The 57,485-nt window shown below is 68.4% G+C and carries 48 protein-coding genes (1 of these 48 only partly in view); 17 read left to right on the forward strand and 31 right to left on the reverse strand.

The features are described 5' to 3' along the window. Positions 1-168: 168 nt before the first annotated feature. Positions 169-726: an Rrf2 family transcriptional regulator gene (locus VLK31_RS24335; protein WP_409171027.1), complete on the forward strand. Its 558-nt coding sequence runs from the start codon at positions 169-171 to the stop codon at positions 724-726. A 148-nt stretch (positions 727-874) separates the two neighbouring features. On the opposite strand, the gene VLK31_RS24340 is transcribed toward VLK31_RS24335, so the two are convergent. Further along, entirely contained in the window at positions 875-2,266 is a 1,392-nt protein-coding gene (locus VLK31_RS24340; protein WP_409171028.1) for a PLP-dependent aminotransferase family protein, read from the reverse strand. A gap of 366 nt (positions 2,267-2,632) precedes the next feature. On the opposite strand from VLK31_RS24340, the gene VLK31_RS24345 reads away from it, so the two are divergent. The 7 genes from VLK31_RS24345 to VLK31_RS24375 are packed head-to-tail and all read left to right on the forward strand — an operon-like array spanning position 2,633 to position 8,484. Next, positions 2,633-3,115: an MSMEG_0572/Sll0783 family nitrogen starvation response protein gene (locus VLK31_RS24345; protein WP_409171029.1), complete on the forward strand. Its 483-nt coding sequence runs from the start codon at positions 2,633-2,635 to the stop codon at positions 3,113-3,115. Positions 3,116-3,128: 13 nt separating this feature from the next. Beyond that, positions 3,129-4,217: a Nit6803 family nitrilase gene (locus VLK31_RS24350; RefSeq protein ID WP_409171030.1), complete on the forward strand. Its 1,089-nt coding sequence runs from the start codon at positions 3,129-3,131 to the stop codon at positions 4,215-4,217. Then, positions 4,180-5,262 (forward strand): MSMEG_0568 family radical SAM protein, encoded by a 1,083-nt coding sequence (locus VLK31_RS24355; RefSeq protein WP_409171118.1) that lies wholly within the window; start codon positions 4,180-4,182, stop codon positions 5,260-5,262. The genes VLK31_RS24350 and VLK31_RS24355 overlap by 38 nt, the downstream gene beginning before the upstream one ends. 2 nt (positions 5,263-5,264) lie before the next feature. After that, positions 5,265-5,834 (forward strand): MSMEG_0567/Sll0786 family nitrogen starvation N-acetyltransferase, encoded by a 570-nt coding sequence (locus VLK31_RS24360; protein ID WP_409171031.1) that lies wholly within the window; start codon positions 5,265-5,267, stop codon positions 5,832-5,834. Continuing rightward, on the forward strand, positions 5,831-6,847 hold the full coding sequence (locus VLK31_RS24365; protein ID WP_409171032.1) for a sll0787 family AIR synthase-like protein: 1,017 nt from the start codon (positions 5,831-5,833) through the stop codon (positions 6,845-6,847). Before VLK31_RS24360 ends, VLK31_RS24365 begins: the two co-directional genes overlap by 4 nt. Next, the gene (locus tag VLK31_RS24370; protein WP_409171033.1) at positions 6,838-7,131 is read left to right on the forward strand and encodes an MSMEG_0570 family nitrogen starvation response protein; all 294 of its coding nucleotides are present in this window, start codon (positions 6,838-6,840) and stop codon (positions 7,129-7,131) included. The genes VLK31_RS24365 and VLK31_RS24370 overlap by 10 nt, the downstream gene beginning before the upstream one ends. Positions 7,132-7,164: 33 nt before the next feature. Then, positions 7,165-8,484 (forward strand): MSMEG_0569 family flavin-dependent oxidoreductase, encoded by a 1,320-nt coding sequence (locus tag VLK31_RS24375; protein WP_409171034.1) that lies wholly within the window; start codon positions 7,165-7,167, stop codon positions 8,482-8,484. Between the two features lie 10 nt (positions 8,485-8,494). On the opposite strand, the gene VLK31_RS24380 is transcribed toward VLK31_RS24375, so the two are convergent. Beyond that, positions 8,495-9,196 (reverse strand): response regulator, encoded by a 702-nt coding sequence (locus VLK31_RS24380; protein WP_409171035.1) that lies wholly within the window; start codon positions 9,194-9,196, stop codon positions 8,495-8,497. 244 nt (positions 9,197-9,440) lie between these two features. Between VLK31_RS24380 and VLK31_RS24385 the strand changes: the two genes are divergently transcribed. Together VLK31_RS24385 and VLK31_RS24390 are read left to right on the forward strand one after the other, a co-directional pair. After that, a complete protein-coding gene (locus VLK31_RS24385; RefSeq protein WP_409171119.1) occupies positions 9,441-10,760 on the forward strand; it encodes a DotU family type IV/VI secretion system protein in 1,320 nt (439 codons plus the stop codon). A gap of 10 nt (positions 10,761-10,770) precedes the next feature. Beyond that, the gene (locus tag VLK31_RS24390) at positions 10,771-11,934 is read left to right on the forward strand and encodes a type VI secretion system protein (RefSeq protein WP_409171036.1); all 1,164 of its coding nucleotides are present in this window, start codon (positions 10,771-10,773) and stop codon (positions 11,932-11,934) included. Between the two features lie 10 nt (positions 11,935-11,944). Here VLK31_RS24390 and tssJ read toward each other — a convergent pair whose 3' ends face one another. Further along, entirely contained in the window at positions 11,945-12,457 is a 513-nt protein-coding gene (gene tssJ / locus VLK31_RS24395; protein WP_409171037.1) for a type VI secretion system lipoprotein TssJ, read from the reverse strand. Positions 12,458-12,528: 71 nt separating this feature from the next. Between tssJ and tssA the strand changes: the two genes are divergently transcribed. From tssA to VLK31_RS24430, 7 genes are all read left to right on the forward strand, one after another. Beyond that, complete coding sequence (tssA, locus tag VLK31_RS24400) at positions 12,529-13,566, forward strand: type VI secretion system protein TssA (RefSeq protein ID WP_409171038.1); 1,038 nt, start codon at positions 12,529-12,531, stop codon at positions 13,564-13,566. 64 nt (positions 13,567-13,630) lie between these two features. Continuing rightward, positions 13,631-14,146 carry a type VI secretion system contractile sheath small subunit gene (tssB, locus tag VLK31_RS24405; protein WP_409171039.1) on the forward strand — a complete coding sequence of 172 codons (516 nt, stop codon included), beginning with the start codon at positions 13,631-13,633 and terminating at the stop codon, positions 14,144-14,146. A 57-nt stretch (positions 14,147-14,203) separates the two neighbouring features. Continuing rightward, on the forward strand, positions 14,204-15,697 hold the full coding sequence (tssC, locus tag VLK31_RS24410; RefSeq protein ID WP_409171040.1) for a type VI secretion system contractile sheath large subunit: 1,494 nt from the start codon (positions 14,204-14,206) through the stop codon (positions 15,695-15,697). A gap of 180 nt (positions 15,698-15,877) precedes the next feature. Beyond that, positions 15,878-16,351 carry an Hcp family type VI secretion system effector gene (locus tag VLK31_RS24415; protein WP_409171041.1) on the forward strand — a complete coding sequence of 158 codons (474 nt, stop codon included), beginning with the start codon at positions 15,878-15,880 and terminating at the stop codon, positions 16,349-16,351. Between the two features lie 127 nt (positions 16,352-16,478). Next, complete coding sequence (locus VLK31_RS24420; protein ID WP_409171042.1) at positions 16,479-17,633, forward strand: peptidoglycan-binding domain-containing protein; 1,155 nt, start codon at positions 16,479-16,481, stop codon at positions 17,631-17,633. 41 nt (positions 17,634-17,674) lie between these two features. Beyond that, entirely contained in the window at positions 17,675-18,544 is an 870-nt protein-coding gene (locus VLK31_RS24425; protein WP_409171043.1) for a hypothetical protein, read from the forward strand. Positions 18,545-18,547: 3 nt separating this feature from the next. Continuing rightward, positions 18,548-19,540 carry a peptidoglycan-binding domain-containing protein gene (locus VLK31_RS24430; protein WP_409171044.1) on the forward strand — a complete coding sequence of 331 codons (993 nt, stop codon included), beginning with the start codon at positions 18,548-18,550 and terminating at the stop codon, positions 19,538-19,540. 45 nt (positions 19,541-19,585) lie between these two features. Here VLK31_RS24430 and VLK31_RS24435 read toward each other — a convergent pair whose 3' ends face one another. From VLK31_RS24435 to tssM, 28 genes are all read right to left on the reverse strand, one after another. Continuing rightward, complete coding sequence (locus VLK31_RS24435; RefSeq protein WP_409171045.1) at positions 19,586-20,455, reverse strand: PP2C family protein-serine/threonine phosphatase; 870 nt, start codon at positions 20,453-20,455, stop codon at positions 19,586-19,588. A 15-nt stretch (positions 20,456-20,470) separates the two neighbouring features. After that, complete coding sequence (gene tagH / locus VLK31_RS24440; protein WP_409171046.1) at positions 20,471-22,279, reverse strand: type VI secretion system-associated FHA domain protein TagH; 1,809 nt, start codon at positions 22,277-22,279, stop codon at positions 20,471-20,473. An 89-nt stretch (positions 22,280-22,368) separates the two neighbouring features. Beyond that, positions 22,369-22,536 carry a hypothetical protein gene (locus VLK31_RS24445; RefSeq protein ID WP_409171047.1) on the reverse strand — a complete coding sequence of 56 codons (168 nt, stop codon included), beginning with the start codon at positions 22,534-22,536 and terminating at the stop codon, positions 22,369-22,371. Positions 22,537-22,547: 11 nt separating this feature from the next. Next, a complete protein-coding gene (locus tag VLK31_RS24450) occupies positions 22,548-23,837 on the reverse strand; it encodes a TIGR02270 family protein (RefSeq protein WP_409171048.1) in 1,290 nt (429 codons plus the stop codon). 13 nt (positions 23,838-23,850) lie between these two features. After that, positions 23,851-24,735, reverse strand: a complete 885-nt coding sequence (locus tag VLK31_RS24455) for a hypothetical protein (RefSeq protein WP_409171049.1) — start codon at positions 24,733-24,735, stop codon at positions 23,851-23,853. Between the two features lie 15 nt (positions 24,736-24,750). Further along, positions 24,751-25,851 carry a PAAR-like domain-containing protein gene (locus tag VLK31_RS24460; RefSeq protein ID WP_409171050.1) on the reverse strand — a complete coding sequence of 367 codons (1,101 nt, stop codon included), beginning with the start codon at positions 25,849-25,851 and terminating at the stop codon, positions 24,751-24,753. Positions 25,852-25,886: 35 nt separating this feature from the next. After that, positions 25,887-26,924: a hypothetical protein gene (locus VLK31_RS24465; protein ID WP_409171051.1), complete on the reverse strand. Its 1,038-nt coding sequence runs from the start codon at positions 26,922-26,924 to the stop codon at positions 25,887-25,889. Beyond that, the gene (locus tag VLK31_RS24470; RefSeq protein ID WP_409171052.1) at positions 26,921-28,009 is read right to left on the reverse strand and encodes a DUF2169 domain-containing protein; all 1,089 of its coding nucleotides are present in this window, start codon (positions 28,007-28,009) and stop codon (positions 26,921-26,923) included. Before VLK31_RS24470 ends, VLK31_RS24465 begins: the two co-directional genes overlap by 4 nt. Before the next feature lie 39 nt (positions 28,010-28,048). Then, the gene (locus tag VLK31_RS24475; RefSeq protein WP_409171053.1) at positions 28,049-28,531 is read right to left on the reverse strand and encodes a DUF6484 domain-containing protein; all 483 of its coding nucleotides are present in this window, start codon (positions 28,529-28,531) and stop codon (positions 28,049-28,051) included. Between the two features lie 21 nt (positions 28,532-28,552). Next, positions 28,553-30,931: a type VI secretion system Vgr family protein gene (locus VLK31_RS24480; RefSeq protein WP_409171054.1), complete on the reverse strand. Its 2,379-nt coding sequence runs from the start codon at positions 30,929-30,931 to the stop codon at positions 28,553-28,555. A 125-nt stretch (positions 30,932-31,056) separates the two neighbouring features. Then, complete coding sequence (locus tag VLK31_RS24485; RefSeq protein ID WP_409171055.1) at positions 31,057-31,452, reverse strand: DUF4150 domain-containing protein; 396 nt, start codon at positions 31,450-31,452, stop codon at positions 31,057-31,059. A gap of 20 nt (positions 31,453-31,472) precedes the next feature. Next, a complete protein-coding gene (locus VLK31_RS24490; RefSeq protein ID WP_409171056.1) occupies positions 31,473-32,165 on the reverse strand; it encodes a DUF3540 domain-containing protein in 693 nt (230 codons plus the stop codon). A gap of 42 nt (positions 32,166-32,207) precedes the next feature. Next, positions 32,208-33,260, reverse strand: coding sequence for a pentapeptide repeat-containing protein (locus tag VLK31_RS24495; RefSeq protein ID WP_409171057.1), 1,053 nt, complete (start codon positions 33,258-33,260; stop codon positions 32,208-32,210). Beyond that, positions 33,257-35,860: a DUF2169 domain-containing protein gene (locus VLK31_RS24500; protein WP_409171058.1), complete on the reverse strand. Its 2,604-nt coding sequence runs from the start codon at positions 35,858-35,860 to the stop codon at positions 33,257-33,259. The genes VLK31_RS24495 and VLK31_RS24500 overlap by 4 nt, the downstream gene beginning before the upstream one ends. 23 nt (positions 35,861-35,883) lie before the next feature. Then, positions 35,884-38,841 carry a type VI secretion system Vgr family protein gene (locus tag VLK31_RS24505; RefSeq protein ID WP_409171059.1) on the reverse strand — a complete coding sequence of 986 codons (2,958 nt, stop codon included), beginning with the start codon at positions 38,839-38,841 and terminating at the stop codon, positions 35,884-35,886. 415 nt (positions 38,842-39,256) lie between these two features. Further along, positions 39,257-42,004, reverse strand: a complete 2,748-nt coding sequence (gene tssH, locus VLK31_RS24510) for a type VI secretion system ATPase TssH (RefSeq protein WP_409171060.1) — start codon at positions 42,002-42,004, stop codon at positions 39,257-39,259. 40 nt (positions 42,005-42,044) lie between these two features. Next, positions 42,045-43,103 (reverse strand): type VI secretion system baseplate subunit TssG, encoded by a 1,059-nt coding sequence (tssG, locus tag VLK31_RS24515; protein ID WP_409171061.1) that lies wholly within the window; start codon positions 43,101-43,103, stop codon positions 42,045-42,047. Beyond that, positions 43,100-44,992 carry a type VI secretion system baseplate subunit TssF gene (tssF, locus tag VLK31_RS24520; RefSeq protein ID WP_409171062.1) on the reverse strand — a complete coding sequence of 631 codons (1,893 nt, stop codon included), beginning with the start codon at positions 44,990-44,992 and terminating at the stop codon, positions 43,100-43,102. Before tssF ends, tssG begins: the two co-directional genes overlap by 4 nt. Before the next feature lie 7 nt (positions 44,993-44,999). After that, the gene (gene tssE / locus VLK31_RS24525) at positions 45,000-45,515 is read right to left on the reverse strand and encodes a type VI secretion system baseplate subunit TssE (RefSeq protein WP_409171063.1); all 516 of its coding nucleotides are present in this window, start codon (positions 45,513-45,515) and stop codon (positions 45,000-45,002) included. After that, positions 45,508-46,341, reverse strand: coding sequence for a type VI secretion system accessory protein TagJ (locus VLK31_RS24530; RefSeq protein ID WP_409171064.1), 834 nt, complete (start codon positions 46,339-46,341; stop codon positions 45,508-45,510). The genes tssE and VLK31_RS24530 overlap by 8 nt, the downstream gene beginning before the upstream one ends. 49 nt (positions 46,342-46,390) lie before the next feature. Next, positions 46,391-46,948, reverse strand: coding sequence for a hypothetical protein (locus VLK31_RS24535; protein WP_409171065.1), 558 nt, complete (start codon positions 46,946-46,948; stop codon positions 46,391-46,393). Between the two features lie 52 nt (positions 46,949-47,000). After that, positions 47,001-49,019, reverse strand: a complete 2,019-nt coding sequence (locus VLK31_RS24540; RefSeq protein ID WP_409171066.1) for a caspase family protein — start codon at positions 49,017-49,019, stop codon at positions 47,001-47,003. 155 nt (positions 49,020-49,174) lie between these two features. Further along, complete coding sequence (locus VLK31_RS24545) at positions 49,175-50,335, reverse strand: hypothetical protein (protein WP_409171067.1); 1,161 nt, start codon at positions 50,333-50,335, stop codon at positions 49,175-49,177. A gap of 27 nt (positions 50,336-50,362) precedes the next feature. Next, positions 50,363-51,130 carry a hypothetical protein gene (locus tag VLK31_RS24550; RefSeq protein WP_409171068.1) on the reverse strand — a complete coding sequence of 256 codons (768 nt, stop codon included), beginning with the start codon at positions 51,128-51,130 and terminating at the stop codon, positions 50,363-50,365. Positions 51,131-51,188: 58 nt separating this feature from the next. Beyond that, on the reverse strand, positions 51,189-52,793 hold the full coding sequence (locus VLK31_RS24555; protein WP_409171069.1) for a murein transglycosylase A: 1,605 nt from the start codon (positions 52,791-52,793) through the stop codon (positions 51,189-51,191). A 54-nt stretch (positions 52,794-52,847) separates the two neighbouring features. Then, the gene (locus VLK31_RS24560) at positions 52,848-54,815 is read right to left on the reverse strand and encodes a protein kinase domain-containing protein (protein WP_409171070.1); all 1,968 of its coding nucleotides are present in this window, start codon (positions 54,813-54,815) and stop codon (positions 52,848-52,850) included. Positions 54,816-55,436: 621 nt separating this feature from the next. Further along, positions 55,437-56,093, reverse strand: a complete 657-nt coding sequence (gene tagF / locus VLK31_RS24565; protein WP_409171071.1) for a type VI secretion system-associated protein TagF — start codon at positions 56,091-56,093, stop codon at positions 55,437-55,439. Next, positions 56,090-57,485 carry the 3' portion of a type VI secretion system membrane subunit TssM gene (gene tssM, locus VLK31_RS24570; protein ID WP_409171072.1) on the reverse strand. 2,207 nt of this gene lie beyond the right edge of the window, so 1,396 of the gene's 3,603 nt are visible here — the last part of the coding sequence; the start codon falls outside the window, past its right edge; its stop codon occupies positions 56,090-56,092. The genes tagF and tssM overlap by 4 nt, the downstream gene beginning before the upstream one ends.

A 57,485-nucleotide genomic window follows, 5' to 3' on the forward strand; every position in this document is an offset into this window, starting at 1 on the left:
GCTGCCGACGAAGTTTATTCGAGTCCATTTATCGCAAACCGGCCGAAAACAGCGCCGGAAACTTTTTCAGGGCTTTCAGACACCTACAGGCCGTACCTGTCCCGCACGCTGCGTGCCGGACACCCCTTCACCGCCTTGCCATGCAAGGCCATCCACGAGGAATACTCCATGCGTCTGACGACAAAGGGCGGCTTCGCCCTGACGGCCATGATCGATGTCGCGCTGCGCGAGAGGGACGGCCCCGTGCCATTGGCGTCGATCAGCCGGCGACAGCACATTGCCCGCTCCTCGCTCGAGCTGCTGTTCAGCAAACTGCGCCAGCATGCGCTGATCAAGGCCACCCGCGGCCCCGGCGGCGGCTACACGCTGACGCGCCGGGCATCGGAAATTACCGTTGCGGACATCCTGGCGTCGGTCGACGGCCAGGCCACCACAGACACCGAGACTGACACCGCCACCGGTGCTCCCCTCGACAAAGCAGGCCCCGCCGACGTCGGCTGCTATTCGACCGAGGCCCTGTGGGCTTCGGCCAAGCACCATGTGATGGAGTTTTTGGGCTCCGTCACGCTGCAGAGCCTGGTCGACGACCAGCTGGCCAAGGGCCTGCGCGTGGACGACGAACCGGTGCGCAAGAAGGCGCCCCCACCGCGCCACGAACCCAGCCTGCGCCATGTGAACGCACCGAACTCGGTGTTCGCCTGGAACGGCGTGTTCGCCAAGCGCTGAACATTCGCACGGCCTGAACGCCAGCATCACCCGCAGCGCCAACCCCGCGCATCAGACCGCCACGCTGTGGCTGCACCTCCGGGCTGCACCTCCGGGCTGCACTTACGCGCTGAACTTCCGGGCTCCACTTCCGCTTTGAACGCCTGCCTCAGCGCAGCGTCGCATGCGGATGCAGCGGGTGCGCCAGCGTGCCCGCGATGAGGCGCAGCGCCTGGTCGCACTGCTCGCGCGACATCGGCCCGCCCAGGCAGATGCGCACCGCGTCGGGCGGGTCGCCGTCGGTGGAAAACGCGGCGCTGGCCACCACGCCCACGTTCTGCGTGCGCAGGTAAGAAGCAAACTCCACCGGGCTCCAGCCCGGCGTGAGCGGCAGCCATGCATGGAACCCCTCGGGGTGCGCCTGCAGGCCGCTGTCGCCCAGGTAGCGCAGGGCCAGCACCTGACGCGCCACCGACTCCGCGCGCACCGCCTGCAGCATGGCCTCGGTGGTGCCGTCTTCCACCCACAGCGTGGTCAGCGCGTTGGTGATCGGCGAGGCCATTACCGTGGTCGCGCGCATGGCGCCGGCCAGGCGCTGCGACTGCACCACGGTGGGTGAACACACGTAGGCACTGCGCAGCCCGGCGCCGAAGCACTTGGAGAAACCGCTCACGTAGTAGGTGAGCGCCGGCGCCAGAGTGGCCAGCGAGGCCGGCGTCTGGCGCGGCAGCATGCCGTAGGCGTCGTCTTCGATGATCGGCACCGCGTAGCGCAGCGCCACGTCGGCCAGCGCCTCGCGCCGCGCGCGCGACACGGTGGCCGCCGTCGGGTTCAGCAGCGTCGGGTTGCAGTACAGCGCCTTGGGCTTGAGCGTTTTGCAGGCGTGCTCGAAGGCATCGGCAATGGGGCCGTCGTCGTCCATCTGCAGGGCATGCAGCTGCACGCCCAGTTGCGCCGCAATGGCCTTCACGCCCGGGTAGGTGAGCGACTCCACGCACACCAGCTCGCCAGGGCGCGCCAGTTGCGAGAACAGCGCGGTCAGCACCGCATGAATGCCGGGGCACACCAGGATGCGGTCCACGCTCGCATGGGGCACGAAGGGTCGCAACCACTGCATGGCCACCTCGCGGTCGTGCGCGGTGCCGCCAAAGTCCTGGTAGCGCAGCAGGTCGTGAAAGTCGAGCTGCGCGAAGGCGCGGCTGGCGCTGTCGTGCAGCCGGCCCATCAGGTGCGGGTCGTCGGGCTCGGGCGGCATGTTCATCGTCATCTCGGCGCCGCTGCCGCCGCGCAGCCGAAGGCTGGGGCTGCCCGATCGAATGAAGGTGCCGGTGCCCGCGCGCGAATCGATCAGCCCGCGCTTGCGCGCCTCCGCATAGCCGCGCGCCACGGTCGTGTAGTTCAGCTCCAGCTCGCTCGCCAGATCGCGCAGCGTGGGCAGGCGGTCGCGCACGCCCAGCCGGCCCGTCTTGATGTCGTCGGCGATCAAGTCGGCCAGCAGCAGATAGGCCGGCTTGGCGGTGGTGCGCAGTTGCCTGCGCCAGTGGGCGGTGAGGGTGGTCATGCGGGCGGCTCCTGCCAAGTTGATTGCATTCATTGATTGCATGCGGCCACCGATCAACACGCAGGAATCGCGCCTGTACAAGGGCTCCCCCTCAGGCAGCCAATGCTTCTTTCAGGTGCGATCAACCCCATTGATCGGGTGCATTGATCGCACGCCGCATGCGTCTTACCGGTGCAACGCAGCCACTGCTGGCGGCCCGTGCAACCGCGTTTTCGGGTGCCGAAAAAATTTTCATCGCCATGCAGGCCGCACCGCCACGCATTGATCGCGAGTTGATCGCACGCCCGCCGCCAACCGCTGGCACATCGCCTGCAAAGAGAAAGGCACGCAAGACCTGCGTACCCACCACCCCAACCGGAGTACCCCATGCCCAAAGTCACCCGCCCCCGCAACGAAAAAGGCGAGTTCCTTGTCGACTACGAAGAGAAGGTGTTCGAAGACGTCAAGGCCGAGCCCGGCGAGAAGGCGCTCGTCACCTTCCACACCGTGGCCTTCGAAGGCTCCATCGGCTTCGTCAACCTGCTGCAGGCCACGCGCCTGCGCCGCAAGGGCTACGAAACCTCGGTGCTGCTGTACGGTCCCGGCGTGACGCTGGGCGTGCAGCGCGGCTTTCCCACGCTGGGCGACGAGGCCTTTCCGGGCCACCAGAACTTCAACAAGCAGATCACCAAGTTCATGGAAGAAGGCGGCAAGGTGTATGCGTGCCGCTTCGCGCTGCAGGCCTTGTACGGCCACGGCGAAGGCGCGCTCATCGAAGGCATCAAGCCCATCAACCCGCTCGACGTGCTGGACATCGTGCTGCTGCACAAGAAGGCCGGCGCGGTCATTCTGGACACCTGGACGCTGTAAGGCGGCACGAGCGATGGCTTCCAAACCCCGCACCGTGCGTGCCGCCGCGGTTCAGATCGCGCCCGACTTCGAGCGCCCCGACGGCACGCTCGAGCGGGTGTGCGGCGCCATCGACGAGGCCGCTGCCAAGGGCGCGCAGATCGTGGTCTTTCCCGAGACCTTCGTGCCCTACTACCCCTACTTCAGCTTTGTGCTGCCGCCGGTGCTGCAGGGCGCGCCGCACCTGCAGCTGGTGGAGCGCGCGGTGGTGGTGCCCGGCCCCGTCACGCAGGCAGTGGCCGAGCGCGCGCGGGCCCGCAACATGGTGGTGGTGCTGGGCGTGAACGAGCGCGACCACGGCAGCCTGTACAACACGCAACTGGTGTTCGACGCCGACGGCACCCTGGCGCTCAAGCGCCGCAAGATCACGCCCACGTACCACGAGCGCATGGTCTGGGGCATGGGCGACGGCGCGGGGCTGAAGGTGGTCGACACCGTCGTGGGCCGCGTGGGCGCGCTGGCCTGCTGGGAGCACTACAACCCGCTCGCGCGCTATGCGCTGATGGCGCAGCACGAAGAGATCCACTGCGCGCAATTCCCCGGCTCGCTGGTCGGCCCGATCTTCGCGGAGCAGATGGAGGTGACCATCCGCCACCACGCGCTGGAGTCGGGCTGCTTCGTGATCAACGCGACCGGCTGGCTCACCGACGAGCAGATCCGCTCGGTCACGCCCGACGCGCAATTGCAGAAGGCACTGCGCGGCGGCTGCCACACGGCCATCGTCTCGCCCGAGGGCAAGCACCTGGCGCCGCCGCTCACCGAGGGCGAAGGCATGGTCATCGCCGACCTGGACATGGCGCTCATCGCCAAGCGCAAGCGAATGATGGATTCGGTCGGCCACTACGCACGGCCCGAGCTGCTGTCGCTCGCCATCAACGACCGGCCGGCGCAGACCACCGTGCCGATGCACCTCACGCAGCACCTCACGCAACCCCAAGCCCAAGCCCAAGCCCAAGCCCAAGCCCACATTCCAGGGAGCACCGACCATGACCACCACAACAACCCAGCAAGCCAGCCGGCAGCTGATGACCGAGCTCCAGTCCTTCGGGTTGCGGCTGGTTGACCCTTCGGCCGGTGTTGCCAGCCGCCGCGGCGGCGCGGGCCCTTCGGACCACAAGGCCGTGACGGTGGACGGCCACACGATCATGGTGCCGGTGCACACCTCCACCGCCTGGCACTCGCCCTTCACGGCCGAAGCACCCGACGCGCAAGGCATGAGCCGCGTGATGCGCGGCAGCATTCCCATTGCCAGCATCAGCTTTCCGAAGCAGCCGCGCTTCTACGCGATGCAAACCTTCGACGGCGTGCCCTACTCGCACATTGCCACGCTGCACGGCAGCGACGTGCTGGCCACCACGGTGCTGCAGACCTGCATCCGCTACGAGAGCCGCAAGAAGAGCTGCAAGTTCTGCGCAATCGGCCAGTCGCTCGCGGCCGGGCGCACCGTGGCGCGCAAGACGCCCGAGCAACTGGCCGAGGTGGCGCGCGCCGCCGTGCTGCTGGACGGCGTGAAGCACATGGTGCTGACCACCGGCACGCCTAACGCCACCGACCGCGGCGCAGCCATCCTCTGCGAGAGCGCCTTCGCCATCAAGGCCGCGGTGGACATTCCCATTCAGGGCCAGTGCGAGCCGCCCGACGACGACCAGTGGTTCCACCGCATGAAGGCCGCGGGCATCGACACGCTGGGCATGCACCTGGAAGTGGTCACGCCCGAGGTGCGCGAACGCATCATGCCGGGCAAAGCCAGCGTGCCGGTGTCGCGCTACATGAGCGCGTTCGAGGCGGCCGTGGCCGTGTTCGGCCGCGGGCAGGTCAGCACCTACATATTGGCCGGACTGGGCGACACGCGCGAGGCCATCCTCGACACCTGCGACCAGTTGCTCGCGCGCGGCGTGTACCCCTTCGTCGTGCCCTTCGTGCCGATCAGCGGAACGCCTCTGGAAGACCACCCCGCCCCCTCGCCCGAGTTCATGAAGTCGGTGCTTGCGCCGCTGGGCGAGCGCGTGGTGGCGGCGGGCCTGCGCTCGGCCGACATCAAGGCGGGCTGCGGCAAGTGCGGTGCCTGCTCCTCGCTGTCGATCTACGAAAAAGAAAGCGAGAGCTGATCATGCTGTGCATCGACGACCTGTGCGAAATGGCGGACGCTTACGCGCCCGCCGAGTACCTGGTGCGCGAAGCCGCGCAGCAGTGGGAGCGCGACGAAGCCATGGCGCTGCGCCGCGCGGTGTTCTGCATCGAGCAGGGCATCTTCGCGCGCGACGACCGCGACGCGACCGACGACTGCGCGCAACTGCTGGTGGCCATGTCGTGCAACGGCGGCATGCCGGAGCAGGTGGTGGGCACGGTGCGCATTCACCGCAGCCAAGGCGACCAGGCAGCAGGCGAATGGTGGGGTTCGCGCCTGGCGGTGCATCCGGCCTTTCGCAGCCAGGGGCACCTGGGCGTCACGCTGATCCGGCTGGCCGTGTCGCGTGCCCATGCACTCGGCTGCAAGGCCTTCTTCGCGCAGGTACAGAAGCAGAACGTGCCGCTGTTCGGCAAGCTGGGCTGGAAGGTGCTCGAAGAGACCAGCGTGCATGGCCGCCCGCATGCGCTGATGCAGGCCGACCTGGCCTGGTACCCGCCCTGCCACGACCCGGTGAGCGGCTTTGTCACGCGCGCGAAGGTGGCGGCATGACCGATGCCCACAACGTGCATGTGATTGCCGACGCCCTGCGCGCCACGCGCGGCTTTGCCCACAAGCGCGACATCAGCGACGTGGTGGCCGCGCTCGGCCGCTCGCTGCCCGGCGGCCATGCGGCTCTGGCGCAGGCCGTGCCCATCGGCGACGACTGCGCGGCCATTCCCGACGGCCACGGCGGCTACCTGCTGTTTGCCATCGAAGGGCTGGTGGAAGACTTCATCGTGCGCATGCCCTGGTTCGCGGGCTACTGCGGCGTGATGGTCAACGTGAGCGACATCTACGCCATGGGCGGGCGCCCGACCGCTGTGGTCGATGCGCTGTGGAGCACCGGCATGAACCCGGCGGACGACGTGCTGCGCGGCCTGGCGGAAGCCGCCGTGCGCTACGGCGTGCCCATCGTGGGCGGGCACAGCAACAACCGCAGCGAACGGCCGCAACTGGCGGTGGCCATCCTGGGCCATGCGCGCAAGCTGCTCACCAGCTTCGACGCGCAACCCGGCCACTTGCTGGTGATGGCGGCCGACCTGCGCGGCGCCTACGAAGAGCCCTTTCCGTACTGGAACGCCTCGACCCGCGCGCCCGCCGCGCGGCTGCGCGCCGACCTGGAGCTGCTGCCCGCGCTGGCCGAAGACGGCCTGTGCGGCGCGGGCAAGGACATCAGCATGGCCGGCGCCGTGGGCACCGCGCTGATGCTGCTCGAATGCTCGGGCGTGGGTGCGCGCATCAACCTCGACGCGCTGCCGCGGCCCGACGGCGTGCCGCTGCTGCGCTGGCTGTCGTCGTTCCCCAGCTACGGCTTTGTGCTGAGCGTGGCGCCCGCGCAGGTGGCCACGGTGCTGGCGCGCTTTGCCGCGCGCGACATCGCCTGCGCCGTGGTCGGCGAAGTCGACGCCACACGCCAGGTGCGCCTGCGCGCCGGCGGTGAAGAAGCGCTGCTGTGGAACTTTGCCAGCGACGCCTTCATCCAGCCGCCCCACCTGCAAGCGGAGGCCGCCGCATGCCCGTGACGCACTTCCACGTGCGCTGGCCCGACGCCAGCGAAACCCGCTGCTACTCGCCTTCCAGCGTGGTGCGCGAGCACTTCGTACCCGGCCAGCGCTATGCGCTCGGCGACTTCCTGCATCGCACGCGCGAGGCATTGGGCATTGCCTCCGAACGGGTGCGCGAGAAGTACGGCTTTGCGTGCTCGCAGGCGATGGACCAGCTCGCCGACATCGAGCACATTGCCGCGCGCTTCACCGCGGCGCCGGGCGAGCCCGACGCCGAAGTCACCGTCGTCGCCTTCGACTGACGGCCCTCATCCAGATCCAGAAAGAAGCACCCCATGTCATACCCCCACGGCGGACGCAGCCACTACAGCGTCGTCATCGTCGGCGGCGGCCAGGCCGGCCTGTCGCTGAGCCACGGCCTGCAGCAGCGCGGCATCGACCACCTGGTGATCGAGAAGCGCAGCCTGGTGCACACCTGGCGCACGCAGCGCTGGGATTCTTTCAGCCTGGTCACGCCCAATTGGCAGTGCCAGCTGCCGGGCTGGGGCTACATCGGCAGCGATCCGCACGGCTTCATGGTGAAAGAGCAAATCAACGAATGGCTCGCGGGCTTCGTCGAGCACGTGAAGGCGCCAGCCATCGAAGGCGTGACGGTGGAGCGGGTGTCGCGAACCCACGGTGCCGGCGACCGAGACCGCTTCAGCGTGCAGACCGACGTCGGCCTCTACACCGCCGACCAGGTGGTGGTGGCCTCTGGCGGCTACCACCGCCCCATCGTGCCGCGCCTGGCAGAGAAGCTGCCCGCGTGCGTGGCGCAGTTCCACTCGGCGCAGTACCGCAACGCGGCGCAGTTGCCAGAAGGCGCGGTGCTGGTGGTGGGCTGCGGCCAGTCGGGCGCGCAGATTGCCGAAGATCTGCACCTGGCCGGCCGCGAGGTGCACCTGGCCACCGGCCATGCGCCGCGCTGCGCGCGCTTCTACCGCGGGCGCGAGGTGGTCGACTGGCTGGCCGACATGAAGTACTACGACATGCCCGTCACCGAGCACCCGCTGCGCGAAGGCGTGCGCGACAACACCAACCACTACGTGACCGGGCGCGACGGCGGGCGCGACATCGACCTGCGCCGCTTCGCGCTCGAGGGCATGGAACTCTATGGCCTGCTGAGCGGCTTCGACAGCGGCAGCTTCGAGCTGCAGCCCAACCTGCGCGAGCACCTGGACCAGGCCGACGACACCTACAACCGCATCAACGCGTCCATCGACAAGCACATTGCGGCCAAGGGCATCGACGCGCCGCCGCCGTCGGTCTACACACCCGTGTGGGCACCGCGCGAAGAGCGCACGCGGCTCGACCTGGCGGCGGCCGGCATCACCAGCGTGGTGTGGTGCATCGGCTTTTCGCCGGACTTTGCATGGGTCGATGCGCCGGTGTTCAACGGACGCGGCGCGCCGGTGCACCTGCGCGGCGTGACCAACGAGCCCGGCCTGTACTTTCTGGGGCTGCCATGGCTGCACACCTGGGGGTCGGGGCGCTTCTCAGGGGTGGCGCGGGATGCGGAGTTTCTGGCGAACGCCATCGCGCAAAGAAAAGAAGAACGGCGCGGCGGCAGTGACACCGCGGCCCCCGACCCGTTGCTGGCCTTGCGCGCCGCCTAGCCGCCAGGGCTCAGGCCTGCTGCGCCTCGGTCAGCGCCTGCGCCGCCACCACCGCCTCGGTGCGGTTGCGCACGTTCAGCGCGCGAAAGATCGCGGCCAGGTGAATCTTCACGGTGCCTTCGCTGATGCCCAGGCTGCGCCCTATCAGCTTGTTGGGCTTGCCCTGCGACAGCAGTTGCAGCACCTCGACCTGGCGCTCGGTGAGTACGTTGCGCAGGTGCTCCAGCGTCTGGCCCATGCCACTGCCGCCACCGCCACCACCACGCGCGGGCGCCTCGGCGCCCGCCTGCGGGCTCACGCCGGCCACGATGCCCGGCGGCAGCGCCGTGAGCATCATCGGCGGCACATACACCCCGCCGGCCAGCACCAGCCGCACGGCCGACAGCATCACCTCGGGCGAGTAAGCCTTGGGAATGAAGCCGAGCACGCCGCGCTCCAGCGCGCTGCGCATGATGGCGGGGTCTTCGTAGCCCGACAGCACGATGACCGGCACGGCCGGATGTCGTCGCCGGATGTCGTCGATGTGGGCCTGCCCGTCGGCACCGGGCATGTTGAGGTCGATCAGGGCCAGGTCGAGGTCGTCGGTGGCCAAGGCAAGCAATTCGTCGACGCTCATCGCCAGAACGAATTCGATGCCGGGCGCCAGCTCCGACAGCTTGGCTTTGACCGCCTCGATGACGAGCCTGTGGTCGTCGGCGATCAGGATTTTCATGGCTTTTGTTCCCGTGTCCCAGCGTGCAGTGCACCAGCAAACGCTGAAGATACCGGCGAACGGCCCGCGCCACAAGGCCGCCGGTCCTACCAACGGCATAGACCCCAAGGGGTATGGCGCCCGCGGCAGCCCCGTTGAAAGAATGGTTCCCTACTCGAAGGAACCGGGGAAATGGGCATGTGCCATCTGAGCAGACGCCGGTGCAAGGCATCCTTCGCCCTCCAGCACTGAGCGGGCCGTGCCCATGGCCCGCCTGTACGACAGCTTCTCCGCCCTTGTTGCGTTCGGCCTGAGGCTGGACGCATCGATTGCGGCCGGCGCGCCCCTGCTGGCGCACCCCGCGGCCCAGCTGGAAGCGCGCCGCCTGCTGGACGCCGCCCGCCACAACGCCGACGCCGCCGGCACGCCCGCGCCGCAGGTCGAGCTCGCGGCCTTCGCCATGGTGGCGTGGCTCGACGAAATTCTGGCGCGCCACCCCGGCGCCAACGGTACCGCCCCGCTGCAGGTGCAGCTGTTCAACTCCACCAACGCGCACAGCGAGTTCTTTCACCACCTGTCGGCCCTGGGCCCGGAAGACGACGCGGTGCGCGAGGTGTACTGGCATGCCATGGCGCTGGGCTTCAAGGGCCAGTACTACTTCGAGGACGGCGACCAGGGCGAGCTCGGCAAGCTGAAAGACCTGCACGGGCGCCAACTCAAGCTGCACCTGACCACCGACGCGCTGGCGCAGGCGCACCTCACGCCGCAGCCCTACGCCGTGGCCGACCCGCGCGGGCCCAACGACACGCGCCGGCGCGACCGCACGCTGCTGCGCAGCAGCGCCGCGCTGGCGCTGATGCTGCCGCTGCTGTACCTGCTTTGGCTCTGGTCCACAGGGCCGCCGGCCGCCGCCACCGGCCTGGCCCAGCGCATCGAGCAGCACTTGCAAAGCCTGGCCTGCGCCGACCTGACGGCCACCATCGACCCGCAGGGCCGCACGCATGTGCGCGGCTTCGTCTCGCTGCCCGAAGACCTGCCGCGCGTGGAGCGCGAGGTTGCGGCCATGCCCGGCGTGAAGGCGCCGCAGTTCGACCTGGGCCTGCGCGTTTGGCCGCACTGCGAGGTGTTCTCCATCCTCAAGCCCTACCAGGCGCGCAACACCGAGAAAGGCTACGGGCTCGACGTGGAGGCGCCGTCCGCGCGCGACGGCAAGCTGCGCGAAGGCGACGCGGTGCGTGTGCAGGTGGTGGCGCCGCGCCACGACAGCTACATCTGGGTCGACTACTACACCGCCGACGGCTCCGTCATGCACCTGAACGCCGGCCAGGCGCCGATGCTGCTGCACGCCGGCGAAACGCTGGCGCTGGGCCGCGACATTCCGTCGAGCTGGCTGGTGAGCCCGCCCTTCGGCAGCGTGCTGCTCACGGTGCTGTCGGCGCCCATGCCCTTTGCCGAAGCCTCCGACCGGCCGCCCTTCGAGCTTGCTTCGGCCTACCTGCTGCGCCTGCGCGAAGCGCTGGCGGCCAGCAAGAACAGCGAGCGGCTCATCGCCGACTTCGTGTTCCTCGAAACGGTGCCCCGGTGAGATGACCGCCATGCTGTCCCCCGCCCATCGCTTCTGGCTGCTGCTGTCGCTGTGCCTGCTGGGCTTTGGCCTGCTGTACGCGGTAGTGCGCGACGCGGGCCGTGGCGCGCGACGCCGTGCGCTGCGCAAGCGCATTGCGGCGCTAGGCACACCGACCGGCGGCGCCGACGAAACGGCCGTCGACGCACTGCGCGCCACCATGGCCCAGGCGCAGCAGGCCTTGCGGCGCGTGCCACGCCCGAAGGCGGCCGTGCCCTTGCCGTGGTTCCTGTTCTTCGGGGACACGGCGGCCGACCTGCCCGGCCTGCTGCGCGCCGCGCACGGTGCGCGCGTGCCGGCGCCGACAGAAGCCATGCACAACAACGCCGAACCCACCAACCCCTTCGGCGGCCTGTGGTGGCACTGGTGGCTGACGGGCGCGAGCGTGGCCATCGAAGTGCACCCCGGCGCCGTGGGCGACACGGCCGGCACGCCGTCGGTGCGCGGCCTGTGGCTGCAGTCGCTGCTGGCGCTGGCCGAGCGGCGCGACCGGCTGCCGCTCAACGGCCTGGTGGTGTGCGTGGCGGCGCCGGAGCTGCTGCACGCCGACGGCGCCGTACTCAAGGCGCTGGCCGCGCGCACGCGCCGCCTGCTCGACGAGACCGGCGACACGTTGCGCCTGCAGCTGCCCACCTACCTGGTGGTGACCGGGCTGGAACAGCTCGAAGGCTATGCCACGGTGCGCGACGCGTTGCCGCCCGAGGCGCTGCTGCAGGTGCTGGGGCACCGGCTCACCGACCCGTCGGCCGCCATCGAGACCCCGGTCGGCGAGCGCTTCGATGCCGTGTTCGATCCGCTTGCGCAGCAGCTGCATGCGCTGCGCGCGGCGCTGCTGCGTGACCAGCAGCACGCCGCAGGCCGGTTCGCCGTGCATGCGTTCGTGCAAGCGCTGCACGCGCTGCAGCCCGGGCTGCGACAGTTCGCGCAGGTGCTGTTCGAGCACCACGGCAAGGGCACTTCACGCGCGCCGCGCTGGCGGGGCTTCTACCTGGCGGCCTGTGCGTCGCAAGGTGCCGATGCGGCCGATGCAGCCGATGGGGCTGAAGGTGCCTTCGTGCAAGACCTGTTCGAGCGCTTCCTGCCCGCCGACCAGCCGCTGGTGCGGCCGGGCCGTGCGTCGTCCGGCGCTGCGTGAGTGCGGCGGCCTACTTCGCGTCCACGCGCATCTGGCGCGCGCCGAAGGTCACGTCGAGCGACTGCGCCTTGCCGGTGGTGACGGGGCGCACCTCGCGCCAGCGTGCGCGGTCGAGATCGCGGTACGCCGCCATCACGCCGATGGACTTGGCATCGGGCGGCAGGTTGAAATCGAGCTTCTTGCTTTCTCCGGGCCGCAGCAGCACTTCTTCGCGCTGCACCAGCTCGGCGCCCAGCGTGGCCTGGTCTTTCTCGAACAGCGAGAAGAAGTCGGCGCCCTCGAAGGGCCCCGGCGACTTCATTGCATAGACGCGCACCGTGAGCGGCGACGCACGACCGCGCGCGTCGGGGTTGGCATCGGCACCCGCGGTGAGCGTGACGGCCACCGTGGTGACCACCGGCTTGGCCGCGCAGCCCGCCATCAGAAGACCCGCTGCAGCAAGGCCAAGAACGCCGATGCGGCGCCGCGTTGCAGCGCCAAAAAGGCGCTCATAGGACGAATGGTGTGTACCCAGCGTGCGCATGCTATTCCCTTCGTTGCATTGACCGGTTCAGGTGCTTCTTTGATTATCACCAGCCAACCCGAACAGGCAACATGCTGACACTCGAACTTGCAGACACACTGCGCGAACCCATCGGCGAGGCCTTGCCCTGCGGCGACGATCTCGAGTACGACGCCGACTTCATGGCCCTGGTGGCCGCTGCGCAAGGCAAGGCCGAGCAGCAGTTCGGCGACACCGTGATCCCCGCGGTCGAGCCCGACTGGCGCGACGTGGCCGAACGTGCGCAAGGCCTGCTCCGGCGCAGCAAGGACGTGCGCAGCGCCGTGCTGCTGCTTCGCGCCGCCACGCACACGCAGGGCGTGAGCGGCTTCGCGCTCGGCCTGCAGTTGCTCAACGAACTGCTCGACACCTACTGGGACGGCATACATCCAAAGCTGGATGCCGACGACGACAACGACCCCACCATGCGCCTAAACGCGCTGGCGCCGCTCACCGACGAGGCCATGGGCCTGCGCGACCTGTACGAGGCGCAGGTGGGCGTGGCGCGCGGCGTGGGGCCGATCCGCGTGCGCGACATCGCCATTGCGCACAACACGCTCACCGCCGTGGGCGGCGAGGCCACCTACTCGATGGCGCAGGTGCAGGGCGGCCTGGAAGCCATTCAGGCCGAGCAACCCGATGCGATGCGCGCGGCCCTGGCCGTACCGGGCCTGGTGGAGCGGCTGCGCGAGATCATCGTTGCGCGTACCGGCCGCGCCGACGCGGTCGACCTCGACCCGCTGCGCGCCATTGCCCGCGTGCTGCACAAGGCCTGCGCCGCGGCCAGCGGCGCGCCGGCCGATGCGGCGGCGGACACGGGCGATGCAGACGCCGACGCGCAAGCCCCGGGCGGTGCGGCCTCGCGCCCCGCCACGCCGCGCGGCGACATCCAGAACCGCCAGGACGCCGTGCAGATGCTCGACCGCGTGATTCGCTACCTCGAGCAGGCCGAGCCCGGCAACCCCGCGCCGCTCTTGATAGAGCGCGCCAAGAAGCTCATCGGCGTGAGCTTTCTCGAGATCATGGCCAACCTCGCGCCCAACGCGATGGACACGATCGAAACAGTCACCGGCCGCCGCCCGTCCGACTGAGCCCTGTTCGTTTTTTCTTCAGACACCCGCACCGTTCGCCATCCACACCGCAAGGAGCATCTCCATGGCCAAGAGCAGTCAGAAATTCATCGCCCGCAACCGGGCGCCCCGGGTCCAGATCGAGTACGACGTGGAGCTCTACGGGGCCGAGAAAAAGGTGCAGTTGCCCTTTGTGATGGGCGTGCTGGCCGACCTGTCGGGCAAGCCCGCCGACCCGCTGGCGGCGGTGGCCGAGCGCAAGTTTCTGGAGATCGATGTCGACAACTTCGACTCGCGCATGAAGGCCATGAAACCGCGCGCCGCCTTCGCGGTGGAGAACTCGCTCACCGGCGAGGGCGACCTGAAGGTCGAGCTCACCTTCGAGAACATGGAAGACTTTTCGCCCGCCGCCGTGGCCCGCAAGGTGGGCGCGCTGAACAAGCTGCTGGAAGCTCGCACGCAGCTGTCCAACCTGGTGACCTACATGGACGGCAAGGGCGGCGCCGAAGACCTGTTGGCCAAGGTGCTGGAAGACCCGGCGCTGCTGCAGAGCCTGGCCTCCAGCAAGAAGCCCGAAGACAGCGCGCCGCCTGCGGCATGAACGCCATTCGCCTGACCCCCTTTGCCTGAATCACCGGTACACCAGGAGTAACCCACCATGGCCGAAGCACTCGAACAGAGCGCGCTGAAAGATGTCGCGTACGCGGGCAGCGACTTTTCGTCGCTGCTGCAAAAGGAATTCAAGCCGCGCAGCGACGAAGCCAAGAGCGCCGTCGAAGCCGCGGTGCTCACGCTGGCGCAGCAGGCGCTGGCCAACAGCACCGTCATCGGCAAGGACGTGACCAAGTCGATCCAGGCCATGATTGCCGCGATCGACGCCAAGCTCACCGACCAGGTGAACAAGATCATTCACCACCCCGACTACCAGAAGCTCGAGAGTGCATGGCGCGGCCTGCACTACATGGTGAACAACACCGAGACCGACGAGCACCTGAAGATTCGCGTGATGGACATCTCCAAGGTGGAGCTGGCCAAGAACCTGAAGAAGTTCAAGGGCGCGGCCTGGGACCAGAGCCCGATGTTCAAGAAGATCTACGAGCAGGAATACGGCCAGTTCGGCGGCGAACCCTTTGGCGCGCTGGTGGGCGACTACCACTTCGACCAGAGCCCGCCCGACGTGGAGCTGCTCGGCGAGATGGCCAAGATCGCGGCCTCCGCGCATGCGCCCTTCATTACCGGCGCAAGCCCCAACCTGATGCAGATGGAGTCGTGGCAGGAGCTGGCCAACCCGCGTGACCTGACCAAGATCTTTCTCACGCCGGAGTACGCCGGCTGGCGCTCGCTGCGCGAATCGGACGACGCCAAGTACCTGGGCCTGTGCATGCCGCGCTTTCTGGCGCGTACGCCTTACGGCGCCAACACCAACCCGGTGGAAGAGTTCGACTTCGAGGAAGACACCGCCGGCGCCGACCACGGCAAGTACGCCTGGGCCAACGCGGCCTATGCCATGGCCACCAACATCAACCGCTCGTACAAGCTGTACGGCTGGGGCTCTCGCATCCGCGGCATCGAGTCGGGCGGCGCGGTGGAGAACCTGCCGCTGCACACCTTCCCCAGCGACGACGGCGGCGTGGACCAGAAGTGCCCCACCGAAATTGCCATCAGCGACCGGCGCGAGGCCGAACTGTCGAAGGCCGGGCTGCTGTCGCTCATTCACCGCAAGAACTCCGACTTTGCGGCCTTCATTGGCGCGCAGTCGCTGCACAAGCCGGCCGAGTACGACGACCCCGACGCCACAGCCAACGCCAACCTGGCCGCGCGCCTGCCCTACCTGTTTGCCTGCAACCGCTTTGCGCACTACCTGAAGTGCATCGTGCGCGACAAGGTCGGCAGCTTCAAGGAGCGCGAGGAAATGCAGCGCTGGTTGAACAAATGGATCATGAATTACGTGGACGGCGACCCCGTCAATTCGTCGGAGACCACCAAGGCGCAAAAGCCGCTGGCCGCCGCCGAGGTGGTGGTGGAAGAGGTCGAGGGCAACCCGGGCTACTACACCTCCAAGTTCTTTCTGCGCCCGCACTACCAGCTCGAAGGCCTCACGGTGTCGCTGCGGCTGGTGTCCAAGCTGCCGTCGGCAAAGGGCGGCAAGTAAGCGGCAAGTACGCAGCACGCAGGCCGCGTTCGCTGCACGCTGCTTTTTTCGCAGGACATGCCGCGGATTCTTTGAAACCCCTGCGGCGTTTTCGTTCTACAGACAGCCGGCAAGAAGACTGAGTCCGGCGCACTTTTTCAACCACCCGGCCGCATCGCAAGGCCATCCAGGAGAAAGAACATGATCGACTGCCATTTCAAGATCGACGGTGTCAAGGGCGAAGCCGCGCACAAGGACCACAAGGAAGAGATCGAGCTCATGAGCTGGAGCTGGAACGTGCACAACGCCACCTGCACGGTCGGCGGCGGCTCGTCGGTGGGCAAGGGCTCGCCGGGCATGGTCACGCTGACCAAGAAGTTCGACAGCTCCTCGCCCACGCTGGCCAAGGCCTGCGCCAACGGCAAGCACTTCGACAAGGCCACGCTCGTGATGGCCAAGTCGGGCGAAGGCCAGCAGACCTTCATGACCATCACCTTCAAGGAAGTGCGCATTGCCGACTTCAACGTCAGTGCGGCGCAAGGCGGCGAAGTGCACGAAAGCGTGGCGGTGTCGTACGGCGACATCGAGATCGCCTACAAGCCACAGAAGGCGGACGGCACCATGGGCGGCGACATCAAGTTCGGCTGGGACACGCGCTCGACCGAAACGCGCTGATCCCTGCGCTGATCAGCCGCGCTGATCCCTGCGCTGGTCCCCGAGCGGCATCGCCAGCGCGCCACGCCCTGGCGATGCGCCGTCCCTTCGTGTGCCGCTGTCCGGCGCTGAGTCCGACGAGGTTGAAATGGCTACGACACCCCCCATCAAGACGCGGCTGGAGTCGCCCGAGCTGACGACCCGCTTGCCGCCCGCGGTGCAGCAGCGGCTCAGCCTGTGCCTGGCGTCCGACGCGCACAACATTCGCCCGCGCACCAGCGGCGACCACGTCAAGGCGATTCAGGATGCGCTGGACGCGATCCGCAAGCGCATGCCGGGCATCGGGCTCGAAGAGATCACCGATCCGCGCGGCACCTTCGGCGCTTCCACCGAGAAGGCGGTCGGCAGGTACAAGGCGCAATTCGGCATCGTGCGCCCCGGCCAGCCGCTGGACAACATCGTGGGCCGCGGCACCATCACCCAGATGGACGAGCACCTGAAGTCGCCCGCACCGCAGCCCACGCCGGCCGCCGTCAAGTTCGTCTGCGGGCCCGACGTGACCGACCAGGCCGCCGCCACCTGGATGAAGATCCAGAGCGACTTCCGCGCCATGGGGCGTGACCAGAAGGTCAAGGCCTGCAACACCATCCTGATTCCGGTGCAGATGCCCGACAACCCGTTCGACGGCGGGTTTCCGCTCGACCTCGATGCACTCAAGCAGAAGGCGCAGATGTTTGCCGACATCAACGGCTGGGACACCGTGCCGCTGTTCCAGGGCGCATCGGCCTGGCTGCGCACGCCGCCCGTGTACGACCCGGCGCTGAAGGGGCCGTGCGCCACGCCGTCGTCCGACACGCTCCCGGGCGCCGACCAGGCCAACCCCTTCGATCCGCTGCACGAGAGCCCTGATGTGTGCTCGAACACCGTGCAGGTCGCGGGCAAGTGCTGGCTGAACGGCACGGTCAACTACGGCACCTTCGGCGTGATGGTGCGGCTTTGCAGCGACTTCGCGGGCAGCGACCTGCGGCTGCGCTTCAACCCGGTGGTGCGGGCCGTGTACTCGCTGAGCTGGGCCGTCATGCTGATACGCGCCTACAAGCGATTCGGCCACGACCCCGAAGCCGCCGCGCTGCCCGTGGCCTGGACCGAGGCCACCTTCCACGGCGGCCCGCGCGCCACGCCCACGGCCGCGGCGCCCAACCGCCCGAAGTGCGAATGCTCCTGCACCTGCAGCGGCAACACCGTGCCCTGGGACTACGTGTGGGAGCCGGTGCACAACAGCCGCAAGGGCGCCGCACCCTGAGCGCTCGCCCCCACGACACGAAACAAGAAAAGAAGGACCGCATGGCCGCCCCCAACACCCCATCGCCCGCCATCGCCACACTCAAGAGCGTGCTCAAGGCAGAGTTTCCGCAGATCGACACGCAGACCGGCATCGGCAACCAGCCCGCCTCGCGGCACACCTCGGGCATTGCGCTGGACATCATGCTGAACTACAAGCGGGACGCCGACGCGCGCATCGGCCGGCGCATCATGGCGGGCCTGGTGAAGAACTTCGAGGCCATGCAGTGGTCGGCGTTCATCTTCACCGTGCGCAACCCGACCACCAACGCGCCGGTGCACTTCTGGGTGCGCGGCGCCGACGGCACCGGCTACGGCGGGCGCAAGCTGGAGGCCGGCAACTACAGCGCCGACACCCGCCATGAAGACCACATTCACATCGACTGGGTGAACTTCAGCATGAAGAACACCGGCGCCGAGTACACCGTCAACCCCTACAAGCAGTCGGAAGCATCGAAGCTGGCGGGCTTCGGCGCCGCGCTCGGCATCTTCCTGAAGACGGCCAGCGACAGCGAGGTGGACGCCATCGTCGACACCATGTTCGCCAAGCTGCCCGTGAGCGCACCCAAGACGCCCACACCCGAGTGGGCGCGCGGCTGGTGGACGGTGCAGCAGGAAGGCCAGACCTACTACTACTTCATCGACGACAAGAGCGGCGCGAGCTGGACCTACACGCGCCCGATGTCGCAGAACACGCCCATGAGCAACCGGCAGAACGGCGGCAACTGCACCTTCGGCAACGGCGGCGACATGAAGATCAGCTGGACGCCGCTGACCTCCAACGTGGCGACCGTCGAGACCTTCAAGGGCTCCGGCGGCGCACTGGCCGGCACCTCGAACCGCGGCGGCGCCCTGAGCGCCGCGAAGGTCTGACCCATGGGCATGACTGCGTTCTGCGGCAAGGAAGGATGCGCGGCCTTCGAATCGCTCGGTGGCGCTGCGGGGGGCACGACGCTGGGCTTGAGCGCGCCTGTGGGTTCAGCGGCGCGCTGCCGCAATGCCGAGGCCGACGTGCGCAAGGTACAGGCCGCGCTCAACCGCTTCACCCCGCTGGAGGACGGCCCCAGCCCGGCGCTGGTGGAGGACGGCAGGCTCGGCCCGTTGACCCTCAAGGGCATCGCCGGGTTCCAGAAAAAGCACTTTGGCGTGGGCGCTGCCGACGGCGTGGTCGACCCCGGCAAGCAGACCGACAAGGAACTCTGCCACGCCGCGGGCACCTACCCCGACCTGCCCGACGAAATGATGAAGCACCGCGCCCGCGCGATGTATTTCATCGGCCGGGCGCGCTCGTCGATCAGCATCGCGCGTTACCACCAGGCCAACCCGAACAGCCGCTTCGGCACCGGCAAGTCAGACTGGGAGAAGCTGGCAACGCACTTTCAGGTCGACCGCTTTCCGGGCGCCAACGGCTGGCGCGACGCGCTCGACTGGATCGACGGCATCTACCTGAACATGGAGACCGCCATCGGCCACATTCCGCAGGGCCTGACGCTGACGCGCAACGAGCCCGCCAACGTGGGGGTGGGGGCCTATGCCTTCGCCTTCACCGGCGGTTATGCCGTGTCTGCGCGCAGCCAGACCGTGCAGGGCATGTCGAAGGGCTCCATCTACCTGTGCGCGCGCATGCAGAACCTCGACGGCGATGCCTTCGCGTATGTACTGATCCACGAGGCGGCGCACTTCGTGGGGCCGATGCGCTCCACGCACAACGCCATCACCGACCACGGCTACGCGCACCACACCGACGGCAAGTACAAGAAGCTGCTGCCGTGGCAGCGCACGCACAACGCGGATTGCTATTCGCAGTTCGCCTTTGCGGCGGCCGGAACGCCGTTCGACCTGAACGCGCATCTGCTTGTGGGGCACTGAAGGGGGGGAGACATTCCCCGCTTCTGTTTCGGCTCTTTCCCAGTTTCAGTGCGGCCCGGGCTCGGCGGGGATCGTCTTTTCGCCTTCGCTCTCAGCCTCGGTCGTTTGCTTGTACGGCGCCTCTTGCGCCAACAGCTCGGCGGCCGCCAGCGGCATCAGCCGCGTCGCGTCCGCGTCCTCGTCGATCACCCACAGCGTGAGCGCCGTGTAGTTGTCGTAGCCCGGCTTGGCATTGGCCTGCACCTGCGCGTCGAGCAGCGCGGTCCATTGGCTGGGCGTGCGCGCGGCGTGCAGGGTGTCGACCAGGCACTCGTCGCCCAGCGGCTCCCACACGCCGTCGCTGCACAGCAGCAGCACATCACCGGGCAGCAGGCGCATGCGGTCGGACACGGCAATATCGGGCGCCTCCTCGATCGAGCCCAGCGCCGACAGCAGCATGTTGCGCTGCGGATGCAGCCGCGCGCCCTCCTCGTCGAGCATGCCGCCGGCCACCATCTGCTGCACCAGGCTGTGGTCGGTGGTGCGCGCCACGATGGCGCCGCCACGGAACAGGTAGGCCCGGCTGTCGCCGCTGTGCACCCAGGCCAGCGCCTGGTGCTCCAGGTCGATGGCCGCGAACACGATGGTCGAGCGCATGCCCGCGAGCGCGCCGCCCTCGGCCTGGCGAGTCACCACGTCCAGGTTGGCCTGCTCCACCAGCCGGCGCAGCGTGGACTCGTCCAGCCCCGGCGCCACGGAGAAGCCGGCCAGCATGCTGGCGCGCGCGGTGGCCGCCGCCACGTCGCCACCGCCATGGCCGCCCGCGCCGTCGGCCACCAGGCAGGCGACGTAGCGCTCGTCGTGCCAGTGGCCGTGCACGTCCTCGTTGTAGGTGCGCCCGCCCTGGCGGGAGAGCGTGACGATTTCAATTTCCAAGCGGGGTGCCTCGCTTCAGCTGTTGCGGTGGTGGTTGTCGTTGGCGCCGTTCGCGTTGTTCGTGCCGTTTGCGTTCCTTGCGCCGTTGCTGTCGTCGCTGGACTTCAGCCGCGCCATCTGCGCCTCGTAGGCCTCCAGAAAGGCCTTGCCGAAGAGCGCATGAAAGTCGTCCTCGGCCTCGCTCGCGATGCCGCCGTACAGCGACACGAACTGGTCCCACAGCTTGGCCTTGCGGTTGGCGCTGAACAGCGCGTCGAGCGCGGTCTTGGCGCTGATCTTCTTCTCGAGCTCGGCCGGCTCGAAGCGGCCGATGACATGGGCCAGCGCCGCGCGCAGGCCCACCATCACGCCGAACTGGTGGGCGCGCAGGTCGTTGAAGGCGTCGCGCATCGCGGCCTCGGGCGGCATGAAGCCGCGCACGCCGGGGCCAAGCAAGTGCGCAAGCGCCACCTCGACCGTGGGAGAAAACTTCAGCGGGTTGTTGGCCTGCGCCGCGATCATCGTGACCTCCGCGCGCACCTCGCGCTTGAACTCCTGGCGTGTGAGCAGCAGCTGCAGCGTGCCCTCGGTGGCGGTGCGCAGCATGGCGCCGACGCGCTCCATCAGGCCGGGCGTGAGCATGGTGGGCGGCTGGTGCGTGCTGGCCAGGCCGCGCAGGAAGGCGGCGAGCAGTTCGTCGTCGGTGGCGGTGCGTTCGAGCGGCGCGGCCACGGGGCGCGGGGGCTGCAGCGCAGCAGGTGGTGGTGGCGCTGATGGCGGGGGCGGTGATGGCGGCAACAGTGGTTCGGCGGCCCTGCCCGCGCTGTCCGGTCCGACGATGCGGATCGGCTGGCCGGTCATGTCGTCGAACTGGGCGAGAGGCTGCACGGGTTGCACGGGCGGTGGTGGCGCGGGCGGCGGCGGCGGTGGCGTGATCGCCCTCGGCGGGTTGAACCCGAACTGGTCGATGGGCAGGTGATCGGCGCGCGGTGCCGGCGCGGCGGGCGCCATGCGCTGCAGCGCGGCCATCGGGTCGGCGTCGGACGCGGTGTTGGGCTGCAGCAGCGGATCGGCCAGCGGCGACAGCGCGAGCGGATCGCCGCCGATGCCGCCGCCCGCGCCCAGGCCAAAGCCCATGCCGCCGAACAGGTCGTCGATGCCCGCGGCCTTGCCGTGCGCGGGCGGTGCGCCGAGGTCGGAGAAGTCGTCCAGCGCACCGGCGCCGCTGTTGGCGCTGTTGCCACCGTGGCTGCCCGAAGGCCCGAGCAGATTGGCGAACGGGTCGACCTGATCGGCCTGCGCGTTGCGCGAGCCGCTGGCCATGGGGTCGGGGAACAGCAGCGAGTCGGCCTGCGCGGCGGCAGACTTTGGTGCGGAAGCCGCGGCCGGTGCGGCCTGTCCCGCAGAAGGAGAGAGGCCCGCGAGCAGGTCGGCAAAGGGGTCGTCGCTCGAAGAGGCGGCCGCCGGGCTGCCCAGCACGGTGAGGGGAATCATCGGCGCGGGGGCCGCAGGTGCCGCGGAGGTGGCCGCCGCGCCCATGGCGCGCACCGCAAGCTCGAAGCTGCCCACCACCAGCCGCGCGCCGTCGGTCAACGCGGCTTCCCTGCCCGACCCCAGCGACACGCCGTTGCATTGCATCGGATTGCTGCCGCGGTCGATCACGAAGTACTGGCCGTCGCGGCACAGCACCTGCGCATGCACGCGCGACACGGTGCGGTCAGGGTCGTCGAGCACCAGCGTGTTGGTGTCGGCCCGCCCGATGGTGCCGCCGTGGGGCCCGAAGTCCGCGGCAATGGCCGCCCCGGCCGGTGCGCCTTGCCGGGTGATGACAGCGATATGAATCATGAATCGGCCCCCGAAGGCTCTGTGCCTGAATGCGCCTGAACAGGCTCGCAGGGAGTATTCATTCCGTGGTGCATGTTGGCAATCTCGCCTTAAGAGGTATGCCATTGCAGCCAGGCGGCAACGGTGGTGAAGACGAGGGCGATGAGGAGCCAGGTGCGGGTGGCGGGGTCGCGCAGGGTGCGTCCTTTCGTTTGACGAAACGCAGCTGCCATGAGGAATGCAACGGCGAGTGCAGCAAGGATGTACTTGGCGACCATTGGCCAATCGCCTACGCGGGCGGCCACTGCGCAAGCCAGCGCTGCTGCCGCCATGCCGGCGCGCTCGTGGGAAAGAGCTTGCTCCCCGGCCGCAGCAGGCAGAGATATTGCGCTGCGGCGATGCGCTGTCGCTGGTAGCCGTGCTTCAACACGTCGACGCAATGCACCCAGGACGGTGCGGCACCCATGAAGTAACGTTCGCCAGCCTGAAAGCCATGCCCGTTGACCTCCCACCAGGCATGAATTTTCTGCGGGTCGGGCCAGGGCAATCCGTCGTCTTCGTCCATGGCGACGTCACCGTCCTGCGGTGCATCTGCGGGACCGGGGTCGAAGCCCTGGGGCGGTCTTCGCTCCAGGTCGAGCCAGGCAAGATCAAGTCCGGTGATCGTGCTGAATGCCTCGCCCGCCAGCCGCGAGCGTCGAGGCGCGTCCATCTGTGCAATGAGCCACGGCACCAGCCTCGGGTCGCCCACTGTGCCCGCGCAACGTATCGCATCCCTCACATGGTCCGGCTTGTCGAGCATCTCGGTGAGGAGCCTCGCCGCCTGCGTCGGGTTCGCAAGCTTGAACAAGAGCGACAGCGCCTGTGCACCGTGCCGTGATCCTGCCAGCAGGGTCGCGTCATGCAGAGCGCGAACAGGCCGATGACGTTCACCCAGAAGCACGGCCGAGCAGGCCGCCTGGATTCGGCAATCGGCGTCTTCGTCGCCCAGTGCGCCAATGCAGGCCGCGACCAGGTCGAGCCTTCCGCACGCCCCTGCGGCACGCAGTGCCCGCGCACGCAGCGTCGCATCTGCATCGGTGACGGCGGCGTGCAGCATCTCGCCAGGATCGACCATGTGAAAGTTGCAAGCGTCGATGGCGATGCCCCGACGAAACGGATGGGGCGAGTCGAGCATGTCCTTCGCGATTCCGCGCAGCGACTCCGCGCAAGCCCAGCCGCTTGCCAGCGCAATGGCATCGCGCACATCCGGGACCTGTTCGGCGACACCCAGCAGGCGTTCCAGTCGCGGCAGATCGCGGTTTTCGAGTGCCAGCACGGTCGCGGCAAAGACCTCGCCGTGACCCGCGTCGGCCAGCGCCTCGTCGCACGCCTTGCTGCCCTCTGCTGCGGCCACCACCAGCCCGTCGAGGTGTGCGGCAAGCCGGTCGTCAAGACGCCGCAGGTGATGCAGTTTCGCGTGTGCGGCGTTCGCGAGAAAGAATCGCTGATTGCAGAGCAATGCAGCTTCCTCGGCATGGCGCGTCACGACCAGCGGCACCGCAATTGCGGCGCGACGGCGAACCATTGCGGCGCTCATTCAACAGGCCCCGTCAGTCGTACTTCTGCCATGTCGTACCGTCGAACGACGCCACGTCGGCTTTTCCGACCGACCACAGCACGCCTTGCGCCACGCTCAGGCTGTAGCAGGTGACCGGCCCCATGGCGCCGTAATCGACCGGCACCAGTCGATCGGCATGCAGCGTGTAGAGCTGCGACATCGTCGCCACATACAGGCTGCCACCAAACCAGCACAGGTCCCACAGGTCGGCCGTGACTTCGTCCTCCCAGGCCACCGGTGCCCAGACATCCCCGCGCCCGCTGACCAGCACACCGCCCTGCCCGGCCACATGCACCGTACCGTCACCCGCGCAGCAGACAGCCGTGAGGATGACATTGGTCGGACTGCCGCACTGCGTCCAGGCCGCGCCGTCGTAGCGCCATATCTCGCCACCCCATCCCGCGGCATAGATTTCGTTTTCTGCGTAGCCGTCGATCGCCTCGAACCCGAAGACCTCGGTCTGCGCGGCAGGCGGCGCGCTCATGTCTATCCATTGCCTCTCCGCGACACGCCTGTAGACCTGCCGCTTGCTGCCGCATGCATAGACCTGGCCGCCGATTTCGCGCGCGTTGCGGATCATGACGGGGCGCGGATCGATCGATTCATCTTCGCGCCGCCCGCTCGCATAGGTGCTGACGTCGCCGTCCTCTCCGATGAGCACGACCTTCTCCGACGGCAGCTTTGCCACGGCGATGGCCGTGGCGTTCCAGGTGGTATTGAACGCATCCCCCCAGTTGCCTTTGTAGAGACCCACCAGGCTCACATGCGCAATGTCCTGTTCGAGCAGCGTCTTCATCTGGCTGATGACATACACCAGGTCCGCGAGGCGGGCTGCGCCCCTCACGAATTCACGTGACTTGGAAACTCGTTCGCTCATGGGAACTCCTTGCGGTCATGGCAGCGGCGAGCCAAGCTTGCCGGCCGTTTCGTTGATGGTGGTCTGCAGCGACGCATAGTGTTCGGGCTCCGTTCTGCCGGTGGATGAATGCTTCACGTCCTTGCCTGCATCGCCAAGCCCCTTGTGGCCTTCCTTCAACTGCGCCTCGATGCATTTCTGGTCGCAGTGCGGCGCCACCGCCTTCGCACCCGCGGCGCAATGTTCGACCTCCTTGTCGAACGGCCGGTGCGTTCCGCTCGGCACGCTGGAAGTGGCTTTGTGGTGTGTGTGCCGCAGCCCATGCGTGCCGGAGCAGCTGCCCCCCTCGGTGCACATGCACGGGGCCGCTTCCATCCTGTAAGGCTTCCAGCCGGGCATCGACTGGCCCCCGTAGTGGTCCTTGAAGAACGAACTCTTCGGGACGATGTGGTCGCCCGTCTGCGCGGGGCAGCAGCCCTTGATGCCGTCTTCCACCTGGGGCGAGGCATGGTAGGGCACCAGCCGGCATCGGCGCGCGGAGGCGCACTCGTTCTCGCTGGCCTTCTTGGCCGCACCCGGCAGATCGCCCTTGATGGAAGCGAAGTCGCCTCCAAGCCCGGTCTCGGCGCAGACGTCCTTGCCGTCCTTCTTGGCCGGCTTGTAGTCCGCACAAGCCTTTTCCTCGCGAGCCTTGTCCCCATCGCATGCCGTCTTGTCGATGTTGCCGTCGGCCATCGAGTCGACGAAGGGCCAAGGGATGGATTCGTTGGCCGTCGGGCTTCCGTGGTTGTTGGTGGTCTTGTCGAGATGTCGCACCGCGTTCTCGCCCTCGAACTTCACGTCCATCGACCAATCGATGAAGTACACCTTGCCCTTGTTCTTGCTCGATATGACGCCTTTCTTCGCGGCGCATCCGGCTTCGTCGCCCGACGAGGTCTTGAAGTAGGACTTGTTCTTCAACATGATTTCCTGACCGGAAATCTGCACGCTGCGGCTGCCGTCGGTGGTGTCGGAGGCAAGCCCGGTGTTGGGGTACGGCACCGGCACGCCCGGCGGGGTGGCGGGGTTCTCCGGCGGGGTCATGCATACGTCGGGCGTGGCGCAAATGGTCTTGCCCGCTCCGGCCTTGCATGCCACTTCCCTTCCGTTGGCAAAGACCTGGTTCGCCACTGTCAGCCCCCCGTGAAGTGCCAGGAAAAAATCATCGACGCGCGCTTGCCGTCGTCGTTGCCCAGGTGCAGCAGCACGTTGTTGCCTTTGGCGTAAGCCTTCTCGCACGCAGTCTTCAGCACGGCGATCATTGCGAGCCCCACGGGCGCGCCCACCTCTCCGATGCAGTCCGCCGGATGCCGCACATCGAACTCGGTTCGCCTGGTGCGATCGATCCGTCCGAATGCGAGGGTGGCCTCCTTGAAAACATACTGTCCGCCCGAAGCGTCGATGATCTTGAAATCGAGAATGCTCTCGTTGCATTCGGCCTCTTGCAGCGACTGCTTGATGGCCGCTGTCAGACCATCGGCACGCAGGGGCGCCTCGGAGTCGATGTGGGACTTCTCCACCGCAAACCCAATACCGCGGCACACCAGCTGGCCCCACGGTCGAGCGCGCAGCGGTTCCACGAGCAGCGCGGCGGCGCCTTCGCCAGGAATGAATCCGTCCGAGTTGTCGCTCGTCAGCAGCCGGTCCCGCGCCTCGCAGTCGGCCAGCGCCGCGCCATCGAGCAAGCTGTCGCTCGCCGCCACGACGACCTGTTGTGCGACGGATGCGCCGATGAGCTGGCGCGCGCGCAACAGCGCAACCGCCACCGACACATGACCCTTCGCGATCACCGCGGACTCCGGATGAAAGTCAAAACCCAGTTCCTGCTGCAAGGCGTCCAGAAAAGCCGGGTCGTTCGTCACGCCCCGCCCGGGTCGGTCGGTTTCAGCGAGGCACAGCAGCAGTGGCGTGGCCTCGCAGGTGGTCCGGTCGAAGCCCTCCGTGCATTCGCCGATGGCCCGCGCGGCCATCATCAGCAGCTTCTTCTCACCGCGCCACGGATGTTCGAGCGGCACCTCGCACCCCATGATCCACTCGCCATGCCGGTCCCTGAAGGAGGTTTGCCTAAAGTTGTCGATGGCACCACGAATTGCCGCGCAGCTCGCCGGTGCGTCCAAGCCCACGCCCGTCACCATGCCGGTGCGGCTTATCACCACAGGAATCGCGCTCATGGCGTGGGCTCCGTCGCTTCGCGCTTGCCCCGAACCAGGTCGCCAAGCGACGGATGCCAGGTCTTTCCAAGTTCGCGCGCACGCCACCAGCCGCGCGACATCGTGCCTGCCAGGATGTTCGATATCTCGAACATGTTCTTCTTGAGCGGCAGCGTGCTGCGCCAGGCGAGGGTCATGAGCCCTCGGTCGGCATGGATCGCGATGGTGTCGAGAACGGCGCGGCTGTCTTCATGCCCGCCCTTGCGCCGGAAGAAGGTGACCGGCACCTCGCGCAATGGCAACCTGAATCTCGTGTGGCCCTCGGGTGTCAAGTTGGCGAGCGCCAGTTCTTCGCCGCCCAGCGGAAAAGCGATCTGCTGATCCCGCGGTGCCGCCTGGTAGTGGTCATCCTGAAAGTCGGCCGGCAAGAACGGAAAGGTGTTGTCGATCCAGTCCTGGTCATAGGTCCCCGCATAAGGCAGCCTGCCTGCCCACCCCCTTCCGAGCGGCCCTAACGCCATCGGCGAAAAAACACCGTCCGGCGCATCGACGGGGCGATCGAGCTCCTCGGTGTTCGGCAACGGCGCACCGTCCACGAACCTGGCCTGCAGGTTGCGATGCCAGCCGCGCCCCACCGGGTTGGCCATGTAGGCCGCATGCCGGTGCGGATCTTCGTGGCGCTCGTCGACGCCGCCAAACGCCAGGTCATACGAAATCGGTTGCTGCAGAAAGAACTGCGGCGCGGATGCACGCACGCCCGACAGTCCGGTGTCCCAATGACGTTCACCAACGACCGAGAACACCTTCTTCCAGTTGCCCAGACGCACCCCTACCGGCACCCGTTGCGCCGGCTCGCCATGCGGCGCGTGCGCGCTGCCCGACACCAGCACGTCGCACCGGAGCTTGCGCGGCGCAAAGTCGACCTCTTCCGCGGGCGCCGAATAGCCCGGCGCCCCGGTGAAGGTGTCGGCCGTGATCAACGGCAACTGCGTCGCATGGAGGTGCGCCGTGCCACCGTCCGGCGGAATGGCGAAGGTTCCCTTCACGACCACGACAAGCAACTCGCGGCCTGTCGGCTCTACGCCCATGGTGTAGCCGGCGGTCATGCCGGTGGCGTTGATGAGTTCCATTGCGGCACCTCCCGCTCAGTTGATCTGCACCGCACCGCCCTTGACCCGGTTGACGCCGGTGGAGCGGCTCAGCACGTAGCTCCCCTGTATCAACACCTTGCCGCTGCGTGTCAACGTGATGCTGGCCTTGCCGCAGCGCAACACCATCTGCTCCCGTGCGCTCAGGATCATCCGCTCACCGTCGGCGTCGATCTCCACTTGCAGCGGCTTGCCCGCCAGCGGCCAGCCCTCGTCTCCGCGCAGCACACCCATCACGATCGGGCGGCGCGGATCGGCCTGCTCGAACATGAGCACCACGCACCGCCCAATGTGCGCGCCATGCAGGTCGACCACGCTGCGTGCGCGCAGGGCCGCGCTGCCCGGCTGATCCGGGAACATCACGAGCGGTGTGCGCCCCTCGTCGGCAATGGCGACCAGCTGTCCGGTTGCCATGGTGTTCCACGGTGCAATGGCCGAGGCCTCCCCCATTCCGGTGTCGATCAGATCTCTTGCGCTCATGGTCAGGCTCCTTGAATGAAATCAGTTCTGCAGAATCTTCGACCCCTTCATCACGATGTCGCTGCTCGCCTTCGCGTTGATCTTTCCGGAGGCGTCGATCGTGATGTCCTTGCCCTTGATCACGATGGTCCCGTCCTTCTTCATCGTGATGCTCGCGCTGCCCGTGGTGATGGAGATGGAGTCGCCCGCCGTGATGACCAGGTTCTTGCCGACCGACAGCGCGTCGTCCTTGCCCACGCTGCTCGTGCGCCCCTCGCTCACGCTGCGCGTCTCGTTCTTGCCCACGTTGGTCGACAGGTTCGCCCCCACATCCACCGACCGGTTCGCACCGATGCTGCTCGACTGGTTCACGCCCACGTTCACTGTCTGGCTCGCACCCACGGTCACGGCCTGCATCGCCCCCACCGTGATCTCCTGCGCCGCGCCCACGGTGATGGTCTCGTTGACGCCCACCGTGTGCGTGCGCTGCAGCGCCACGGTGGCGGTCTCGCTGGCGCCCACGGTGATCGTGCGGTTGCTGCCGATGGTGATGGTCTCGTTGCTGCCCACGGTCTCGGTGCGGTTCACGCCAATTGCAATGGTCTCGTTGCTGCCCACCTTCTCCGAGCGGTCCACGCCGATGGTGATGGTCTCGTTGTGGCCGACTGTTTCGGTACGGTCGTGCTTCACATGGGTGGTCTCGTCGTGGTCGACGGTCTTGCTGCGGTCGTGGCCCACCCAGTGCGTTTCGTCGTTCTCGACCTCGATGTCCTGATTCTTCTCGGCGTGCAGGTACACCTGCTCCGCCCCCTTCTTGTCCTCGAAGCGAAACTCGTTGCAGTTGGCCGCGCTGCCCTTCGGCGTGGAGCGCGTGCGAAAGCCGCTCTGCGTGTGGGTGCCGAAAGGAATGGGCTGGTCGTCGTTGTAGACGCGCCCCATGATCAGCGGCCGGTCGGGGTCGCCGTTCAGAAAGTCGACGATCACCTCCTGGCCGATGCGCGGAATGAAGTAGCCGCCCCAGCCCTTGCCCGCCCACGGCTGCGACACGCGCACCCAGCAGGTCGACTTCTCGTTGCTCTTGTCGTAGCGGTCCCAGTGAAAGTGCACCTTCACGCGGCCGAAGTCGTCGGCATGAATTTCTTCGCCCGCGGGCCCGACGACGATGGCCGACTGCGGCCCCGGCATCACCACGCGCGGCGTGAGGCGCGGCGCGCGGAACGGCACGTCCACCGGAAACACGGTGAGCAGGAAGGCGCAGGCGCCCGGCACGCCGGCCTGCAGCAACGGCGTGCGCGCGACGATGGCCTCGAACGCGCCACGGGTGTCGGCCAGCACCGCGTCGTCGTCCAGCGCCTCGCGCAGCAGCGTGCTCACGCTCACGCGCGGCTCCTGCAAATCGGCGCCCTCGTAGCCGGGATGGCTGGCAACGAAGGTGCAGGCCGCAATGACGTAGTCGCCGTCGCGCTTGCCGTCGGGGTCGTTCTCGAACCTGAAGCTGCGCCCCGCGGCCACGTCGGGCCACGGCGTGAGCGCCCAGTGCCGCTGGCGGCGCGCGCCAAGCTCTTCGCCGCGCAGCTTGCCCTTGTCGTCGGCGTCGCCGCCGCTGAAGTAGCCGCCCGCGAATTCGAAGGCCTCGAACTCGGCCAGCTCGTGCGTGTCCGGCGTGCCGCCGGCGGCCTCCAGCTTTTTCTTGATGGCCTTGAAGTTGCTATCGGCCGATGCGTACTGGCCGGTGTCCAGCTGGCGCTCGCTGACCCAGCGCGACACCTCGTTGAAGCGCGCCTCGGCCGCGTCGCCCGACACAAAACGCAGCGTGTCGGCCGCGGGCAGCTTGTCGTGCGCGATGTCGCTGGCGTCCGACAGGTGCATGGTGCCCGGTGCATCGTGCGCGTCGAACCAGCAGTAGATGCCCTCGTCTTCCAGCAGGCGCGATACGAACTGGTAGTCGCTCTCCTGGTGCTGCACGCAGTAGCGGCGCGGCTTGTGGGTGCCGATGACGTTGTCGGTCTTCACCTTCTTGAAGCGCTTGATGGGGCTGTCCTCGAACACCGCATCCAGCACGTCGAGCACGGGCTTGTCCTGCAGGATGCGCGAGTTGATGCGCTTGGTGAGCAGCCAGAACCACGAGCGCAGCGTGATGCGGTATTCGCAGTGGCGGCCCACGCGGCCGGCGCGCACGAAGCGCACCGCATGGCCCTGGCAGTGCCGCTCGTGCGTGCCGCCGTCGGCGTCCTCGAAGCCGATGACGATGTCGAAGGCCCGGCCCAGGATGTCCTTGGCGTCGATGGCCTTGTTCTGCGACAGCACGGTCAGCTCGTAGGTGGACGCGCGCGCCAGTGCCTCGTGCCCCACGATGCGCCAGAACATCAGCTCGTCCCTGGCGGGCGAATCGCTCTCGATGCGGAACTCCTGGTCGGCCATGAATGGCGCCTCCGTTGCTCTTCGCTTCTCTTCTCTTCTCTTCTCTTCTCTGGTCTGCTCTGCTCTGCCTCGCTCTTTGCGGGCGGCGCCGGTGCGCGCGCCGCCCCGGAATCGACCGCCTCGCCTCAGGGCGCCAGCAGCACCACCAGCGGCTGGCTGGGCACGGTGCGCACGCCGGGGCAGTTGGTGCTGTTCTGCAGCGACACGCTGGTGAGCCGCGTGGCGGGCATGCCGTTCCACAGCACCGTGAAGGCGCCGGTGAGATGTCGGCTCGGCCCCATCACGGTGCCCGAGGCCACGCCCAGCAGCACGCCGGGGTTGTCGCCGTTGGTCATCGGAATGGTGGTGCCCAGGTTGTGCGCCGGTGCGCCCATCACCAGGATCGTGGGGCAGTTGGGAATGGCCATCGGCCCCATGGCGATGTTGGGGTAAGGCACCGGTATGGGGGACGGTGCGGCGGGCGTGATGCACACATCGGGAAAGCCCATGTCGGTGCCCATCAACTGGCAATTGGCGAACATGTTTTTGCTCCTGTGCCGTGTCAGCCGAAATGAATTTGCGCGCCGCGGGCCTTGATGAGCTCGCGGCCGTTCACCAGCGTGTGCTCGCCCTCCAGCCGCAGCAGCTGCTTGGCTTCGCACTCCACATGCGTGGCGGCCACGCGGTCGATGCCGTCGGTGGTGCGCAGGTAGTGCCGGCTGAAATGCTGCACGCGGTCCATCACCGTCGACAGCACCGAGCCCACGAGCCGGATGCCGGTGCCGACCATGCTCAGCTGCCGGCCTACCAGCTCGGCGGTGTCGGTGGTCACGCTCAGCTGGTGCGCGTCGATGCTGAGTGCCTCCGAACGCACGCCAACGCGCGCCGCAGCCAGGTCGAGCGCACCGCCCTCCGCGGCGATGCGCAGGTTGCCGGGGCAGCTCACCACGTTGGCGGTGCCTTCTTCGCGCTGCAGCACGGCCATGACCCAGACCTCGTCGGGCGCGATGCGCAGGCAGGCCACGCTGTCGCCGGCAGCCGGTTCGAGCAAGCAGCTGGCCGCGCGCCGGGCCGCCAGGCGCAGCGTGCCGCTGGTGACGACGGGCATGCCGGCCGCGTCGAAGGCCAGCAGGCCGACGCACCACACGCCGCCGATGGCTTGGGCATCCGCGCCCTTGCGGCCGGGGGTGGCCGCCGAGCCCGGCTCGGCAGCCAGTGCGGCTTTTTTCGGACGCGCTGCTGTGCGGGTGTTCATGGTTTGTTCCTTCGTGGTGTCTGAATGCATGCGAGTGCCGTGTCACGCGACCAATGGCTGCCAGCGTTCTGCCGCAGCCAGTTCGGGGTCGCTCTCGATGGCGCGTGCGCGGTCGGTCATTTGCGCGTCTTCGGTGATCGCGCCGTGCAGCACGGTGCGTTGCAGCGTGGCGCGCCGCAGGTCGGCCTTGCTGAGGTCGGCGTGGCGCAGGTCGGCATGGGTGAGGTCGGCGCCTGTGAAATTGGCGCCCTGCAGCTTCGCTCCCGCAAAGTGCGTCTGGTAAAGGTCGCAGCCCGCAAAGCTGGCCTGCGGCAGCACGGCGCCCGAGAACAGTGCCTGCCGCAGCCGCGCACCCGAGAAGTCGGTGCCTTGCCCGGTGGCATCGCAGAAGATGGCCGACGGTGCCACGGCCTTCACGAACTTCGCGCCCGTCAGCGTCGCGCCCTGAAAGTTGCATTGCTGCAGCACGGTGCCGCTGAAGTCGGCCCCGCTCAGGTCGGCCGACGAGAACTGGCAGCCGTCGAGCGCCAGGCCCGCGAACGACATGCCCTTGAGCGAGGTCTTGAAGAACACGTTGCGCTGCATGCGCGCGCCGGCCCATGTGAGGTGCGAGAGGTCGCATTCGTTCACAGTGGTGTAGGGCCAGGTGGTGTCGTCGGCGCACACGTCCAGCAGCACCGACTGCGTGAACACCGCCGAGCCCAGTTGCGCGCCGCGCAGGTTCGCATGCGCCAGCGTGCATTGGGACAGCGTGGCCATGGTGAGCACGGCCTGCGCAAACTGCGCGTGCTGCAGGTCGCATTCGGTGAACACCGCGCCGTGCAGGTTGGCCTGGCGCAGGTCGGCATGGTCGAGCAGGCAGCGGTTGAAAACCGCGCGGCGCAGGTTGGCGCCGGCCGCCAGCGCACCGCGCAGGTCGCACTGGTCGAACACGGTCTCGCGCAGGTCGGCCTCGCGCAGATCGGCCTCCACAAAGCGCACGTTGGAGAACACGCCGCCGCCCAGCGACAGCCCCGCATAGCGGCCCTTCCCCAGGTCGAGGCCCTCCAGCGTCTCGCCGACGCGTACCGCCAGGGCCAGCAGCTTGGGGGTCATGCAGTGGCCTGCTGTTCGGGGGTGAGGCGCGGCCAGGTGCGCGCGCGTGTCAGCAGCGCACCGTCGAGCAGGGTGGCGCCGTCGAGCCGCACGCGGCTCAGGTCGGCGCCGAAGAGGTTGCTGCGCCGCAGGTCTGCGCCGCGCAGGTCGGCCTTCTGCAGCACCGCGTCACTGAGGTTCACGCCCGACAGCAGCGCACCGGCGCAGCCGCTCATGCGCAGCAACGCACCCTTGGCGCTGGCCAGCCGCAGGTCGGCGCCGTCCAGCCGCGCCTCGCACAGGTTGGCACCGTCGAGCAGCGCGCGCACCAGCTTCGCGCCGCGCAGGTCGCAGCCGCCCAGGTTGGCGCGGCGCAGGTCGGCGCCGCCCATGTCGGCCCCCGCGAGGCTGGTGTTCTTCACGGCCACGGCGCCGGCGCCATGCGCCATGCGCAGGTCGGCCCCGTCCAGCTTGCAGGTGACGAAGGTCGCGCCTTCGAGCTTGGCGCCCTGCAGGTCCACGCCCGACAGGTCGGACTCGATGAAGTTGCACACCGACAGATCGGCCCCCGGCCAGCGCATGCCGCGCAGGTCGAGCTTGTAGAAGGTCTGGCCGGCCAGCAGCGCGCCTTCCCAGTCGGCCACGCCCCAGGTGGTTTCGAGCAGGTTGGCGCCGGCGAAGCGCGCGCGCCGCATCTGCGTGCCGGCCAATGCGCAATGCATCAGCACCGCCTGCGAAAAGTCGGCACCGTCGAACACGCCGCCCGCCAGCGCGGCCTTGCCGAGGTTGGCCTTGCCAAACTTTGCGCCGATGGCGATGGCGCCTTCGAACCTGGCATGCGCCAGCACCGCGCCGCCGAAGTCCGCGCCCGAGAGGTTGGCGTTGCGAAAGTCCACGCTCTCCAGCCAGGCACCGCGGAAGTCGACCTCGCGCAGGTCGAGGCCGGAGAAGTCGGCACCGGTGAAGTCCAGGCCCGCGAAAAGCCGGATGCCCGCTGCCACCGCGCGCGGCATTTCGCGGCGCAGTTGGTTGGCTTCGGCGGCATTGGTGATGGCCATGGCCGGGGCGGGCGGCTGCATGTGCGCGGTTTCCAGATAGCCCTGGCGTTGCACCTCCTCCAGCTGTTGCAGCTTGGGCAGCAGCGGCGCCAGGTCGGGCGGGTTCGACCCCACCGCCGCCTGCGCGCGCAGGTCGGCCAGATGCTTGTCGGCCTTGTACAGGGGCGGTCCGCGGTGCTTGAGCGCACCCAGGTCGATCTTCTGCTGCGCCGACATGGCGTAGGCCCGCTCCAGCGCGGTAACGGCGTCTTCCACCGCGGCCCACTGCTGGGCCTTCATCTCGGCGACCACCTTGTCGAGGTAGGCCGGCAAGGCCTCGCCCTGTGGCACCTGCTCGCGCGGCGGCATGCGGATGCCCAGCGCGTCGGGGTCCTGGCCCAGGTCGCGGGCTTTCTGGCGCGCGAGCTCGACGTCCATCTGCGCGCGGCGGCGTTGCGCCTCGCCCTGCAGGCCGGCCATGGCAAAGGGCGCCTTCGCGGCCTCGACGTCGGGGTCGGCGGTGCTCACGCCTTCGGGCAGCAGATCGCTGTCGACCAGGGCGTAGAGCGCGCCGCTCTTCGGGTCGGCGCGCTTGGCGGCGGCATCCAGGTAGTGCTGGTCGGTGCGCGGCTGGCCGTTGCGCTCGACAGCGCCCATCAGGCTGAGCACGTCGCTGCCGTCGTCGGTGCCCACCTCGGCCAGCCCCTGGAAGATGGCGATGCAGCGTTGCGCATGCGGAAAGAACCACACGGTGGTCAGGCGCAGCGGCACCTCGCGCACCTTCGGCTCGGCGCCCTCGGCCTTGTAGCCGACGAACACACGCGCTCGCATGCCGGGCAGGCGCCCTTCCACGCGCGCGTGCTCGGGGTGCATGTGATCGAAGGCAAAGCTCTCGTCGCCGGCCAGCGGGGCGCCCATCCACTGGTCGGGCGGCGCGAGGTTGAAGAAGCGCCAGTCGGTGTCGGGCGCGAAGCCGGGGGCGTGCTGCTTCAGGTAGTCGGCGTCGTAGGTGCCGCGGTGCTGGGCACGCTGCGGGTGCATGAGGTCCAGCGCACCGAAGCCGGCCGGCGCCACGGCCTGGTCGGGCCGCAGCAGCCGGTCGCCCGGAAGCTCGATGTTGGGCAGCCACGTGAGGCCGTCGCGCGCCTCCCTGCCGCGGCCCAGCGGGTTGGCTGCGAAGCCGGGGCCGCCGTAGGCGCCTGCCCAGCCGACAGGCATGGCGGTGAAGGGCTGCGGCGCGCTGGGTTGCGCGCCGTCCCAGTAGCGCTCGCCGAACACCAGCAAGGTCTTTTCCTGTGTGCCGAAGCGCGCGCGCACGGCGCAGGCGTTCGGCCGGTCGGCGGGTGCGAAGGCTTGGCCATGCACCAGGAACTCGGGCGTGAGCTTGGCCACGCCTTCGTCGATCAGCGGCTGCGCCATTTCCTTCGACAGGAACGACCACATCGACTGCTCGGCCCACAGGCAGCCGCGCTCGTCCTGCGCGAACGGCAGGTACAGGTACGCGCTGATGCTGAGCCCGTAGCGCTTGCGGAACTCGATGGGCCGCGTGGAAAGGCCGAGTGCCTGGGGTTTGAGGATCTGCATGGGCTGTGCCTGTGAATCGCCTGCTACGACGAACGGCCACCACCGGCGCCGCCGGAGCCACCCGCACCACCTGCACCCCCCTCGCTGCTGCCGCTGGCACCGGCGCCCGAGCTGCTGCCGCCGCCTGTTGCCGCGGGCGGCGCGGGTGCCGGTGGCGGCGGTATGGCGGAGCCGTCCGCGTTGGTCGACGGCTCCTTGCCCAGCGTCTCCGCCGGCGTGTCGATGCCCAGCGCCGCAATGGCCCCTTCGCCCACGATCATGCCGACCGTTCCAAGCACCGAGTCGGAGCCGAACTCCCCGCCCGCGCGCCGTCCCCGTGTCACGGCCGCCAGGCTGGAGAGCCGCCCCGCGAGCCCCGGCAGGCCCTGGGCGGCCGCTTCCTTCGCGGCCTCGTCCAACGCCGTCGCGGCGTCGGCGTACTGCTTCAGGGTGGCGGCAATGTCCGCGTCGGCGCCCGCCGCACCCACCACCGCGCCCAGAATGCCCGCCACCGCGGCCGCGTCGCCCGCACCCGCGCCCACGCCGGGCGTGAAGGTGTGCAGGCCGGCCTGTTGCAGATCGATGGCAAAGGACTTGATCTCCGGCGCCGCGCCGTTCAGCAGCTTCACGCCCAGCGAGTTCTCGATGGCCACGCCCACAAAGTTGGAGATGGAGATCGCCAGCGCGCTCTCGATGCTCATGCCCATGAAGGTGGAGCGCGCGATGCCCAGGTTGGCCTCGCTGTTCATGCCGATGTAGCCGCTGGTGTTGGGCCCCAGGATGGTGGTGTTCGCGCCCACCGAGGTGGCGTCGATGCTGCCCACCGCCATCATCTCGATGCCGGTGTTGCTCATCATCTTGATCTTGTTGGCCATCAGCCCCAGCGGCCCGGTGGGCACGGTGATGTACTTGGAGCTGGCGCCCGTCACCAGCCAGTCGATGTGGCCGGCCTCGAAGCTCATCTTCGCGGCCTTGTAGGTGAGGTTGCCGCTCACGGTGACGGTCTGGTTGCCGATCACGCTGCGTGTTTCACCGGCGCGCGAGGTGTCCTTGCGTGCACCGGTGACGTCGGTGGTGTGCGTGCCGGTGACCGTGAGCGTGTCGTTGCTGTCGACGAAGGTGTCGCGGTTGCCCACCACCTGGTTGTTCTGCTTGCCCTTGACGGTGTTCTTCTGGTCGACCGCCACCATGGTGGTTTCATTGCGCGTCACCGTGCTCTTGCGGTCGCGGTCCACGTGGTGGGTCTGATCGCGCTTGACGGTGATGCTCTGGTCGCGGTCCACCGTGGTGGCGTCGTCGCGCTCCACGCTGCGGCTCATGTCCAGCTCGGCGTGGATGTTGATGTTCTCCTCGCCCTTCTTGTCCTCGAACATGATCTCGTTGTAGTTCGCGGCGCCGCCGCCGGGCGTGGAGCGGGTCTTGAAGCCGCTCTGCGTGGGCGACTTGTACGGAATGGGCTGGTCGTCGTTGTAGACGCGGCCCACGATGATGGGGCGGTCGGGGTCGCCGTTCAGGAAGTCGACGATCACCTCCTGCCCGATGCGCGGAATGAAGTACCCGCCCCAGCCCTTGCCGCTCCAGGGTTGCGACACGCGCACCCAGCAGGTCGACTTTTCGTTGCTCTCGTCGTAGCGGTCCCAGTGAAAGTGCACCTTCACGCGCCCGTGTTCGTCCACATGCAGCTCGTCGCCCTTGGGGCCGACCACGATGGCGGTCTGCGGCCCCGGCATCGTCACGCGCGGCGTGAGGCGCGGCGCGCGAAACAGGCGCTGCGTGGGTATCACCGTCAGCAGGAACACGCTGCTGCCGGTATGCGCGGCGGCCAGCGCGGGCGTGGTGGCCATCAGCTCTTCGAGCACGGGCAGCGTGTCGGCATTGACCGCGTCGTCGCGCAGCACCTCGGCCAGCGCGTCGTGCGCGGAGCGGGCCGCAGCACCAGCACCAGCACCAGCACCAGCACCAGCGCCTGCATTGGCGCTCACGCCTTCGTAGCCGCGGTGGCTGGCAACGAAGGTGCAGGCCGCAATGATGTAATCGCCGTTGCGCGTGCCGTCGGGGTCGCCTTCGAAGGTGAAGCCGCGTCCGGCGGCCACGTCGGGCCATGGCGTCACGGCCCAGTGGCGGTCGCGGCGCGCATTGAGTTCTTCGCCGCGCAGCTTGGCGCGGGTTTCGGCGTCGTCGCCGCTGAAGTAGCCGCCCGGAAACTCGAACACTTCGAGGTTGGCCAGTTCGTGGTCGTCGGACGCATCGATGTCGGCGCCCAGTTTTTTCTTGATGGCCTTGAAGTCGCTGTCGCGCGAGGCATGCTTGCCGGTGTCGAACTGTCGTGCGCTGACCCAGCGTGCAATTTCGTTGAAGCGCGGCTCGGCGGCGTTGGTGGCCATGTGGCGCAGGGTGTCGGCGGCGGGCAGTTTGTCGTGCGCCATGTCGCTGGCGTCCGACAGATGCATGGTGCCGGGTGCGTCGTGCGCGTCGAACCAGTAGTACACGCCTTCGTCCTCCATCAACCTCGACAGAAACTGGTAGTCGCTTTCCTGGTGTTGCACGCAGTAGCGGCGTGGTTTGTGCACGCCGATGACGTTGTCGGCCTTGGTTTTCTTGAAGCGTTTGATGGGGCTGTCCTCGAGCACGGCGTCGAGCACTTCGAGCACTTTCTTGTCTTGCAGGATGCGGGAGTTGGCGCGCTTGGTGAGCAGCCAGAACCACGATCGCAGGGTGATTCGATATTCATAATGCCGGCCCATGTGTCCGGCGCGCACGAAGCGCACGGCGTGGCCTTGGCAGTGCCGTTCATGCGGTGCGCCGTCCTGGTCCTGGAACACGATGACGATGTCGAAGGCGTGGCCGAGGATGTCGGTGGCGTTCAGGGTCTTGTTCTTTGAGAGCACGGTGAGTTCGTACGCCGATGCACGCGCCAGGGCTTCGTGGCCGACGATGCGCCAGAACATGAGGTCGTCCTTGGCGGGGGAATCGGTCTCTATACGGAACTCGTTGTCGGGCATTTTTTGTTCTCTGTTTACTCGTCTGCTGTTCAGGTGCTGCTGTTCAGGTGCTGCTGTTCAGGTGCTGCTGTCCAGGGTGCTACTGTTCAGGGTGCTGCTGTTCAGGGCGCTCTTGTTCAGGGCGTGTGCACAGGCCGCCGGGTACTCCCCTCCGCGAATGTCCCCCGGGCTTCGCCCTCCTCCTTTATTTCGCTGCGGGGAGCACCCGACGCCCTGTGCACCTGGACACGCTCTGGGTGATCGCGCGATCAACCACCGCGGCTTACAACGCCCACGTCGATGGGGTGCCTTGCGCAGCGAAATAAAGGAGGAGGGGCGCAGCCCCGGGGGACATTCGCGGAGCAAGGCACCCCGTCGGCGTGGGTGTCGCCCTGAATGAACCCGACTGCGCCGAAACGAACAACAAGCGCCCATATCAGTCGAACGCATAGGTGAAGTCCGCGTCCTTGACATCGAGAGCAACGCGACGAATTTCCCCTCCCGATGCCAAGCGCTGCAGGTACTCGACAGAAATCGTAGGCAAGACGGTGTTGGTAAGAATCGCGTCGATCACGCGCCCCCCCGACTCCGGGTCCTGACACCGCGCCACCACCTGATCGACCACCGCTTCGCTGTAGTCGAACGGCACACCATGATTGGCCTCCACCCGCTTCTTGATACGACCCAACTGCAGCCGCACGATTTTCTTCATCATGTCCGGCGACAACGGGTAATACGGAATCGTCACGATGCGGCCCAACAGCGCCGGCGGAAACACCTTCATGAGCGGTGCCTTCAACGCGTCGGCCAACGCGTTGGAGTCAGGCAGCAACTCCGGGTCGCGGCACATGCTCATCACCAATTCGCTTCCCGCATTGGTCGTCAACAGAATGATCGTGTTCTTGAAATCGATCATGCGGCCCTCGCCGTCTTCCATCCAGCCCTTGTCGAACACCTGAAAGAAGATCTCGTGCACATCCGGGTGCGCCTTCTCCACCTCGTCCAGCAACACCACGCTGTACGGCCGACGACGCACCGCCTCGGTCAGGATGCCGCCCTCGCCATAGCCCACATAACCCGGCGGCGCGCCCTTGAGCGTGGAGACCGTGTGCGCCTCCTGAAACTCGCTCATGTTGATGGTGATGATGTTCTGCTCGCCACCGTACAACGCCTCGGCCAAGGCCAGCGCCGTCTCCGTCTTGCCCACGCCCGAGGTGCCGCACAGCATGAACACACCAATGGGCTTTTGCGGGTTGTCCAGCCGCGCACGCGAAGTCTGGATGCGCCGCGCAATCATCTCCAGGCCATGCTTCTGGCCGATCACGCGCTGGTTGAGCGTGTCGGCCAACCTCAGCACCGCCTCGACCTCGTTCTTCACCATGCGACCGACCGGAATGCCCGTCCAGTCCGCGACCACAGAAGCCACGGCCTGCTCGTCGACTGAAGGAAGAATCAACGGATTCTCGCCCTGCACCGCCTGGATCTGCGCCTGCAGCGCATGCAGTTCCGTGAGCAGCGCAGCGCGCTCTTCGCTCCCTCCCCTTCCGGGTGAGGGTTGGGGTGGGGGCACGACAGCCTTTGCATCGCCGTCGGCCTCCCCCGAAGAGGCAGGCAGTGAAGCATCGACCGGCTGACTGCCCTTGCGCAACTGCGCGCGCAGCTCCAGCAACCTGTCGACCAGCCCCTTCTCTTCCTTCCAGCGCACGTTCAACGCATCGAGCTGCACCTTCGACTCCGTCAGCAACGCGGTCACGGCCGCCGAGCGCTTGGTCACGTCGATGCCAATGGCCTCCTCGCGCCCGATGATTTCCTGCTCCACCGTGAGCCCCTCGATGCGGCGCATGCAGTCTTCCACCTCGGGCGGCGTGGCGTGCTGGCTCACGGCCACGCGCGCGCAGGCCGTGTCCAGCAGGCTCACGGCCTTGTCGGGCAACTGGCGCGCGGGTATGTAGCGGTGGCTGAGCTTCACGGCCGCTTCGATGGCCTCGTCCAGCAACTGCACGCGGTGGTGCTTTTCCAGCACGCTGGCCACGCCGCGCAGCATCAATATGGCCTTGGTCTCGTCGGGCTCGGGCACCTGCACCACCTGAAAGCGGCGGGTGAGCGCCGGGTCTTTCTCGATGTATTTCTTGTACTCGGCCCAGGTGGTCGCGCCGATGGTGCGCAGGTTGCCGCGCGCCAGCGCAGGCTTCAGCAGGTTGGCCGCATCACCCGTGCCGGCCGCGCCGCCCGCGCCCACCAGCGTGTGGATCTCGTCGATGAACAGGATGATGGGGGTGGGCGAGCTCTGCACCTCGTCGATCACCTGGCGCAGGCGCTGCTCGAACTCGCCCTTCATGCTGGCGCCGGCCTGCAGCAGGCCGATGTCCAGCGTGAGCAGCTTCACGTCTTTCAGTTGCGGCGGCACGTCGCCACGCGCCAGGCGCTGCGCAAAGCCTTCCACCACGGCCGTCTTGCCGACGCCGGCCTCGCCGGTGAGCAGCGGGTTGTTCTGGCGGCGGCGCATCAGGATGTCGACGATCTGGCGGATTTCCTCGTCCCGCCCGGTCACCGGGTCCATCTCTCCCTTCTTCGCTTTCTCCGTGAGGTCGACAGCAAATTTCTTCAGCGCATCGCCCTTGCCCATGGCGGCCGGGGCCATGGCGCCGGTGTCTTCGCCGGGGGCGCCGCTGCCCATGCCGGTGCCGTCCTGCGCGCGCATCTGCGCCTCGGGAGATGCATCGCAAATCTTGGCGAAGTTGTCGGCCAGGTCTTCGACCTTGACCTTCTCGAACTGCTTCGACAAGTTGAACAGCGGGTTGCGCAGGCTCTGCGTCTTCAGCATGCCCACCAGGATGTAGCCCGTGCGCACCTGCGCCTCGCCGAACTGCAGGGTGGCATAGGTCCACGCGCGCTCGATGGCGTTTTCGATGTGCGGAGAAAAGTCGCTGATGGCGGTGGCGCCGCGCGGCAGGCGGTCGAGCGCGGCGGTCATGTCCTTGGCGACGACCGACACGTCCAGCCCGTAGTGCTGAATCACGCGGTGCAGGTCGGAGTCTTGTGCCTGCAGCAACTGGGCGAACCAGTGCTCCAGTTCCACATACGGATTGCCCCGCATCTTGCAGAACACCGTGGCGCCTTCAATGGCCTTGTAGGCCAGCGCATTGAGTTTTCCGAAAAGGGCGGTGCGGCTGATTTCACTCATGGAGGACTCCGTATCTCTGCTGAACGAATGACGATGGGGTTTATTGAAAGACGCTCTGGCTGCCGATGCGTACATCGGCCGCATCCGTGGTGCGTGCGCGCTCGCCGAGCCACGAGACCCAGCCCAGGCGCGGGCCGTTGCCTTTGAGCTCGCCCAGTCGCGTGGGCGGCACCTGCTGTTTCTCGAGCGCAAGCTGCGCGTCCCACTCGAGCTCGTCGCCCAGCAGCTGCTGCATCCAGCGCTGCAGCACGGGGCGGGCATTGCCCTTCCTGGCGAGCGGCAGAAACATGCGGTACTGCTCCAGCGTGAGCGGCCCGATGTGCAGGCGCACGCGGTGCTGGCGGTCCCACGCGCGGGAGCCGAGCATCGCGCCCATGCCCATCGACCGCGAGCTCTCGCCCTGCCCCAGGCGCGTGAGTTCTTCGGCGGGCAGGCGCATCCAGTGGCCGACCCAGCGCTCCAGCCGCACGGGCACACCGAAGTAGCTGCACAGCACGCGCTCCACGCTCTCCACGTTGTGCACGCGGCGCGCGAGCCAACCCGAAAAATGCAGGCGCGCGTCGTCATGAATTTCGTCGCGCCCCACGCGGCCCGGCGTGCCGATGCCCACCAGCGCGCCCACCTGCAACCGAAAGCGGTCTTCGCCCGGCCGGTCGAGCGCCACGGCGGGCCGGGCCTGCGCCCAGGCGCGGTAGAAGTGCAGCGAGAAGCGGTGCGAAAAGCTGTCCAGAAACGCGAGCCAGGTCGGGTCGCCGTGGTTCAGGCTGCGCTCGCGAATGAAGTCGCTCAGGTGCACCGGCAGCGGTCCGTTGGGGCCGATGTAGCCGAAGAACTGCTGGCGCAGGCGCGGCGGCGAATGCGCGGTGGCGGGCTCGAAGCGGCTGAAGCTGGCAGGCGCGAACGACAGCGAAGGCTCCTGCCCCACGCGCACCGGCTCGGCACTGGGCAACAGCGCGCGGCCCCAGCGCGGCGTGGTGGCGGCCACGGACTCCAGCCGGCGCATCACCGCGAAATAGTCGAAGGCCCACGGCTGCGCAGACCACTCGCGCAGGGCGGCGTCTACCCTGGCATTCACCGGCGCGTTCACCGGCGCGTTCACAGAATCTGCCGCGTCCCGCACAGCGGCCTCCAGCGCATCGTCTCGCCCTTGCCCGCCACGCGCAGCACGGTCTCGACGAAATGGTTCACCTCCACATGGCGCGAGAGAAAGCGCGCGAGCACCGCGCCGAACAGAAACGCGCTGTGCCCGTGAAAGGCGTCTCTGTCGACCTCGATCGTCACCTCCAGCCCGCGGCCGAAGGCAATGGGCCCCTTCAACGGCAGCCTGCGCGCGACCGGCTTGCTCTTCACCGACAGCAGCCCGCGCACCTGGCCCTGGCGCATTTCGTCGGCATGCACCGCATAGAGCATCAGCGTTTCGCGCAGCGCGGCGGCGCCCTGCTCCGGCGTGCTGTCGGACAGCGACAGGTAGTTCAGCGCCAGGTGATCGACCACCCGCCAGCCCAGCCCCTGGCTCACCACCGGCGACACCGGCCGCGACGGCCCGCGCACCATGCGCACGCGCTGCACGGGAAAGGAGTCGACGCAGTCGAAGTCGTTCTCGCGGCCCAGCGGCATCAGAAGCGGCAGGTCGCGGTTGGTGCACAGCGCGGTCACCGCCAGTTGCCGCAAGGTGGCCGCATAGGGCGCCTGCTGCGGGTCGACGATCTGCATGTACAGCTCGGAGCCGATGTGGCTGCTGCGGTGGCCTTCGGTGCGCTGCCTCACCGACAGCATGCGCGGCTCGCGCGTGGTCGTGAAGTACGCGGGGTGGCTGGTGCGGCTGCCATGAAAGGCCGAATAGAAAGGCCGAAACGGCTGCTCCGCCGCCACCGCGTTCTCGCCCGGCGCGCCGTGGCCAATGACCTCCGTGACGGTATGCACTTCAAAGTCTTGCGGGCGCGTGCGGTCGGGCACCAGGTGGAACTGGCTCACGCCTTCGCTCATGGGCACGCGGTCCAGCCGCTTGGTGAACAGGTTGACGGCGGGCACGCAGTGCAGTTGCACGTTGTCGGCACTCACCAGCTTCTCCAGTGCCGCGTCGCCGCGCGAGAACAGCAGCACGATTTCCACGTCGGTCACCGGCATCGCCGCGAGCAGCGCCCTGAGCCCGCCGATGCGCACGAACTGAAAGCGCTGTGCAAACGCAAAGTACTCCTGCAGCAGCCTGAAGCCCGAGAAGCCGGTGGCCGTCACCGGCAGCAGCGCCTCGTCGTCCTCGAAGCCGACCGCGTGGATGGCACTGGCCGGCAGGCTGTGCGCCGTGCCCTGCAGCGCGCCGCCGGGTGCCAGCGGCCGCACCAGCACGCCGATGGGCTGGCCCAGCGCGCATTCATGCAGCTGCCAAGCCACGTCTTCCGCGCCGCCAAAGTGCAGCACCAGATCGTCCATTGCAATCTGGCTGAAGTTCAGCCCCGCCGTGGCGCGCAACGCGATGCGCAGGCCGCCGCGAATGGCGCGCGACTGCGGGTGCGTGTTCAGCGGCAAATCGGGCGCGTAGCTGAAGTACTGCGCGCGCTGCACCTCCACCGGCCACACGCGCAGCGCGCTCGCGGTGCGGAACTCGCAGTGCGTGTTCTGCCCCACGGCTTGGCGTGCACGCAGCCCGCTGCCGCGCGGCAAGGTGGGGCCGGTCGCAAGGTTCGCGTCGTCGGGGTCGGGCACGAAGCTCGCGATCACCATCGCCGGCGTGGGCGCCAGAAAGTGCGGGTAGACGATGTCCAGCAGGTGGCCGGTGAAGCGCGGGTATTCGGCGTCGAGCTTCAGGCCCACGCGCGCCGACAGGAACGCGGTGGCCTCGATGAGGCGCTCCACATACGGGTCGGCCACCTCCTGGCCTTCGATGCCCAGGCGGTGTGCAATCTTGGGGAACGCGCGCGCGAACTCGGCGGAGCTTTCGCGGAAGTAGCGCAGTTCCTGTTCGTACAGGCTCAGCAGCCGAGGGTCCATGTCGGACTCACCTTGGGTTTTGCGCCATGTCCACAATCTCTATGCGGCCTTCTTCGAGGTCTACGCGGCTTCGCATCAGGAACTCGAGCGGTACGGGCTGTGCCCACAGCATGCCGCGGATCTGCAGGCCAATGCTGTTGTGGGAGTCCAGGGCCGGGCCTTCCATGACGAGTTCAACTTCGAGAGTGCGGGACAGGATGCGCGGCTCGAACTGCAGGATTGCGTTCTTCAAAGCCTGTTCCATGCTGACACGCTGCACCGACGAGGTGAACTGGCCAGACAGCATAGGCAGTCCGTAGTTGATGACCGAGCGTGCCGCGTTCGGGTATTGCTTGTCGTCCATCGACAGGCCGTAGCCGGTGGCATTGAACAGCCACCCCAGGTCGCGCAGCACGGCCTGGCGCAGCGCCTGCTTGGTGAGGGTGCGCTTGTCGTCGCCCTCGCGCTGCTCGTCGGGCGCATGGTCGACGAGGCGGTCGAGCAGCGAGGGCTGCAGACGCTCCTGTGCTGTGAGCTCAGGCATCGACTTCGCCCGCTTCGGTGTGTGCGACTGGCTCCGTTGGCGTGAACAGAATCTCGCGCACGTCCATCAACGCGTACTCGCCCGCGTCGCTGCCGAGCACGCGCTGGCCATGACCGGCCCACACCTCGGGCCGCAGCTCGCGCCATTCGGTCTTGCGCGCCAGGCGCAGCTCGCCGTCTTCGCGGGTCTCGGTGCCTTCGTAGCGCGTGGGAATGAGCGCGAGCGTTTCGCCGCCGTTCTCGAACTGCAGGTGCGCGGGCATCCACACGCAGTCGCGCAGGTCTTCGGGCGGCTCGATCTTTATGTGCGCCAGGCGCGCGTAGGGAATCCAGTAGTACTTGCCGTTGACGAAGGCTTCGAGCACCGGGCCCAGGCGCATGTCGGCATCGGCCAGCCATTCGAAAGGCGTGCCGTCGATGCTGCCGGCAATGGCCGGCGCGCCGTCGAAGGCACGCTGGCGCAGGTCTTCGGCCAGTGCGCTTTCGCCGCGGCCCTGGCGCAGCAGCGACTCGATGAGCAGCGCCAGCCATTCGTCGGGCTGGCCGAAGATCATCGGCGTGCGCGTGCCCGCGAACACCTCGGCGCGCAGGCCTTCGCAGCGCACGGCCTCGCCGTAGACCTGCTTCATGGGCACGGCCAGCGCGTCGAGCTCGGCGGCCACGGTGAGCTGGTTGAGCGCGCGCTCCCACTGCCCGAGCACGCACAGCAGCTGCGCCATGAAGACACGGTGCTTGCTGTCGGCGGGCTTGGCGCGCACGTCGTCGCTCAGGGCCTTGAGTGCGGCCACCGGGTCGGCGGCCTTGAGAAATTCGGCGGCGGTTGTCATGCGGGGTGCTCCTGGGTGGGCTTCAGTCGCTTCGTGTGCTCTGTGCGCTTCATGCGCGGGTGAACTGACATTCGCGCACCGCGCCGCGCGCGCCGGTCGCCTTCTGCGGCGCCGACTTGAGCTTGGCCGTGCGGTAGCTGATGGAGATGAGCTCCGAGGGCACGCCCCAGTTGCCGCCGGAGTTCAGCACCAGCCGGCAGACGCGGGCGTTCTCCAGCACCAGCTCGAAGGTGGCTTGCGCCTCGGTGGAGCGCTGGTCGCCGCCGGCCCTGAAGGCGCTGATGACGACCTTCAGGTCTTTCTCCTGCGCGCGCAGCAAGCTGGCGATGGTGGCGGTGGCCGCGTCGCTGCGGCGCGCGACGATCAGGTTGTTGGGCACCACCTGGTTCTGCGCGGACGACTCGGGCACCTGCACCGACCAGTAGTAGCCGCCGATGCTCAGGCGCGCCTTGCCGTCCTCGAAGGCGCGCTCGAGCTCGCCTTCGACGGGCGCGCCCTTGTTCTCGATCATCATGACCAGGTCGACATCGGCCGAGCCGGTGCCGACCAGGTCGTAGAGCTGTCGTGCGTCTTCGGGGCTCCAGGAGCCGTCGTCTAGAAATGCCATATCACCTCCGGTTGTCGAGAAAAGACTGGGGCTGAAAGCGCGCGCGCGGGCGTCATGGCCGCGTGCCTGCGTTGTCGGGGGGAGCGCCGCGCCGCAGCAGGGCCGCGAACACCTGGCGCTCGCCGCTGTCGGCCGCCGGCTGGCCGCCGCGCACGCGCACCTGCTGCACCTCGGCCTGCGCGAAAGGCACGCCGAACAAGCGCGGCGCGCTGTAGGGCATTGCGGGCACGGCGATGACGAGCAGGCGCGGGTCGCTGGCTGCGGCATCGGTCGTGTCACCAGCCATGTCGAGCCAGGGCAGGTCGAAGCGCTGTGACGACGGCTGCTCGGGCGTGCCGCGCTTGAAGCGGTTGCTTTCGCCGAGCACCTCGGGGTAGACCGGCTGCAGCGCGCCGCGCGTGTCGATGCCGGCGATGACGAGGTCAATCGAACGGCCACTGGCGTTGCGCACGCTCAAGCGCAGGCGCTCGCCGGGGCGCAGCGCGGGGAACGTGCCGCGTGCCTGCGGTGGAGTTTGTGGCTGAGCAAGCGGAACACTGCGCAGCAGGCCCTGCGCACTCCAGACTTCGAGCGTGGCGTCGAAGCCGTCGAGCCGGCCGTCCTTGCCGTAGGCCTGCAGTTGGGCCAGCCACTTGAGCTGTGCCAACGCCTGCAGCCGACGGCGCAGCGCGGCGGTGTCGGGCAACACCACGGCGGACGCGCTGGCGCCCAGCAACGGTGACAGCAGCTCCAGGCGATGGCCCTGCACGCCGAGGTCGGTCCATCGCACGTCGGCGCCTGCGGCTGCATCGGCCACTCGGATCGCGGCCGGGTAGTCCAGGCTGAGGCCGGCGGGCAAGGGCTTGTCGGCGCGCACGCGCAGCGCGATGGCGGCGGGCTCGGCCAATGGCGTGACGCTCCAGAACGCGCTGCCCGCAACGTCTGTCAGCGCAGCGGGCACGGGTAGCTCGGCACCGCCCAGGCGGGCCTGCGCGACGCTGGCCGGCGCGCTGCGCACCGTGCCGTCGTCGAGCGTGGCCAGCACGCGCACCTGCTGCCGCGGCGCCAGGCCGTCGAGCAGGCCGGCCTGCACGGCCAGGCTGTCGCCGCTGCGCTGCGCGCGCCACACCGGGCGCGTGGAAGCGGGTGCGACGCCGTTGGCGAACAGCGGCGCGTCGAGGTTGCCTTCGGCCACCGGCGACGGCAGCTCGCGCGTGGGAAAGCGCTGCGCCAGCTCGTCAATGACGGGCGGGTACAGCGCGAGCACGCCGTCGAACAGGTCGCGCCAGGTGGCGGGCTTGCGCGTCAGCGCCTCCACCAGTGCCCAGGTGAGCAGGCCCTGCGGCCGCGCGTTGCGCACCTTGCGGGGCAGGCGCAGCTCGGGCGTGATCTGGTGGCTCTCGGAGGCGAAGAAGGCGACGTAGCGGGCGCGCGGCACGGCCTCTGCGGGCGGTGGGGGTCGCACGGGGCGGGTGGGCGGCGCGCCGGCCGCGAGCTGCGTGGGGCGCAGGCCGCGCCAGCGCACTTCATCGTCGGGCGGGCCTTCGGCGGTGGCGGGTGCATCGGCCGTGCCGCGCGTCATGGAGTTGGCCGAGCAGGTGTCGAACACCGAGGCGATGAAGACGTTTTTGGCCAGGAAGGACTGGATCCATGCATCGACGTCGACATCGCGCAGATCGCCGCTGAGCACGGTGTCGCTGCCGAGCGTGCCGCGCACGTCGCGCGCGAGAAAGTTCTCGGACAGGCCGTCGGGCTCTTGGTAGCGCTTGGTGGTGTCGCGCAGGCGGGTGCCGTGGCCGGAGAAGTACAGCAGCACGAAGTCGCCGCTTGTCGACTGGGCGAGCAGCGTGGCAAGGGCGTCGTGGATCGCTTGCGATTCGGGCAAGGCGGCGCCGCTCACGCCGTCGGCGAGCACGGTGATGTCGGCGGCGGCGAAGCCTTGCTTGAGCAACGCGTCGCGCAGCAGCAGCACGTCGTTGCGCGGCGCCTGCAGCCACAGGGTCTGAGGCTGGTTGACGAGTTCGGAAACGCCGACGAGCAAGGCGCGCGGGGTTGCGAAGGCGAGGCTGCCGCAGGCGAGCAGCCACAGCACGAGCAACGCCTGCAGCCAATGCAGCTGTCTTGCTCCTTCCCCCTTTGGGGGAAGGCTGGGATGGGGGCAGCCAGAGCGCCCAGTGGAGGCGCCGCTGGCCCCCACCCCAACCCTCCCCCGGGAGGGGAGGGAGCAAGAAAGAAAGCCGGCGCGCGTCATGGCCGTTCCGACACCGGCCCTGCCGACTCGACCAGCGGCGACGCCGCCAGCACCGTCAGCGCATCCACCGGCTCCGGCACGCGCAGCAGCCAGGCACCGCCGCCGCCGGGCCCGCCCACCACGTCGGCCGAGATCGACTGCAGCAGCCGGTCGGCCTCGTCCATGCGCACGCCCTCCTTCCAGCGCACGACCAGGTCCGCCCGTGCTGGCGCAGGTTCGCTCGCGCTCGGCACTGCACGAAAGCGCACCTCGTCGTCCTCCGCCGCGTCGCGTCCGCCCAGCAGTCCGATGTTCTGCACCAGCACGCACAGCGCCAGCACCGCGAAGGCTGGGCGCGCCCAGCCCTCCGCGCCGAACCAGCGGCGGATGCTGCCCCACCACCCACCTTCAACTCCCGGTTGCGGCCGTGCAAGCAAACGCGATTCGGCACCCTCCTCGCGCGGCGCCGCAGCCAGCCCCTGACTCAACTGCAAGCCCGCATTGCGATACAGCCCCTGGTAGTCCGCGCGCGGGTCCTGCGGCCCGAGCGGCGTGCCCGACAGCACCGTGAACCCGTCGGCCACGCTGCGCAGCGCGATGCGCCCTGGCTCGGGCGCGATGTCCGGCGCCGCCTGCGCGGCCCATTCGTCGTGCACCGCGCGAATGGCCGCCAGCCGCGTGGCCGACACCTCGCCCACCACGCGCGCGCACAGCCGCGGACTGGGCGCGAGCGTGATCACGTTCCACGCCTGCACCACGCCGAACATCGGCTCGAAGGGCTCGTCGCCGGGCTCCAGCAGCACGTCGAAGACGTCTGCCCAGTCGGGCTCGCCCGCGGCCATCCAGCCTTGCCACAGCTCACCGTGAATGCAGCGGTCGAGCAGCACGCCGAGCAGCCGACCCTCGTGCACCACGCTCACCAGGCACCCCGGTGCCCAGCGGGCCGCAAAGGCGCGCCGGACTACCGCCTCGCGGCGACGGGCCAGCTCGGCCAGGGGCAGTTGCAGATCGACCGCGCTGGCCGCAGCCACGGGCGCGGCCCTTGTTGCAGCAGCCGAACCGGGCAACGACACGACGGCCGCGGCAGGCGCCTCGTCGGCTTCGGTTTCCGGCACGGCCGCACCGCTTTCCAGCGCGTTGCGAATCACGCTGAGCGGGGGCCAGAGGTCGTGGGTCATGGCGTCTGTTCCTGAATGGCTATGTCTTCAGGCATAAGACGCTTCAGCCCCCAGGATTTTGAAAACCTGCAGGATCGCGGCCATGTTGTCCGGCGCAATGGCAATGCCCAGCGTCTGCTGCAGCCACCCGCCCAGCCGGGTCTTGGCGTAGTCCGCCGTGAGCCCTTCGCGCTTGTGCACCAGCCCCAGGCGCCCCGCGCGGTAGTGGTACGACGCAATCGCATGGCGCGACGCTATGCCCGCGAGGCCGCCCTCGGCCTCCTTGCCGAAGCCTTCGCACAGCAGCAGGCGCTCGGGCTCGGGCAGCTCGGCGATGAAGGCGCGCGCCGCCAGCTGCACGCGCTGCACGCTCAGGCCGTGCTCGGCCAGGCAGGCGTCGAGGTCTTCGTGCGCGCCGACCGCGTCTTCGAGCTGCGCCTCGGACACCTGGTCGCCCAGAGAGAGCTTGCGGCGGAAGGCGCTGGCGCGGGTGCAGTCGATGAGGTAGCGGCGAAAGTACGCGCACAGCGCAAACGCGGTGGAAGGCGCGCTGTGGCCCGCGCGCTCCGGCCCTGCGTCTGCCTCGTCGGAGTCGGCCAGGTCGGTGTTCAGCCGCAGCACCTTCACATAGATGAACTGCGCCACCAGCTCCTGGCGGCCCTCGCCCAGCACCTGCAGCTCGGGCGGGTTGCAGGCCACCAGGGCGTCGCCCACGATGCGGTACATGGTGCCCATGTCGTGCGGGGACAGCGTCTGGCGTTGCCGCCAGAGGCGGACCAGCTCGGTGCTTTGCGCGGACGACAGCGTTTCCTGCATGAAGGGCCTGGGGTCTCGGGTCTGGGGTCTGAGGTCTCGGGTCCGGGCGCCCGATGGGTCAGTCGTCGACGCAGCTGCCTTCGGAAGGCACCAGGCACTGCGGCAGGTCGGCGCCCACCGCGGCGCCGCGCGTGCGAATGGTGGAAGACACCGCCGCCTGCGCCACGGCCAGGCCGCGCGGCAGAAGAATCCACAGCTGGCCGCGCTCCTTCATGCGGCGCGCATTGGTGGCCGCCTGCTGGCCGTTGCCGAAGAAATAGTCGGCCCGCACCGCGCCGCGGATGGCGCCGCCGGTGTCCTGCGCGATGGTGAGGCGCTGCATCGGCGCGCCGCTGCCGGGCGTGCGCGTCGACACGAACACCGGATAGCCCAGCGGCGTGCTGCGCGGGTCGACCGCAATCGAGCGCCCCGCCGACAGCGGCACGCCGAACGCACCCACCGGCCCACCGACCGGCGACACGGCTTCCTTGAAGAACACATAGCTCGGGTCCTTGATGCCCGAGCCCGCCACCTCACCCGCCGTGCGCCGCCCCGGCACCACCACCGCACCGCTGGCCACGGGCCGCGCGAGCGTGAAGCCGCGCGTGCGGATGGCGCCGCTGTCGACCGAACCAGCAACGGCATCGTCGTCATCCCCATCGTCCAGTTGCAGCTCGATGGACGAGCCGCGCACCTTCACCGCGCTGCGCGGCTTGCCGTTGGCGGCCTGCGCCATCGTGGGCCTGAAGGGCTGGCCGTTCTGCTCGGCGTAGGCCACGCGCAAGATTTCTCCGTTGACCAGCTTGATGCGGCCCGAGCCCTGAATCTGCATCTCGTACAGCGCGGTGGCGCTGCTCACGAAGGCCAGCACTTTGGCGTTGGGCGCGCCCTTGGTCTCGATCTCTTCGCGCGTGTAGTACGGCAGCAGCTGCTTGCCCTCGACCCGCAGGCGCACCTTGCGGTCCAGCGTGTCGCGCGCAATGCCCGAGAGGTCGAGCGCGTACAGGCCCGGTGCGCCCATGTCGCGCGTGCTCAGGCCGGTCTGCACCAGCACGTTGCGCCCTTCCACTCGCGCGGCCACCGTGCCGTTGCCCGCGGGCAGCTTGCGTGCGTCGGCAAACAGCATGTCTTCGGGCTGGCCGTACACCGGGTAGATGTACGGCGCGCCGTACTGGCGCGCGCCTGCGATCTCGGGCTCGAAGTAACCGGTGACCACGCCGTCGGGCCGGCGGTCGTCGTCGCGAATCTGGTAGGCCGAGAACTCGCTTTCGAAGAAGCCCCGGATGGCGTTGGTGCTCTTGCCATCGACCTTCAGCGCGCGGGCGCACACGTCTTTCCACTCGGCGCCACGCCCGGTGAGCACCTTGCAGCTGCCGAGAAAGGCGGGCCAACTTTCGGAGAAGTCGTCGCGCGACCAGCCCGGCACCGCGTCGAAGCCGACCGACGTGTAGGTGGCCAGTTGCGTGGAGAAGGTGCGCGCCTGGCCGGCCACGCTGGCGCCGGTGGGAGCCGACGGGCGCGGCGCGGCGGCCTCGGGTGCCGTGCTGCTGACCGTGGTGGCCGCGGGCGGCGGCACGGCGCACCCGGCCAGGGACGCCAGCGCGGCCGCCGCGGCCCAGCGCAGCGTGGTAGTGAGGGTGAAGCTGAAGCCTTGCGGCCGTGTCGACGTTGTTGAATAAGCCATGAAAGCCTCCTTGTCCGAAAAGTCGCGGCCCGCGGGCCGACGCTGTGCAGACGATTACTTCTCGATGATTTTGAAATTCGCGACGCCGTAGACGTCGTTGCAAGGCGCGCCGGGGGCGCACACAGGCTTGCCCAGCAGCGGCGACGCTCCGCTGCCGCGCGTGGCCTCCAGCGAGGCCAGCACCGGCAGCGGAAACACTGGGAACACGCCGTCGTTCTGCACGCCCGCGGCGCTGAAGTCGCGCTCGTGCTCGCTGACGAGCACCGCGAACTGGTCGGTGCCGGCCGGGCCGCCCGCGTCCATCGGCCATGAAGCGCGCGGCAGCGAGAGCGTGCCGCCGGCGGTGATCTTGTTGTACTTGTCCAGCAGGTTGGGGAACAGCAGAAACATCTCGCCGCCGCTGGACAGCAGAAAGACGTAGACGAAGCCCTCGCGCTTGCTGCGCACTTCGAAGGCGAGGCGGTCTTTGCCGATGCTCACTTCCGGCTTCCTGGGTGCGGCCGTCACGTCGAAGCCCGGGGCCGCACCGGCCGCGAAGGACTGCAGCGATTCGGCCGGTGTGCGTGGCGCGGGAGGGGGCGGGGCCGGTGGTGGCGGCGGTGGCGCGGCCGGAGCTTCGGCCACCTTGGTATCGGGCTGCGCGGGCGGTGCGCCGGTGACGGGCGACGTGGGCGTGCCAGCGTTGCTTGCGTTGCCGGTACCGGGCTGCTCACCCGTGCGGCCCTGCGACCACCACCATCCGCCGCCTGCCACGGCGGCAAGAACGGCGGCGCAGGCGAGCGCGATGGCGGCCGTGTTGCGCTTTGCTCCGCTTGCGGCGGGCGCGGGTGCTGGTGTCTTGTTGCTCGCCTTGTTGCCTGCCTTGTCGCCAGCCTTGTTCGCGCTTGCGATGACGGTCACCGCATCGGCGTGCATGGAGCCTGCCGCGCGCGGCGGCTGCGTGCGCGGCGTGGATGCCGTGCCGTGGCCGCTACCGTCCTCCAGGCCGAGCGCTTCGCGCAACGCGCCCATCGACTGCGGCCGCTGCTCGGGCCGCACGCCCAGGCCCGCGTCGATCGCTTCGAGCAGCCGCGGGCTGTAGCGCTGGCGCAGGATGTCGTTGCCCGACAGCGGCACGTAGCTGTCGGACAGCAGCCGCGCCACCGATGGCGGCGGTGCGCGGCCGCATACCGCCACGTGCATCACGGCCGCGAGCGCGTACACGTCGGTCCATGCGCCTTGCGACATGTCGGGCATTTCGGCGTACTGCTCGATGGGCGCGTAGCCCGGCTTGAGGATGACGGTGATGGCCTGCGTCTTGTCGGTGATCACGCGGCGCGCGGCGCCAAAGTCGAGCACCACCGGCCGGCCCGAGCCTTCGAGCAGGATGATGTTGTCGGGCGCGATGTCGCGGTGGTAGCAGTTGGCGCTGTGCATCACCGCCAGCGCCTGCGTCACGCCGTCCATGATGCGCAGCAGCCAGCCTTCGTCCACGCCCGCGGGAATCGCGACCAGCGCTTCGCGCAGCGTGTCGCCGCGGTAGAAGGGCATGACCATGTAGGTGGTGCCCTTCTCCTGCCAGAAGCGATAGACCTTCAGCAGCGACGCATGGTCGAACTGGGCCAGCAGGCGGGCTTCGTTGATGAAGCTGCGCATGCCCAGGTCGAAGGTTTCGCGGTGGCGCTCCGACAAAGGGGCCACGGTGCCGTCTTGCTGGCGGGTCGAGAGCGACGTGGGGAGGTATTCCTTGATGGCGACCACGCGCTCGAGCGTGTGGTCCCAGGCTTCGTAGACGACGCCGAAGCCGCCCTGGCCGATGACGCGGGTCACCTCGAATTCGGCGAGGCGGCTGCCGACGGGGAGGAGGCCGGCGTCGTGGCTGGCAGTCGGCGCTGCGGTGACTGGCCGGTTGCCGGACGGGCTGGTGACAGCGCCGGCTGTGATGACCGTGGCGGAGGTGTCTGCCGCATCCGTGGCAGTCGGCGGCTGCGGCGACCTGGGCACGACGCGGGTGCGGTCGTCTTCCGAAGAGGCGTCGGTCATCGACTGGCTCCTGCTTTGACGCTGCAATGAGCTTGCTTCCCGAGGCCGGGTCTCGCCCCGGCAGGCGACCTACTTTTCTTTGCTTCGCCAAAGAAACGTAGGCAAAAGAAAGGCGACCCCACTGTCTGCGACCCCTGCGCTTCGCTACGGGGCAACCTGCGGTGCTCACGTTTCGCGGGGTCCCACCCAAACTCGCTTCGCTCAAACAAGGGTGGGCCCTGATCCGCGAAACGCTCCGCTCCTCGGCGCAGCCAGAGGGGAGGGGAAACCACACGGGCCATCGCTGCGCTCGGCCAACATGCGGCTGCTGGCGCTGCGCGCCAGCAGCCGTTCGCGCCGAGCGAAGCAATGGCGCGTTTGGTTCCCGTTCCCAAAGCCCTTCTGGCTGCGCCGAGGAGCGGAGCGTTTCGCGGACAAGGGCTCGCAGCTGTTTGAGCGAAGCGAGTTCTGCGAGACCCCGCGAAACGCGAGCACCGCAGGTTGCCCGTAGCGAAGCGGAGGGACGCAGACAGCAGGGTCGCCTTTTCTTTGCTTACTTTCTTTTGGCGAAGCAAAAGAAAGTGAGGCGCCTGCCGGGGCGAGACCTGGCCTCGAAAGGAAAGAAGAAAGAAGAAGTTCATCTCACCCCTCCTCCTCGAAGCCGAGAAACAGCGCATCGAACTGCCCATCGACCGGCAAGCCGCCGCAAAGCATCCGCATCCCTTCAGCGACAGAAGGATCGCAAAGCCAAAGAGAAGCCCCCGCCGCAGGCAAAGCAAGCGACCCGCCCGACGCATCGGCCGCATCAGGCGCACAGGCCGCCTCGCCAAACACCCTCAGCAGCAAAGCCTCGAAGCGCAAAGCATCGAGATCCCCCTCGAGCCCTTCCAACGCAGCCTGCGTGGCCCGCCCCCACCACCGCAGCGCTGCGCCCAGCGCCTCCCCTTGCAGCAGCACCGCCCCGTCGGAGCCGTGCAACTCCACCGCCAGCGTGAACGGAAAGTACCGCCCCACCCCGTCCACCGACGGCATCAGCACCCCGATCCATGCGCCCTGCCCCACCACCCGCGGGCCGAGCGCAAAGCACCAGACAGGCGCCTCCAGGTAGCGTTCCATCCAATCCGCATGCCGGTCGCGCAGCCGTGCCAGCCCGCGCTGCAGCCACGCGTCCCACACCGCGCGAAACCCTTCCGGCAGGCGCCGATGCGCGAAGTCCCCCATGCCCGGCAACTTGCCGAACCACCCCGGCAATGCCGCAGAGACAAGGAGCGAGGGAGAAGAAGCAGCGCTCGGCGTCACAGCCCCTCCGGACAAGAAAACTCCCGCAGCTCGCGCAGCCGAATCGGGTGCTGCACGCTGTTGGTCGTCACTTCGAATCGCGTCTTGCGTGCGCCCACCTGAAAGGTGATGAAGAATTTCTCCGGTGCGTCACCCGCTTCGAGCTGCCCGTCGTCCAGCGCACGGAACAGCGCCCACGGCCCGTCCACCGCCGCGCCGGAGCTGCCGGTGGCCGACGGCGGGCTCACCTGAATGCGCACCTGGTTGCTGCCCTTCGGCCCGGGCCACTGCACCGCCATCGGCACCACGGGGCCGTGCGCGTACTTCACGAGCTGGCCGTCCACGTCCAGGATGAACTGGGTGATGCCCGCGTCCATCTCCACCGGCTTGAAGTCCAGCCGCATCGACGGCCCGCGGCCACCGCCTCGGAAGAAGATGTCCTTGATGCGCGCGGCCCGCTCGAACTGCGCCAGCGCCTGCGTGGTGACGGCGCCGCGCTCGGCAACCGGCTTGTAGCGCCAGGGCTTGGTGCTGGTGTCGACCAGCGCGGCCAGCCGCTTCTGGAAGAAGTCGTCCATCAGGCCGCCAGGGCCGAACATCTGGCCGAAGTCTTCGGGCAGCACGTCGCGCTTGCTGCTGCCCACAAAGGGGTAGCGGCCCGCGATGGCGCGCGCGCAGAACTCGGCCACGGGGCGCAGGTCCTGGCTCAGGTTGCCGCGCTCGGCGGTCTGCGCCTGCGCGGCTCCCGACTGGCTCAGGTTCTCCACCATCGAGCGCACCGGCTCTGGCAGCCGGCCCGCGTCGGACTTGAGCTTGCCGGCCACGTCGCCCGGCGGCGGCGAGGTACGGCCCTTCACGGCCGTGTCCACCGCGTTCAGGTACACGTACACCTCGTTGAAGAGCTTGAGCGCGTCGTCGATGGGCGCGGGCTGGTTGGGCGCGCCGGCGGTGACCAGGCGGCGCAGCGGCTCGAAGCGGTCGTCCACGATGCTCTCGATGCGCTTGCCCGGCGCCACCTGCCGGGCAGAGTCGCCGCCGAACAGGTCTTCCAGGCCCTTGCGCGTGTTGCGCACGGTCTCGGTGGCCTTGCTCACCACGTCCTTGCCGGTGTCGCCCTGCGGGATCAGCGTGGTCTCTTTCACCACCGCGCGCAAAAAGCTGGCCAGGGGGGAGCCCACGCCAGAGAGGATGCGCGCGGTCTCGATGTTTTTCTCCAGCCCGGTGGCGCGCACCAGCCGCACGTCGGCCAGCAGCGCCTCCCATTGCTTGACGTACTCCTCCAGGTACAGGCGGCGCACCCGGTCGGTCAGCGCGCCCAGCGCGGCCACGTCGCGCAGGCGGTCGGCGGCGCCGCGGTCCTGGCCCAGCACCCACGGGTCTTCGTTGGCCAGCAGGCCGGTGAGCACCGTCACC

This window comes from Variovorax sp. H27-G14 (genome assembly GCF_046156345.1).
Taxonomy (GTDB): domain Bacteria; phylum Pseudomonadota; class Gammaproteobacteria; order Burkholderiales; family Burkholderiaceae_C; genus Variovorax.

Bases quoted from the DNA above. Each gene is read 5' to 3' on its own strand.
- VLK31_RS24420 (WP_409171042.1), top strand. From the start codon at position 16,479: ATGGCTACGACACCCCCCATCAAGACGCGGCTGGAGTCGCCCGAGCTG.
- VLK31_RS24495 (WP_409171057.1), bottom strand. From the start codon at position 33,260: ATGACCCCCAAGCTGCTGGCCCTGGCGGTACGCGTCGGCGAGACGCTG.
- VLK31_RS24370 (WP_409171033.1), top strand. From the start codon at position 6,838: ATGCCCGTGACGCACTTCCACGTGCGCTGGCCCGACGCCAGCGAAACC.
- tssB (WP_409171039.1), top strand. From the start codon at position 13,631: ATGGCCAAGAGCAGTCAGAAATTCATCGCCCGCAACCGGGCGCCCCGG.
- VLK31_RS24535 (WP_409171065.1), bottom strand. From the start codon at position 46,948: ATGGCATTTCTAGACGACGGCTCCTGGAGCCCCGAAGACGCACGACAG.
- VLK31_RS24485 (WP_409171055.1), bottom strand. From the start codon at position 31,452: ATGTTCGCCAATTGCCAGTTGATGGGCACCGACATGGGCTTTCCCGAT.
- VLK31_RS24350 (WP_409171030.1), top strand. From the start codon at position 3,129: ATGGCTTCCAAACCCCGCACCGTGCGTGCCGCCGCGGTTCAGATCGCG.
- VLK31_RS24415 (WP_409171041.1), top strand. From the start codon at position 15,878: ATGATCGACTGCCATTTCAAGATCGACGGTGTCAAGGGCGAAGCCGCG.
- VLK31_RS24345 (WP_409171029.1), top strand. From the start codon at position 2,633: ATGCCCAAAGTCACCCGCCCCCGCAACGAAAAAGGCGAGTTCCTTGTC.
- VLK31_RS24530 (WP_409171064.1), bottom strand. From the start codon at position 46,341: ATGACAACCGCCGCCGAATTTCTCAAGGCCGCCGACCCGGTGGCCGCA.
- VLK31_RS24365 (WP_409171032.1), top strand. From the start codon at position 5,831: ATGACCGATGCCCACAACGTGCATGTGATTGCCGACGCCCTGCGCGCC.
- VLK31_RS24475 (WP_409171053.1), bottom strand. From the start codon at position 28,531: ATGAGCGCAAGAGATCTGATCGACACCGGAATGGGGGAGGCCTCGGCC.
- VLK31_RS24340 (WP_409171028.1), bottom strand. From the start codon at position 2,266: ATGACCACCCTCACCGCCCACTGGCGCAGGCAACTGCGCACCACCGCC.
- VLK31_RS24480 (WP_409171054.1), bottom strand. From the start codon at position 30,931: ATGGCCGACCAGGAGTTCCGCATCGAGAGCGATTCGCCCGCCAGGGAC.
- tssH (WP_409171060.1), bottom strand. From the start codon at position 42,004: ATGAGTGAAATCAGCCGCACCGCCCTTTTCGGAAAACTCAATGCGCTG.
- VLK31_RS24390 (WP_409171036.1), top strand. From the start codon at position 10,771: ATGCTGTCCCCCGCCCATCGCTTCTGGCTGCTGCTGTCGCTGTGCCTG.
- VLK31_RS24380 (WP_409171035.1), bottom strand. From the start codon at position 9,196: ATGAAAATCCTGATCGCCGACGACCACAGGCTCGTCATCGAGGCGGTC.
- VLK31_RS24385 (WP_409171119.1), top strand. From the start codon at position 9,441: ATGGCCCGCCTGTACGACAGCTTCTCCGCCCTTGTTGCGTTCGGCCTG.
- tssA (WP_409171038.1), top strand. From the start codon at position 12,529: ATGCTGACACTCGAACTTGCAGACACACTGCGCGAACCCATCGGCGAG.
- VLK31_RS24555 (WP_409171069.1), bottom strand. From the start codon at position 52,793: ATGGCTTATTCAACAACGTCGACACGGCCGCAAGGCTTCAGCTTCACC.
- VLK31_RS24425 (WP_409171043.1), top strand. From the start codon at position 17,675: ATGGCCGCCCCCAACACCCCATCGCCCGCCATCGCCACACTCAAGAGC.
- tagH (WP_409171046.1), bottom strand. From the start codon at position 22,279: ATGATTCATATCGCTGTCATCACCCGGCAAGGCGCACCGGCCGGGGCG.
- VLK31_RS24545 (WP_409171067.1), bottom strand. From the start codon at position 50,335: ATGACCCACGACCTCTGGCCCCCGCTCAGCGTGATTCGCAACGCGCTG.
- tssJ (WP_409171037.1), bottom strand. From the start codon at position 12,457: ATGCGCACGCTGGGTACACACCATTCGTCCTATGAGCGCCTTTTTGGC.
- VLK31_RS24445 (WP_409171047.1), bottom strand. From the start codon at position 22,536: ATGGTCGCCAAGTACATCCTTGCTGCACTCGCCGTTGCATTCCTCATG.
- VLK31_RS24355 (WP_409171118.1), top strand. From the start codon at position 4,180: ATGACCGAGCTCCAGTCCTTCGGGTTGCGGCTGGTTGACCCTTCGGCC.
- VLK31_RS24335 (WP_409171027.1), top strand. From the start codon at position 169: ATGCGTCTGACGACAAAGGGCGGCTTCGCCCTGACGGCCATGATCGAT.
- VLK31_RS24470 (WP_409171052.1), bottom strand. From the start codon at position 28,009: ATGACCGCCGGCTACACCATGGGCGTAGAGCCGACAGGCCGCGAGTTG.
- VLK31_RS24550 (WP_409171068.1), bottom strand. From the start codon at position 51,130: ATGCAGGAAACGCTGTCGTCCGCGCAAAGCACCGAGCTGGTCCGCCTC.
- VLK31_RS24450 (WP_409171048.1), bottom strand. From the start codon at position 23,837: ATGAGCGCCGCAATGGTTCGCCGTCGCGCCGCAATTGCGGTGCCGCTG.
- tssC (WP_409171040.1), top strand. From the start codon at position 14,204: ATGGCCGAAGCACTCGAACAGAGCGCGCTGAAAGATGTCGCGTACGCG.
- VLK31_RS24430 (WP_409171044.1), top strand. From the start codon at position 18,548: ATGGGCATGACTGCGTTCTGCGGCAAGGAAGGATGCGCGGCCTTCGAA.
- tssE (WP_409171063.1), bottom strand. From the start codon at position 45,515: ATGCCTGAGCTCACAGCACAGGAGCGTCTGCAGCCCTCGCTGCTCGAC.
- VLK31_RS24500 (WP_409171058.1), bottom strand. From the start codon at position 35,860: ATGCAGATCCTCAAACCCCAGGCACTCGGCCTTTCCACGCGGCCCATC.
- tssF (WP_409171062.1), bottom strand. From the start codon at position 44,992: ATGGACCCTCGGCTGCTGAGCCTGTACGAACAGGAACTGCGCTACTTC.
- VLK31_RS24465 (WP_409171051.1), bottom strand. From the start codon at position 26,924: ATGAGCGCGATTCCTGTGGTGATAAGCCGCACCGGCATGGTGACGGGC.
- VLK31_RS24560 (WP_409171070.1), bottom strand. From the start codon at position 54,815: ATGACCGACGCCTCTTCGGAAGACGACCGCACCCGCGTCGTGCCCAGG.
- VLK31_RS24490 (WP_409171056.1), bottom strand. From the start codon at position 32,165: ATGAACACCCGCACAGCAGCGCGTCCGAAAAAAGCCGCACTGGCTGCC.
- VLK31_RS24505 (WP_409171059.1), bottom strand. From the start codon at position 38,841: ATGCCCGACAACGAGTTCCGTATAGAGACCGATTCCCCCGCCAAGGAC.
- VLK31_RS24375 (WP_409171034.1), top strand. From the start codon at position 7,165: ATGTCATACCCCCACGGCGGACGCAGCCACTACAGCGTCGTCATCGTC.
- VLK31_RS24455 (WP_409171049.1), bottom strand. From the start codon at position 24,735: ATGAGCGAACGAGTTTCCAAGTCACGTGAATTCGTGAGGGGCGCAGCC.
- VLK31_RS24360 (WP_409171031.1), top strand. From the start codon at position 5,265: ATGCTGTGCATCGACGACCTGTGCGAAATGGCGGACGCTTACGCGCCC.